Raw genomic sequence first — 57671 nt, 5'->3', positions numbered from 1 at the left:
CCCATCCAGGAAGGGTCGCCATCAACCCGCATCTGACCCATTCGCCGAAAATGGTCGATCGCTGCCGAATATGCCGGATCGCCACTACGCAGGCTGTTTAGTGTCTGCGCAGCCGCGACCGTGGTCGAGCGCAAAGGATTGCATATGGTCGACGATGGCATATCCTACGTGTCGGCCACCCAAGTTGAAGACGCTGTGGGATGAAAAGGGCGATGAGCCACTTCGGGGTATGTCCCTGGCTTAACCGCTTAACCCTGCATCGATCTTTGACAAAACGGCTGCGATCTCAGAATCAAAATCGTACGGTCGTTCCGTTGACGGGGGCAATCTGGAAATGAAGTGCGCAAGCTCCAGCGCGCCGAAGTCGTGAAAAGGATTGAGACCGATAACGTTGCTCATAGTCAGGTCCTCGGGAACAGGAGAAGGGAGCAGTCTAGAAAAGCGACGCAATGCCTCGTCTATGCTCCAATCCGATACGAACAACAGCAGTGAGCTGAAGGCTAGGAGCGCCGGGGGCGCGTTTCCGAAGATGCCAGGACCGACTTTACGTCTGAGCGCCAATTTGCCGTAGTCGGCCATTAGCGCCGCTAGGCGTGCCGCCCGTTCAAACCGATCTCGTAGAGGTGCCATCGCAATCAGAGTGCTTCCATGAAAGCCGCTCAGAATGCGTTTGGTGCGATCTCTTACATCCGCATCAATCAGCACCCTAGGCATCGTCTCCACGAAATCGCGATAGTGAAAGGCCAGGTCACGCTGCGCCGCGCGTTTCCGATCAAAGCCAGGCATACGCGCGTGCAAGGGGTCAAAAGAGATAGCTTCGTAAAATGGCAATCGCCGGATCGAATACGCCCAGTCAGCCATCAGTGGGATTCCCTTGACGACAAACGAATTTGCTTCCCGAAACATCAGGAACCAAGATCTCAGCCGGAATATGTCCTCTCTATTACACTCACCGGTCGCGATCGCCTTGCACACTAACTCCCGGATAATTTTCGTATCCTTGTCGTTCGCATCAAAACGCACTTCAACGTCGCGCACGACACCCGGGGTCTCATCAATGGGGAAGAAGTCGCACCCGATCTTGTGTGCAGAGTGGCCGTACTGATCTATGAACCGAAAGTGTGCCTGGCGTGTGTTTTGCGTCCCCTTCTTGACGTCCGAACGCACTAGGCTTGCACCGCCGCAACGACAGGATGGGCACAACAAGTCACCGCGCATCCATTCGCGTTCCGACTGGCTCAAGCCGAAATCTTCCTGATCAAGGATCATGGTTACTCCGCGGAGTTGGAGCAACTGCCTGGAGTCAAGCTCACGATCGAAGTGTTGTGAAAAAGCGGTGTGGCTCATTGGGAGCGACCCTCGGATGTGTGATGAAGCTTATGAGATAAGCCGATAAGCGCAATACGCGCCTATCGCGACTGCCGCGATGGCAATGATTATGGCGACCGCACCTTCGGCCGTCAGCCTGACCTTGAGGCTGGCACGCGAGGCAGAAATCTCAATCTTGCTCACGGCTTGTCTCCATCGCCGGCGCAGCCTTCGAGGCAGCGCACCATCCAGGCATTGAGGGACTGTTTGTTTGCCTCAGCTTTTGCCGCTAACCGCGTCCTCAAACTCTCCGGCATTCGCAAAGTGAATTTCACCTCACCCGAGCCGGCTTCAGGCATTTCACCGAACAGTTTCTCTATGAGCTCGGGGTCCCAGCTCATATTCTTTTCGAGCCACTGACGGGCCTCGTCCGGAGTCAGCGGTGTGATCGTGTCGTGATCATCTTCGTTCTGACCATCCGTGAAATTGTAGCGGAAGAATGCACCATGGCGGGTCTGGTAAAGGTAATCGCCATAGCTCCACCACTCCTCATTGGAGGTCCAACCGCCGATCTGGGTTGCCGTTTCGGTGTTGTAGGTTTTGCCATCGATAATCCGCTTACATTTTGTCGGACGCATGAAGCGCTCCATCAGTTGCCGTCAACTGACAAGGTAGGTGACTTGCCGTCACCTGTCAACACTTGCCGTCACCTGATCTAGCATGACTCAATGTGACAATGTCCTTTATCAGTGATTGTGCGCGTAAAGTTCAACGCCGCTCTATCGTCTTAATGGTCCGCGCCATCTCTCGTTCTCACAGCATTGCTGCGCTTCTAAGCCATGCTGCAAAGGCGGGCTGGGGCGGGGCCACCGACCCCAATACCGGAAACCATACCTTCGGGCGACCGTCGACCGGATGAGGCGACGCTCGATGAAGTCAAGCGCTACTCATACAGAACTCTCGATTGCGACTAAGTTGCTTGCCAGGCAACGAGAAACCCCTGATAGAATGGTCAGGGCGATCAAAGTCATGCTTGAACGAGGGTCGCAGTGGTTTCGTTGGGAGCCACATATTCATGCGCCCGGAACGATCTTCAACGATCAGTTTGGTGCAGACTCTTGGGAGGCTTATCTCTCAGCACTAGAGGCCGTAACTCCGGCTCTAAAGGCGATCGGAATTGCCGACTATTACGGGATCAGAACGTATCAGCGTGTGCTGGCCGACAAACAGCAGAACCGCTTGCCCGATTGCGACCTTATATTCCCCAACATCGAAATGCGACTTGGGATTGGCACGACTAGGGGCAACTTCGTCAACATCCACCTTCTAGTTGACCCATCGGACCCCGACCACGTCGATCAGATTACAACGATGTTGAGCCGTCTGACATTTCGTGTCGGGGACCAAGACTACGGGTGCACAGCTCCTCAGTTGACGCGTTTAGGTCGACGCCTCAATTCAGCGCTTACCGATGATCGGTGCTGCGCTTGCATATGGCGCTGCTATACGAGGCGGCCGCAGTCATCCTGAACCGGTCGACGTATACTAGCACACTGCGAACCTGGGCTTTGGAGCTGAAAGAACGGCTTGGCTTCAAGCGAGCGGCCGTGGCTCTGGCGCGCAAGCTGGCGGTGATCATGCATGCGATGCTCCAGACGGGCGAGCTGTTCGATCCGCACGGAGGAACGCCTGCCGCAGCCTGATCCTGCATACGCTTGCCGGCGACGATTTCCTCACGTCATTCAACCGATAGCGTTCTTCCAGGACGCACCGAGCTGTCCCTGCCGGGACGTGGCTGAGATCATTCCGCGAAGCGGGAAGCAACTGCCTCGGTAAGCAGATTGCGCCTCGGCCTGAGATGGCGCGACTGCCATTTGACTTGGCGGGAAGAGGCGTCGATCTGACCATGGAGTTCCGTTCAACGAGAGGAACTCGCCATGGCTACCCTGTCGACCGATGCACCAATCTCTCCGCTTCGCCAGCGCATGCAGCACGACATGCTCATGCGTGGCCTGGGCTCCCATACCCAGCAGGACTACGTTCGTCACGTCCGGCGCTCCGCTGTGTTCCTTGGCCGCTCGCCCGACACGGCGACGGCTGAGGACATCCGTCGATTCCAGCTGCATCAGCATGAGAGCGGCGTCGGCCCTGCGACGATCAATGGCGCGGTCTCGGCACTGCGGTTCCTGTTCATCGTGACGCTGAAGCGTCGGGATCTGGCGCGTGCGCTGGTGATCATGAGGTATTAGCGCAAGCTGCCCGAGGTGCTGAGCGTGGAGGAAGCGGCGCGGCTGCTCGAAGCCGCACCCGGCATCAAGTACAAGGCCGCGCTCGGCGTCGCCTATGGCGCGGGCCTGCGCGTGTTCAAGTTGCGCACCTCAAGATCGACGACATCGACTCGACACGCATGCTGATCCGCGTCGAACAGGGCAAGGGACGCAGGGACCGCAACGCTATACTCTCGCTGCAATTTCTGGAACTGCTCCGGCTGTGGTGGCGCGAAGGCAGGTGGCGCGGGGTGATGCTCCCCCATGGCTGACTGTTCCCCGGGGCGCAGCTTCACCGCGCCGATCTCATCGAGGCAATTGCACCGCGCAGTCCAGGAGGCAGCCAAAGTCGCCGGCATCCGCAGCTCACACCTATGTCGGCCTCCGTTAACTTGCCGCGAGCTGGCTTAACTAGGACGTTGCTCATACCTACTCCTCGCATGGACGAGAGCATCTCGCCCCCATCGGTAGTCTTTCGCCGAACAGAGTGAGGTCAGCCGGCGCGTGCGGCCTTTGTGCGATTACGTCCACCTGCCGCTCTTTTAACGCTACGCACGGAGACGGCTTTGGGAGCCACGACGTCGCCGAGCCGCTCTATACGGAGGGGCGCGCGCGAGGGAAGGCGAACGACGAGTTCGAGTTGCCCCCCGATCGCCTCGACGTAGCTTTTAAGAGTAGACAAGTACATGTCGGCTTGTTTCTCGATCTTCGAGACCGAAGGCTGCTTGATCTTGAGGACCGAAGCGATTTCGGCCTGGGCCTTTCCAGCGGCACGCCGCAAATCGCCGAGACTCTCGACTTCTCCCCTTAACTCTTCGAAACGCGCGTCGACCCGCTCCCGACGATCCTCGGGGAGCGCAGCGATTAGGTCATCAAGCTTGCGTCCCATCACTTCTTCTCCTTCTTCGCCGCCGCCAAACGGTCGAGATGCCCTTGATAGCGCTTGTCCGCCTTGGCGATCAGACGTTTATAGAAGCGCTTCTCACTCACGCCCGACTTATCGCCGGCGACGAGCAGGATCGCCTTCCGCTTCCGGTCGAATGCGAACGCAACCCGCCAGACACCATCATCAGCATCGAAGCGAAGTTCTTTCATGTTCGCGAACGACGAGTCATTCAAGGTATCCGCATGCGGTCGCCCCAGCTGGGGCCCAAACACACCGAGCAGCTTAGCGGAGGCCAATAGCTCATCTTGGACTGTCTGGGGCAACGCCTCGAACTCCCCATCGAACTCATCGCCAAAAACGACTTCCCAAGTCATATATAGCTCCTAGGCTATGTGGTCAACATCATCAAGCTGCCGAACGATAGTCTGCGGCCGAAACAAGGTAGGCGCCGTCGACGATAATCCGGCCGCCGTTGACACGACTGGCAATTCGCGACCTGTCTGCGCTATCGAGCGGCATCGTCACCGGCGTTCTGACGGGCATGGCCGGCGCGTAGCTGTCGCTTGCCCATAATGCCTGCTTGTCGTAAAGGATATGACCGCCAGCAAGGGTTCCATCGCGCCGGCAGCGCTCACCGACGCCAAATGGAAACCGGTGCCGGCGAGGTTCGCGTGTCTGGCGGCGAAGGTCGCGTGGCCCGGAGGTGAAGCCGGCGAGGCGCTTGCGCTGGTCCATGCGTAATCGTGCGGAGGACCGCGCCGCGCTGTGCATCGCATCTCTCGTCCCGCTGCGCTGCTGAGGCCTCTTCTGTCAGGCGGTCTAGGTTTCGCGCTTCGGGCCGAGCACGAACACTATGAGGGCAGCGACGAACGTGGCAACAGCACTGTAGGCAATGGCGCTGGTAATCCCCGCATTCTCCACCAACAGTCCGCCGAAAATCGCGCCGGCGGCGATTGCCACTTGGAATACTGTGACCAGCAGCACACCGGCGCTTTGGGCCTGCTCGGGAACGGCCCTCCGTACCATCCACGTCTGCAATCCCACTGGCACCGCGCCGAAGGCAAACCCCCACGCGGCAACAGCAATCGCCGAGGCCAAGGCCGATGCTCCCGCCGTCAGCAGCGAAACAGCGGCTATCGCTATGAGCAGCGGTGCAAGGGCCGCGACTGCCTTGAGACTGTACTCGGCCAGAAGCCCGCCGGCCAGATTGCCGAAAAATCCGCCGATGCCAAAAGCAAGCAACACAAGCGAGATCGTTTCTGCATCCAGCGCGGGAATCTTCTCGAGGAAGGCGCGGATATAGGTGATTCCGGCGAAGTGGCCGGAAGCGACCAGCAGGACGACCAAAAGCGCAACCTTGACCATCGGAATCTTAGCCACATCCAGCAGGCTGCGGAAGCTAGCCACTCCAATCGGAGGCAGTCTCGGAATGGTTATGAGTTGCACCAGCAGTGTAGCCGCGCCGCCGGCTGCGGCGAGCATGAAGGCGCTTCGCCATCCCCAGATATCGCCGACATAGGCGCCGATTGGAGCTGCGCAGACGGTAGCTACGGAAACGCCGGTGAGGATGATCGACATGGCGCGCGGCAGGAGGTGGCTTGGAACGAGCCGCATCGCCAGTGCTGCCGACATCGACCAGAAGCCTCCGAGCGCTATGCCGAGCACGACGCGTGCAGTCAGGAGAACCGCCAGCGACCACGCGCCGGCCGCCAGAACGTCCGACAGGATCAGCAGCAGCGTCATGGTCCACATGACGGTCCTGCGGTCCAGGCGCTTTGTGATGATGGCCACCGTCGGCGCCGAGATCGCCCCGACGATAGCTGTCGCCGTCATCGCCTGTCCAGCCGCTCCCTCGCTGATACCGAGATCATGCGCGAGGGGCGTGAGCAGGCTGACAGGCAGAAACTCTGCCGTGACCAGCCCGAAGGTGCCCAAGGAAAGCGAAATGACCGCACCCCATGCGGGACCAGACGGTGGGACGGGCTTTTCTGGGTGCAGAACAGCGTCCATGACACCTGCTGCGGATTGGGTCATGAACGAAGTCTCCACTTTGATGCAATGCAACGTGATGTTGGCTGCCTTGACCCAAATCTAAAAACACAAGCGCATTTCCCGGCGGCGTTGCACGGAGGAGGGTATGTTCATTGCTTCGCGATATTTTGTGACGGTGCGGCGCGCAACATCGATGCCGGTTTCCTTCAGCCGGACAGCGATGTCCTCATCGGAAAGCACGTCGCCGGGAGATTCTGCGGCAATGATCGCTTTGATCCGATGCCGGACAGCTTCGGCGGAGTGCGCATCGCCGCCTTGGCAGGACGCGATCGCGACGGTGAAAAAATACTTCAGCTCAAAGACTCCACGCGGGGTAAGCATGTATTTGTTCGAGGTCACCCGGCTTACCGTTGACTCGTGCACGCCGATCGCATCAGCGACTGTTCTAAGATTGAGAGGCCGCAGGTGGGCGACGCCATGTTCCAAAAAGGCATCCTGCTGACGCACGATTTCAGCCGCAACCTTAACAATGGTCTTGGCGCGCTGATCGAGGCTGCGGATTAGCCAGTTCGCATTTTGCAAGCATTCGTCGAGAAATGCTTGGTCTTTCGAATTTTGGGCAGTTTGACGCGTGACTTCGGCATAGTAGGTTTGGTTGATCAGCAGCTTCGGCAGCGTGGCGGGATCAAGTTCGATCTGCCACCCGCCTTGCGGCGAGGGCGTGACCCAGACGTCGGGTATGATTGATTCAGACGCACCGGATTGGAATCTGTTCCCAGGCTTGGGATCGAGCGCCCGAATCTCATGCATCATGTCGAGAAGGTCTTCTTCATCGACGCCGCAATGCTGCTTCAGCGCCTCAAAATCGCGTCGCGCGAGCTTTTCAAGATCGGCAACCAAAGCTGCCATTGCTGGGTCGAGCCGGTTTCGCTGGCGCAACTGGATCTCGAGGCATTCTCTGAGATTTCGCGCAAAAACTCCCGGTGGATCAAATTGCTGCAACGTCCCGAGAACCCGTTCCACAACAGCCTCACGGACATTCAGGCTCTCGGCCAGCTCCAGAAGGTTTGCCCGAAGATAGCCAGTGTCTTCCAGATCGGCGGCAAGCTGGCCAGCGATCAGCCGCTCCTGTGGTGTGAACGCAGTGAGGGCGATCTGACGAGCGACATGGTCGTGCAATGTTTCGGCGAGGGTGGCAAACTCGTCGAGGGAAGGGCCATTGCCCGGCGGGTTGTTGGTCGTGTTGCGAAGGGATTTCCATTGCCCGAGCCGTTCAGGCGAACCTGCCCCGGTCGGTCCTTCAACGGCGTTTGCGAAAGGGCCGACAGGCTGATCCGCTCCCGAAATCGAAACGTCGTCAAAAGGCCCGCCATCGTTTGATGCAGATTCCAAGAGCGGGTTCTTCTCGATTTCCCGCTCCACGAACTGATGCAGTTCAGGATGCGCCAGTTGCAGCAAGCGAATCGACTCAATCAGTTGAGGCGATGCGACCATGGATTGCTTCTGGCGCTGAAGCAGGCTTGCTGAGGATTGCATGGTGAGCGGGATAATCCTGTCGAGGAGCCCCTTGGGGCCGGCAATGGCACCAATGGGACGTTTGCTAGGTCATGCGGCGGCTTTCAGCGTTTCGAGAACGTTTTGCGGGGATGAGACGCCATACGGGTCGGCCTCGCAGTTGTCGGAGAAACCTTCCTCCTCGAACCACTGCTCCACCACGCCATTGTTGATCAGGGCGGCGTAGCGCCAGGAGCGCATCCCGAAGCCGAGATTGTCCTTGGCGACCAGCATGCCCATTTTGCGTGTGAACTCGCCTGAGCCATCGGGGATGAGCTCGACCTGCTTCAGGCCCAAGGACTTCCCCCACGCATTCATGACGAAGGCATCGTTGACTGAGACGCAGTAAATCGCGTCAATTCCCTGCTTCGCAAACTCATCATAGAGCTCTTCGAACTTGGGCAATTGGTAGGTCGAGCAGGTCGGGGTGAAGGCGCCAGGCAGCGAGAACAGGATGACCCGCCTGCCGGAAAAGTAGTCGTCAGATGTCTTTTCTTCCCAGCGATATGGATTTGGCCCCTGGACTGACTTATCGTGAACACGCGTGAGAAAGGTGACGAAGGGAACTTTCTTTTGAACTGTCATTAATTTGCTCCTGCAAAAGTAGAAACTGGCGCGCTGAATTCTGGCAGAGGCTGGCGCAATACCGAGCTAAGGCTCGTATGCCGGGCATGGAATGAGGGCCTCGCGGCTCGCAACCTCCTTTATCCCTCCCGACGTATGGGAACGTCTTGGCGGTGTCTTGGCCACCCGAACGCAATCGATCTGAGCGAGATGGAGACGTCGAGCCGCTTGCTTTCCACGGCTATGGCGCCGCAAGCGGGATCGGTCACCCACGATCGTGCGTTTGGAAAAGGGATAGCGGCCGGAAGTAGCCAATATCGCGAGCATGTGGGGGCCTGAAATGTCACTTCACGCAGACTCGGGTCACTAGACTGGTTCAGCGTCTTGTCGATATGTGGCAGTGACCCGCCGGCCTTGGCTTGGGTGACCCTTTGACGGGGCCCTTGGGCACTCACATGCTGAACCGAACCGGTAAACGGCATTTGCGCGAGCGGCCCGTGTTGGCGTGCCGGCATCGGACCAGCCATGCGCGAAGCAGCCACCGAGAACGGCCTTCCGGAGGAGACGATGTCCCGATGTTCAGCGGGAACGGGCACCGTCTCCTCAGACCACTGTCTAGAGCTTCGCGCGTCGGGCATGGTGCAAGTCGCTTTCATCGTGATTTGATGGTGCTCTAACCAGGAGCAGCAAGCGGCGTGCCATTTCAAATAGAGGTGCTGTTGGACCGCCCCTTCTTCTCGGAGGCCGTGTCTTAGAAGATCGGGCGCGCGCTATGCCGCCTCGTCACATAGGCAACAACGGCGGATATTCGGCGCTTCAGCCCCGGCTGGGCAAAGAAGAACCGGAAGCCGAGCCGATGCACTACCTGAGGCTGGCGGGCACTCCAGTCGTAGCGTGTGCCGCTAGCGTTCATGGGTGCGCAGGCACGGCTATCGCGAACACGCGCCTGTCGCAGCAACATGAGCGCGCGCTCTTGGGCAAGCGCCTTGGCGCCGTGAGGATCGAATTCCCCAATCCTGTCTGTTTGCCGCCCTCTTATGTTCGAAACTGGACCAAAATGTCGCAGGCCCGACCTAAAGGTCGCCCGAGGCGTTCTGTCCGACACTGTTCCGTCGCCTTTGTTGGCCCGCGACACCGGCTTATTTCGCCTAGCTCTTCTCTGGCCTCAGGGTAGGCCGCTGAGAAGCTGCCACAATCTTTTTCTGCTGCGGCCAAATTGGCACGAGATTTGAAGCACCTTCGTTGCGGGCCGGGAGCCGCCGACCGACTTTCATTTCGTGGATGACACGAATGGAACGAAGAAAGAAAAGCAAAATGTCAAATCCGCGTCGGATAGCGTCTAAGGGCAGGGGGTCCTCGGCGAAACCGCCCTTACCCAACAGCTCGCCGCCCTTGTCGACCCTTGCGCAGGAAATCTTGGCCGGCGGCGAGTCAAAGGCCCACCACACCGACTTTATCCTGACCTCGAAGGTACAGGATAACGTCTGCATCTCGCCGCGCGTTTGCCTAGACAGTTAAGCGTTAGCCGATCCTAATAATCGGTCTGCCTCCGACGACGTCGTCCACATGCCGTCGTAGGTCTTCTCTACCGCAGCGCCCGCCGGTCACCTTCCGCCCTTCCATCGCTATAGAGTGAAGTGCCGCATGTCCGAACAACCTTTGCCCACGCTGCCGATGTGGCGCGTCGATCACATCGAGCCCTCGCCTGAGATGTTGGCGCTACGGGCCAACGGTCCGATCCACCGCGTGCGCTTTCCGTCCGGGCACGAAGGCTGGTGGGTGACAGGCTATGACGAGGCCAAGGCGGTGTTGTCCGACGCGGCGTTCCGGCCCGCGGGAATGCCGCCGGCGGCATTCACCCCGGATTCGGTGATTCTCGGTTCGCCAGGATGGCTGGTCTCGCACGAGGGGGGCGAGCATACGCGGCTACGCACGATCGTGGCGCCGGCCTTCAGCAACGGCAGGGTGAAGCTGCTCGCGCAGCAGGTCGAGGCGATCGCCGCGCAGTTGTTCGAGACGCTGGCGGCCCAGCCCCAGCCCGCCGATCTGCGGCGCCACCTCTCCTTTCCGCTTCCCGCCATGGTCATTGGCGCGCTGATGGGCGTGCTCTACGAGGATCACGCCTTTTTCGCCGGGCTGTCCGACGAGGTGATGACGCACCAGCATGAAAGCGGCCCGCGAAGCGCGTCGCGCTTGGCCTGGGAAGAACTCCGCGCCTACATTCGCGGCAAGATGCGGGACAAGCGCCAGGATCCGGGCGACAACGTGCTGACGGATCTGCTCGCGGCGGTCGACCAGGGCAAGGCGACCGAGGAAGAGGCGATCGGCCTGGCGGCGGGCATGCTGGTTGCGGGGCACGAGAGCACCGTCGCGCAGATCGAATTCGGCCTGCTGGCCATGTTCCGCCATCCGCAACAGCGCGAACGCCTGGTCGGCGATCCATCCCTGGTGGACAAGGCGGTTGAGGAAATCCTGCGCATGTACCCGCCGGGCGCCGGCTGGGACGGCATCATGCGCTATCCGAGGACCGACGTGACCATCGCGGGCGTGCATGTTCCCGCGGAGAGCAAGGTGCTGGTCGGCCTGCCGGCGACGTCGTTCGATCCGCGCCATTTCGACGACCCGGAAATCTTCGACATAGGACGTGACGAAAACCCGCACCTGGCGTTCTCCTACGGGCCGCACAACTGCGTCGGCTTGTCGCTGGCCAGGCTGGAACTCAAGGCGGTGTTCGGTTCGATCTTCCAGCGCTTTCCCGCGCTGCGCCTGGCCGTGGCGCCCGAAGAACTGAAGTTGCGCAAGGAGATCATCACTGGTGGGTTCGAGGAGTTCCCGGTGCTCTGGTGATGCTCGGATGCCACCAGGAATCGCGATGTTCTCGAATTGCCGGCGCGCCTGCCGCGCGCCGATCAGATCAGCCAGCCAACAGGTGACCAAGATGGACGTGCAAGAAACCACGGCAGCATGCCGGGACGCCTTCGCCGAACTGGCGTCGCCAGCGTGCATTCAGGACCCGTACCCATTCATGCGGTGGTTGCGCGAGCACGATCCGGTACATCGCGCGGCGTCGGGCCTCTTTCTGTTGAGCCGCCACGCCGACATCTACTGGGCGCTCAAGGCCACGGGCGATGCTTTTCGGGGGCCGGCGCCAGGCGAACTGGCGCGCTATTTCCCGCGTGCGGCGACCAGCCTGTCGCTAAGTCTGCTGGCGTCCACTTTAGCGATGAAGGAACCTCCAACGCATACGCGTCTGCGCCGGCTGATCTCGCGAGATTTCACCATCGGCCAGATCGACAAGCTGAGGCCGACCATCGCTCGCATCGTCGCGGCGCGCCTGGACGGCATGGCGCCCGCGCTGGAGCGCGGGGAGGCGGTGGACCTGCATCAGGAATTCGCGCTGGCCTTGCCCATGCTGGTTTTCGGCGAACTGTTCGGCATGCCCCCGGATGACATTCTCGGGCTCATCACCGGCATCAGCGCCATTCTGGAAGGCCTGAGCCCGCACGCCAGCGATCCCCAGCTCGCCGCGGGGGACGCGGCCAGCGCCAGGGTGCAGGCCTACTTCGGCGACCTCATACAGCGCAGGCGCACCGATTCCCGCCACGACATCGTGTCAATGCTGGTCGGCGCACACGACGACGATGCCGAGACGCTGTCGGATGCGGAATTGATCAGCATGCTTTGGGGCATGCTGCTGGGCGGCTTCGCCACCACTGCCGCGGCCATCGGCCATGCGGTCCTGGCGATGCTGGCGTATCCCGAACAGCGGCACTGGCTCAAGGGAGATGCCGTGGGGGTGAAGGCTTTCGTCGAAGAAGCCCTGCGCTATGACGCGCCCGCCATGTTCAGCTCCATTCCGCGTATCGCCCAGCGCGACATCGAACTGGGCGGCGTGGTGATCCCGAAGAACGCGGACGTGCGCGTGCTGATCGCGGCCGGCAATCGCGACCCGGACGCCTTCGCCGATCCCGATCGCTTCGATGCCGTGCGGTTCTACGGCACCAGTCCTGGCATGTCGATCGACGGGAAGATCATGCTGACCTTCGGCCACGGCATCCACTTCTGCCTTGGTGCGCAACTGGCCCGGGTGCAATTGGCCGAGAGCCTGCCGCGGATCCAGGCGCGCTTCCCCACGCTGGCATTGGCCGAGCAGCCGACCCGGGAGCCCTCCGCGTTCCTTAGGACGTTCCGCGCGCTGCCGGTACGGCTGCATGGGCAGGAGGGCTGAGATGCGCGTCCTGGTCGATCAGGATCTGTGCGGAACGACCGGGCAGTGCGTGCTGACGCTGCCGGGCACCTTTCGCCAGCGCGAACCGGACGGCGTGGCCGAAGTGTGCGTTGCGACGGTCCCGCAGGCGCTGCACGCCGCCGTGCGGCTTGCGGCGAACCAGTGCCCGGTCGCCGCCATTCGGGTCATCGAAAGCGACGCTGGCCATGACGAGTGCGCCAGCGCCGACCCGGCGCCTTCTCCGACGCAGGCCCAGCGGCATGCCGCGAAAGACCAATGCAATTCAGGAGACACGATGGGACGGTTTGAAGGCAAGGTGGCCGTGGTGACCGGCGCTGGCGCCGGCATCGGCAAGACATGCGCTCTCGCCATCGCGCGCGGAGGCGGCAGAGTGGTGGTGGCCGACATTGATGGCCCTGCGGCCATCGCCTGCACCGCGCAGATCGCGGCCGAAGCAGGCCACGCGCTGGCCATAGCCATGGATATCGCCGATGAGCAGGCGGTGGCAGCGCTGTTCGAGACGGCGGAGCGGCACTTCGGGGGGGTCGACCTGCTGGTGAACAATGCGAGCGCCATGCATCTGACCCCGCGCGACCGCGCCATCCTCGACCTGGACCTGGCAGTCTGGGACCAGACAATGGCGACCAATCTGCGCGGCACGCTGCTCTGCTGCCGGCAGGCCATCCCACGGATGATCGCCCGCGGCGGTGGCGCGATCGTCAACATGTCGTCGTGCCAAGGGCTCAGCGGTGACACGGCGCAGACGTCCTACGCCGCGTCGAAGGCGGCGATGAACATGCTCTCGGCTTCGCTCGCCACCCAGTACGGTCACTCTCAGATACGCTGCAACGCGGTTGCGCCGGGTCTTATCATGACCGAGCGTCTCCTCGCTAAGCTGGACGAGTGCATGCAACGGCATCTGCGCCGGCACCAGCTCCTGCAGCGCGTCGGCCGCCCCGAGGATGTGGCCGCGCTGGTGGCGTTCCTGCTCTCCGACGATGCTGCGTTCATCACCGGCCAGCTCGTGTGCATCGATGGCGGCATGCTGGCGCATGTGCCGACATATGCCGACGGTGGCAACAGCTGCGCCGCGCGCCCTGCAGGCGCCTCCGAATCGGCGGCGGCGGCGCGCTGCTGATGGACATGCTGCTCAATCCACTCAACCGTCGGCACCGGCTGCGATGCGACATCCCGGTCATGCCTGGCGCTTTCCCCCTGGTCGGGCATCTTCCCGCCATTGTCTGCGACCTGCCGCGCCTGCTGCGGCGCGCGCAACGCACGCTGGGCAGCCACTTCTGGCTGGATTTCGGCCCTGCCGGACATCTGATGACCTGTGTGGATCCGGACGCTTTCTCACTGCTCAAGCACAAGGACGTGTCCTCGGCGCTGATCGAAGAGATCGCGCCCGAATTGCTTGGCGGAACGTTGGTTGCCCTGGACGGCGGCGCGCACCGGCAGGCGCGCGATGCCATCAAGGCAGCGTTCTTGCCCAAGGGACTGACCCAGGCCGGGATCGGCGACCTGTTCGCGCCCGTCATCCAGGCGCGGGTGCAGGCGTGGCGCGCCCGCGGCGAGGTAACCATCCTGCGCGAAACCGGGGACCTGATGCTGAAGCTCATCTTCAGCCTCATGGGAATCCCCGCGCAGGATCTGCCGGGATGGCATCGCAAGTACCGGCAATTGCTGCAATTGATCGTAGCCCCCCCGGTCGACCTGCCCGGACTGCCCTTGCGGCGCGGCCGTGCCGCCCGCGACTGGATCGACGCGCAGTTGCGCCGGTTCGTCCGCGATGCGCGCGCGCATGCCGCGCGCACCGGGCTGATCAACGACATGGTGAGCGCCTTTGACCGCAGCGACGGTCCGCTCTCCGATGACGTCCTGATCGCGAATATTCGCTTGCTGCTGCTTGCCGGTCACGACACCACTGCCTCGACGATGGCCTGGATTGTGATCGAGCTGGCGCGGCAGCCTGTGCTGTGGGACGCCCTGGTCGAGGAGGCGCAACGCGTGGGCGCGGTGCCGACCCGGCACGCGGATCTGGCGCAGTGTCCGGTCGCCGAGGCGCTGTTTCGCGAGACACTGCGCCTGCATCCGGCGACCACGCTCCTGCCGCGTCGCGCGCTGCAGGAATTGCAACTCGGCCAACGGCGCATTCCCGCGGGCACCCATCTATGCATCCCGCTGCTGCATTTCTCGACCTCGGCGCTGCTGCACGAGGCGCCTGATCAGTTCCGCCTGGCGCGGTGGCTGCTACGCACAGAGCCGATCCGGCCCGTGGACATGCTGCAGTTCGGTACCGGCCCACACGTCTGCATCGGCTACCACCTGGTATGGCTGGAAATGGTGCAGTTCTGCATCGCCTTGGCGCTGACCATGCACAAGGCCGGGGTGCGGCCGCAGTTGCTGGGCGACGTCGAAAAAGGCCGGCGCTATTACCCGACCGCACATCCGTCCATGGCAATCCGCATAGGCTTCTCATGAGCTGGGCACGCCCTGTGTGGCAAGGCAGCGGCGCCGGCGGGGCGCGGCATTGCTGCACTCAGCGCACGCATTGGTGTGACGCCGGCAACACCGTGACGGCTTGCGCTCGCCGTGGCCGTCTCAGCTACAAGGACATCAACAACATGCAGACCGGTTCCACTCCACGCGACCGAATCGGCGTTTCCGCATCCGGCGGATTGGGCGCGCAGGCGCGCGCCGCCTCTGGCGGGCTGCTCCCCGAGATCTGGATGCAGGACGGCGCAAAGCGGGTCGAACAGGCTCTGGGGCGTCTGCTCTGCGCCAAAGACGACGGTAAGACAGAGCTGATGGCGGCCATGCGCTACGCCACCTTGCATGGCGGGAAGCGCACCCGCGCCTTGCTCTGTCTGGCTGCCGGCGCACTGGCGGGCACGCCGGCGCACATGCTCGACGACGTCGGCGCCGCCATCGAGATGATGCACGCCTGTACCCTGGTCCACGACGACCTGCCCGCGATGGATGACGACGTGCTTCGCCGCGGCCTTCCGACCGTGCACGTAAAGTTCGGCGAAGCCACTGCGATCCTGGTCGGCGATGCGCTGCAGGCCCACGCCTTCCTGACCCTGGCGAGCCTGGATGCGCCGGACGACATCCGTATCGCGCTCGTGCGCGAACTGGCGCAGGCGGTGTCCGCCGAGGGTGCCGCAGGCGGGCAGGCCATGGATCTGTCGTTGGTCGGAAAGCACGCCGGGCTGGACAGGATCCTGGCGATGCACGGGATGAAAACCGGAGCGCTAGTGCGCGCGTCGGTTCGCATGGGCGCGCTATACTCCATCGCGGAGGATGCCGCGCACGCTGCGCTGTATGCAGCGCTCGATCGCTACACCGCCTGTTTCGGCCTGGCGTTGCAGGTGGCCGACGACATTCTCGACGCGACGGCGGATACCGCGACTCTTGGCAAGACCCCCGGTAAGGACGCGGCGGCGCAGAAGCCGACCTGCGCGTCGATCATGGGGCTGCAGGCTGCGCGCCAGTTCGCGCTGTACTTGTTGCACGACGCCGGGGAGGCCATCGCCCCTCTGGGGCCGCGTGCGGAAGGGTTGGCGCAGATGCTGCAGCGGGCCAAGGTCTATCTGTCCGCGCCACACGCATGAGCGCGCCCATCCGTAAGGACTCGCCCCTGTGCTGGTGCGATCGGCCGGCGGGCGCTGCATGCTGCACTGTGTCCGTGTCGGCGGCGACGTGCGCGGCGTCTGCACGTTTCTGTTCTCGTTAGCCCTCTGCAGAAGGAACATACCGCGTGAACGCGCTGTCCGAACAGATCCTTTCCGAATTGCGTCATCTGCTGAGCGAGATGAGCGACGGCGGTAGCGTCGGTCCGTCCGTATACGACACGGCGCGAGCTCTGCAGTTCCACGGCAACGTCACCGGTCGGCACGACGCATACGAGTGGCTCATCGCGCAGCAACAGGCCGATGGCGGATGGGGAAGTGCGGACTTCCCGCTGTTTCGCCATGCGCCTACCTGGGCGGCGTTGCTGGCATTGCAGCGTGCCGATCCTCTTCCCGGCGCTGCCGACGCAGCCCAGGCTGCAATCCGGTTCCTCGAGCGCCAGCCCGATCCCTACGCGAATGCGGTGCCGGAAGACGCGCCCATCGGCGCGGAGCTGATCCTGCCGCAGTTGTGCGACGAGGCCGCATCCTTGCTGGGCGGCTTGGCGTTTTCGCGCCACCCGGCGCTGTTGCCGTTGCGGCAAGCACGCCTGGTCAAGTTGGGGGCTGTGGCGACGTTGCCGAGCGGCCATCCGTTGCTGCACTCCTGGGAAGCCTGGGGGACGTCGCCGGCCACCGCATGCCCGGACGACGACGGCAGCATCGGCATCAGTCCAGCGGCCACCGCCGCGTGGCGTGCGCACGCCGTGACACAGGGAAGAACGCCGCACGTCGGGCGCACCGACGGGTATCTGCAGGCTGCATCGCGGGCAACGCGCACCGGCATTGAAGGTGTCGTTCCCAACGTCTGGCCGATCAATGTGTTCGAGCCATGCTGGTCGCTGTACACCCTGCATCTGGCCGGTCTGTTCCCGCATCCCGCGCTCGCCGAGGCGGTGCAAGTGATCATCGCGCAACTCGACGCCCGCCTCGGAGTCCGCGGTCTGGGCCCTGCCTTGCACTTCGCGGCCGATGCGGACGACACCGCCGTTGCGTTGTGCGTCCTTCGCCTTGCAGGCCGCGACCCGGCGGCCGACGCGTTGCGCCAGTTCGAAACCGGCGAGCTGTTCGTCACCTTCCCCGGCGAGCGCAATGCCTCGGTGTCGACCAACATCCATGCCCTGCATGCGTTGCGAATCTTGGGAAAACCCGCGGCCGGCACCAGCGCCTACGTCCAGGCCAATCGCAACGCCCACGGTGTATGGGACAACGAAAAATGGCACGTTTCGTGGCTTTATCCCACCGCGCATGCGGTCGCTGCGCTCGCGCAAGGCAACCCCCATTGGCGCGACGAGCGCGCGCTGACCGGGCTGCTGCGGGCGCAGCGCGACGACGGCGGCTGGGGCGCCGGTCGCGCGTCTACATTCGAGGAAACCGCCTATGCGCTGTTCGCGTTGCACGTGATGGACGGGAGCGAAGAGCCGGCAGGGCGCCGGCGCATCGCGCAGGCGGTGGGGCGTGCGCTGAAGTGGATGCTCGCCCGCCACGCAGCCCATGCATTGCCCCAGACGCCGCTGTGGATCGGCAAGGAACTGTATTGCCCCACCCGGGCGGTGCGCGTGGCCGAACTCGCCGGGTTGTGGCTGGCGCTTCGTTGGGGGCGGCGCGTCTCGGCCGAGGGAGCAGGAGGGGGGCCATGATCCCGACCGATCGCGCCCTGCAGCAGGTGCTGGAGTGGGGGCGTTCCCTGACCGGGTTCGCCGACGAGCATGGCGTGGAAGCAGTCCGGGGCGGCCAGTACATCCTGCAGCGCATCCATCCGAGCCTGCGCGACACCAGCGCCCGCACCGGCCGCGATCCGCTGGACGAAACGCTGATCGTGGCGTTCTATCGCGAACTGGCGCTGCTGTTCTGGCTCGACGATTGCAACGACCTTGACCTGATCGCGCCGGAGCAACTCGCCGCCGTGGAGCAGGCGCTGGGGCAAGGCGTGCGGTGTGTGCTCCCCGGATTCGAGGGCTGTGCTGTGCTGCGCGCTTCGCTCGCCGCGCTCGCCTACGATCGTCGCGACTATGCCCAGCTTCTCGAGGATACCCGGTGCTACTGCGCGGCGCTGCGCGCCGGACACGCGCAGGCGGCAGGGGAGGAGCGCTGGTCCTACGCCGAGTACATGCAGAACGGCGTGGATTCGATCGCCTACACGAACGTGTTCTGTTGCCTGTCGTTGCTGTGGGGGCTGGACATGGCGACCTTGCGCGCGCGTCCGGCGTTTCGCCAGGCCCTGCGGCTCATATCCGCAATAGGGCGTTTGCAGAACGATTTGCATGGACGCGAAAAGGATAGATCGGCCGGCGAGGCCAACAACGCGGCGATCCTGCTGCTGCAGCGCTATCCCGCCATGCCTGTGGTGGAGTTCCTCAAGGACGAGTTGGCCGGCCACACACGCATGCTGCACCGGGTGATGGCGGAAGAACGTTTTCCCGCGCCGTGGGGACCGTTGATCGAGGCCATGGCGGCAGTCCGCGCGCAGTACTACGAGACCTCGACCAGCCGCTACCGCAGCGACGCTGCGGGCGGAGGCCAGCGTGCGCCCGCCTGAACGCGCGAACGGCGGCGTGCGCGCGCTGCCGTCGGTCCGGCCCGACGCAACGCCGTCGCCCGATGACGCGGATGGAGCGAGCATCAGCGACACCAACTTGAGCCGGCGCAAGGACGACCACCTGGACATCGTGCTGGATCGGCGAACGGCGCGGGCCCAGGCCGCCGCCGGCTGGGAGTACATTCGTTTCGAACACTGCGCATTGCCCGAGTTGGACCTGACGCAGATCGACCTCAGCGCCTCGCTGCTGGGCAAGACCATGCGCGCGCCTCTGCTGATCAGCTCCATGACCGGCGGCATGCCACGCGCCGAGGCCATCAACCGGCATCTGAGCGAGGCAGCGCAAGCCTTGGGGATCGCCATGTGCGTCGGTTCGCAGCGCGTGAGCCTGCAATCCCGCAACTCCCAAGGGCTGACGCGCGCGCTGCGCCGCCTGACCCCAGACGTTCCCTTGCTGGCCAATATCGGCGCCGCGCAACTGCGCCAGCCCGACGGCCTGGACCTCGCGCGCCGGGCGGTGGATGCACTGGAGGCCGATGGACTCATCGTCCATCTCAATCCGCTGCAGGAAGCGGTACAGCCGGAGGGCGACCGTGACTGGCGCGGCGTCCTGGCGCAGATCGCTCGCGCCGCGCGCAGCGTCGGCGTGCCGATCGTGGCCAAGGAAGTGGGGTCGGGCCTGTCCGCCTCGGTGGCCCGTGCGCTCGTCGAGGCGGGCGTGGCGGTGATCGATGTCGCCGGCGCCGGCGGCACCAGCTGGGCCGCGGTGGAGGGCGAGCGCGCCCCCGATGCCGCCGACCGCGCAGTGGCAATGGCATTCGCGGATTGGGGGATTGCGACCCCGGCCAGCGTGCAGGCGGTACGTCGGGCGATGCCAGCGGTGAAGCTGATCGCGTCGGGCGGGATCAGCGACGGCGTCGACGTGGCCAAGGCCATCCGCCTGGGCGCGGACATCGCCGGGCAGGCAGCCGGCGTGCTGCGCGCGGCTACGCAATCCAGCGAGGCCGTTGTCGCGCATTTCGAGATCGTCATCCGCCAGTTGGCCGTCGCCTGCTTCTGCACCGGCTCGGCTGATCTGGCGGCGTTGCGTCAGGCCCGCTTGTTGCCCTCGGCGCATCTGCCCGCCGGTTGACGCCGGCGGCGCCCGTACGTGCGGCGGGCGCTAGTCTTACTGAGTGCGAAAGTCTCGGAAGCGGGGGGATTGCCTGGTCGCGGGGTTGTTCGGGTGCTGCTTCGTTATCGGGGAGGCACCTCGCCATGCCCGAACGCACAGCCGAGAGTAAAGCGGTATTCGACGGCTATGTCGATGCTTGATCAGGGTGACCGGTCACGCAGGGCGAGAAGCCCCTGAAAGGGTCGGAACACCAGGTGCGGCGGGAGACCGGCAGGAGCAGATGGTACAAAGCCATTGCCATCAAGGAGTGGCGATCACATTGACCCCCAGGCAGCGCGGCCGGCCGTATGAACGAGAAGAGACGAGCGATTTCAGCCGCCGGACCCCTTGATTTAACATTCCGAGATTTCGGAGCGCTGATCGGGCGTCAGCTTCGGACGGCGTCCACCGTCGGGGGCGCCAAAAGGCAGGATGATTGATCTTTTTACGTATCATTTGTCCGATGCATGATACGCGAACAGATCCTAACACGTTGACTCTATCGCTAGATAAGATACTCTGCCATATCATCTAGCATTGGAATGGATCGTTTACATATCATATGGATTCTCAATCGGAAGTTCTGCGCGAAATCGGTGGGCATTTCAGGCAGGCGAGGCTGGCCGCTGCGATGACGCAGGAGCAGGTCGCTGATTTGGCGGGTATATCCCGTCCCCGATATCGCGACATCGAAACGGGAGCCGCAGCCGCGCGTGCAACAACGCTCATGAATATCGCTCGCGCGCTCGGCCTGGAAATGATGCTGGTTCCGCAAGTCATGGTGCGAGCTGTCCAGGCTCTATTGCGTCCGCATGATGATGACGATCGACCCGCCTTTGTTTCTCAACCTGACGATGACGATCATGGCCCCAGTATTTCGCGCACCTAAGACGATCCCGTCGCTGGACGTGCTCTTGAACGCAGTGAAGATCGGCACGATCGTCAGGACGCCGGGCGATTTCAATGCATTCAACTTCGATGAGGCCTACCGCGCGACGGGCGGCTTTCCGGTTTTCAGCCTGTCGTTCCGGGCAGCGACGGGAGGATTGCGGAAAGATCCGAAGCCTCTGGCAAGCGCCTTGCCCGCTTTCTTCGCGAACCTCCTGCCCGAGGAGAAATTGCGCGAGGCGATGGAAAGGCACCACGAAGGCAATGTGCGGCCAGGCAATGATTTCGACCTTTTAGCGGCACTGGGCGCCGATCTGCCGGGAGCCGTACGGGCGTTGCGCAGTGACGGCGCGATAGCGGTTTCGCAGGACGCTTCAAAGGATCAGCCCAAGGCACGGTTCTCGCTTGCCGGCGTGCAGATGAAGCTGTCGGTCATGAAGAACATTGGAAAAGGCGGCGGCCTTACCTTGCCGATGGACGACGAGCAGGGCCGGTACATTGCCAAGTTCCCTTCGACGGTCTTTCCGGGCGTTTCCGAAAATGAATTCGCCAACCTCGCGCTGGCAGCAGCAATCGGCATGGACGTTCCTGAATGCGAACTGGTCGAGAAGTCCGATTTTGAGGGCGTCCCCGAAGAATTCAACACGCTGTCTGACGGCAAGGTCCTTCTCGTCAAACGCTTCGATCGCGGCGCCGGTGGCGAGAGGATACACGTCGAGGATTTCGCTCAGGTCTTCGGTGTCTACCCCTCGCGCAAATATGAGGGGGCTGCTTATCACGACATAGCCTTGGCTCTTGGCGTGGCCGTCTCGCCTACGGCGGCTCTCGAGTTCGTCCGCCGCCTGGCACTGACCGTCATCACCGGCAATGGCGACATGCACCTGAAGAACTGGTCTTTGATCTATCCCGGTAACGGCGACAAGCCGGCGCTTGCACCAATTTACGACGTCCTGTCCACCGTGCCATATATTCCCGCCGACGCCATGGCGCTGTCGCTTGGAGGAGAGCGCTCGTTTAAGGCGCTAGCAGCACCGCGATGGAAAGCATTTGCGAACCGTGCACGGCTCCCGGAGCCAGCAGTCCTGAAGGCAGTGGTCGAGACGGTCAAACTCGTCAACGAACACTGGTGGCATCTGCCTGAGCGTGATGTCGTCGCAGCGAAAGTGCTCGAGCGGATCGACGAACATGTGAAGGCGATGACGCCGATACTGAACTCCTGTGCCGACAAGTGAGCCGAGACCCCTCGAGTTGCTGATCTAACGGACTATCCGCCCTGGCACCGGATGAGTGGCCGCGGACGATGGTATGCCAGCGTCGCGCGCAGGATTCTACGCAGTCTCGACGAGGACACGCGAGACGAAGCACGTCAGCTCGCGGGCACAGAAAGTTTAGCAGCTTCCCGCAAGTAGGTTGAGATGCTGTTCGTCCACTTCAACATAACGATGCGGTTCAAAATGCGGTGACTGAGGATCGCGATCCGACGCTTTGTGTCGCCAATGTCGCGTCCGCTACACGGGCTGTTCCGACGATCCTTTCTTGGAACTCAAGCTAAACCCCTGAAAAACCACTATGAAATTATTCTTCGGTTGGATCAGCCAAATTGGCATGAGTCTTGAGATCCTTAGGTGCGAGGCGGCTAGAGCTGCCCGACCGGCATTCAAGTCGCGGCAGCCGCGATGAATGGGAACGAAGGAAGGAAAGCTACATGTCAGGTTTGCGTCAGATCGCCTTTTACGGCAAGGGCGGCATCGGCAAGTCCACCACCTCCCAAAATACGCTCGCCGCCCTGGTCGACCTCGGGCAGAGAATCCTGATAGTCGGCTGCGACCCCAAAGCCGACTCCACCCGCCTGATCCTGAACGCGAAGGCGCAGGATACGGTCCTGCATCTCGCGGCAGAGGAAGGTTCGGTGGAAGACCTGGAACTCGCGGACGTGCTCAAGGTCGGCTACAAAGGCATCAAATGCGTGGAGTCCGGCGGCCCTGAGCCAGGTGTCGGCTGCGCCGGCCGCGGCGTGATCACCTCGATCAACTTCCTCGAGGAGAACGGCGCCTACGACGATGTCGACTATGTCTCCTACGACGTGCTCGGGGATGTGGTGTGTGGCGGTTTCGCGATGCCGATCCGCGAAAACAAGGCCCAGGAAATCTATATCGTCATGTCCGGCGAGATGATGGCGCTCTATGCCGCCAACAACATCGCCAAGGGCATCCTGAAATACGCCCATTCGGGCGGCGTGCGGCTCGGCGGCCTGATCTGCAACGAGCGCCAAACCGATCGCGAGCTCGACCTCGCCGAAGCGCTGGCTTCCAGGCTCAATTCCAAGCTTATCCACTTCGTGCCGCGCGACAACATCGTCCAGCACGCCGAGCTCAGGAAGATGTCTGTCATTCAGTATGCGCCGGACTCCAAGCAGGCCGGGGAATACAGGGCGCTGGCCGAGAAGATTCACGGGAATTCGGGCCAGGGCACCATCCCGACCCCGATCACCATGGAGGAGCTCGAGGACATGCTGCTCGACTTCGGCATCATGAAGACCGACGAGCAGATGCTTGCCGAGCTTCAGGTCAAGGAAGCGGCCAAGACTGCCGCACAGTAGCGACTGCTGCCGACATGAGGCGCCGCCTGACCTGGTGCGCCTTTCAAAGAACGGCGCCTCGTCGGTGAGGCGTCACCCTGAACCTTGAAAGGGGTCCCATGAGCCTGGAATACGAGAATGACGGTGGCCTCCATGCGAGGCTTATCGAGGAAGTGCTGTCGCAATATCCTGACAAGTCGGCGAAGCGCCGCAAAAAGCACCTCAGCGTCGCAAGGAGCGGCGACGAGGCTGGCGAGGAAAGCGAGGTCCTTTCCGAATGCGAGGTCAAATCGAACATCAAGTCCATCCCCGGCGTGATGACGATTCGCGGCTGCGCCTATGCCGGCTCGAAAGGCGTGGTGTGGGGTCCAGTCAAGGATATGGTCCATATCTCCCACGGCCCGGTCGGCTGCGGACAATATTCCTGGTCGCAACGCCGAAACTACTACGTCGGCACGACCGGCATCGACACGTTCGTCACGATGCAGTTCACCTCCGATTTCCAAGAGAAGGACATTGTTTTCGGCGGCGACAAGAAGCTGGAACGGATCATCGACGAGATCGAGGAACTGTTTCCGCTGAACAAGGGCATGACTGTGCAATCCGAATGCCCGATCGGGCTGATTGGCGATGACACCGAAGCTGTGTCCCGCAACAAGGCCAAGGAGCACGAAAAGACAATCGTGCCGGTGCGCTGCGAGGGCTTCCGCGGCGTCTCGCAATCCCTCGGCCACCACATCGCCAACGACGCGATCCGCGACTGGGTGTTTGAGAAGAAGGATCTCGAGTTCGAGGCCGGCCCGTACGATGTCAATGTGGTCGGCGACTATAATATCGGCGGCGACGCCTGGGCTTCGCGCATCCTGCTTGAGGAGATGGGCCTGCGCGTGGTCGGCAACTGGTCGGGCGACGCTACGCTGGCCGAAATAGAGCGGGCGCCAAAGGCGAAGCTAAATCTCATCCATTGCTACAGGTCGATGAACTACATCTGCCGGCACATGGAGGAAAAGTATGGCATCGCCTGGATGGAGTACAACTTCTTCGGCCCCTCCCAGACCGAAGCCTCTCTGCGCAAGATAGCCAAGCACTTCGGGCCGGAAATTGAGGCCAAGGCCGAGGCGGTCATCGCCAAATACCGGCCGCTGGTCGAAGCGGTCATAGCCAAGTACCGGCCGCGCCTCGAAGGCAGGACGGTGATGCTCTATGTCGGCGGGCTGCGCCCCCGTCACGTCGTCACGGCATATGAGGACCTGGGCATGGTGATCGTCGGCACTGGCTACGAATTTGGCCATAACGACGACTATCAGCGCACCGGCCACTACGTGAAGAAGGGCACCCTGATCTATGACGACGTGACTGGTTACGAGCTGGAGAAGTTCATCGAGGGGATCCGTCCTGATCTCGTGGGCTCCGGCATCAAAGAAAAGTACCCGGTCCAGAAGATGGGCATACCGTTCCGTCAAATGCATTCCTGGGATTATTCCGGCCCGTATCATGGCTACGACGGGTTCGCCATCTTCGCCCGCGACATGGACCTGGCCATCAACAACCCGGTCTGGAACCTCTACGACGCCCCCTGGAAGAAAAAAGCCGAGCCGTCGGCGGCGATCGCAGCCGAATGAAACCCTGGCCTCCCGGAAACCGGGAGGCCGTGAACGCCTGTGGCCGCTTGTCGGCGGGCGACCTGAAACTTTCGACGTCCCTGTGCCGCCCTATGGCGGGCCAGATGCAAAGAGGTAACCGCCCATGCCGCAGTCGGCTGAAAAAGTTCTCGACCACGCGCCCCTGTTCCGCGAGCCGGAATACAGGCAGATGCTCGCCGAGAAGAGGCTGAATTTCGAATGTCCTCACCCGGACCAGATCGTTACCGACCAAGGCGAATTCACCAAGACGTGGGAATACCGCGAAAAGAACCTTGCTCGCGAAGCGCTTGTCGTGAACCCCGCCAAGGCCTGCCAGCCGCTCGGCGCGGTGTTCGCGGCCGCAGGCTTCGAGCGAACCATGTCCTTCGTCCACGGCAGCCAGGGCTGCGTGGCCTATTACCGCTCGCACCTGTCGCGCCATTTCAAGGAGCCTGCTTCGGCGGTTTCCTCCTCGATGACCGAGGACGCGGCAGTGTTCGGCGGCCTGAAGAACATGGTAGACGGGCTCGCCAACACGTACCAACTTTACGACCCAAAGATGATCGCCGTCTCGACCACTTGTATGGCGGAGGTCATTGGCGACGACCTGCACAGCTTCATCGAGAACGCCAAGGACGAAGGCTCGGTCCCGCGCGACTTCGACGTGCCCTTCGCCCACACGCCGGCCTTTGTCGGCAGCCATGTCGACGGCTATGACGTTGCGGTCAAGGGCATTTTGGAGCATTTCTGGAAGGGCGAGGAGCGAACGGAAGCCGAGGGAACCATCAACATCATTCCGGGCTTCGACGGGTTCTGTGTCGGCAACAACCGGGAACTCAAGCGCCTGCTCGATCTGATAGGCGTGTCCTATACTTTCATCCAAGACGCCTCTGACCAGTTCGACACGCCGTCCGACGGCGAATACCGCATGTATGACGGCGGCACGAAGATCGAAGACGTGAGGAAGGCACTCAACGCCGAGGCGACACTTTCGCTTCAGCATTACAACACCCGAAAAACACTGGAGTATTGCGAGGGGGTAGGGCAGGCGACTGCCTCGTTTCATTACCCGCTTGGAGTCCAGGCGACCGACGACTTGCTGATGGAGGTCTCCGCGATTTCCGGCAAGCAAATCCCCGAGGCAATCCGCCTGGAGCGCGGCCGACTTGTTGACGCCATGGCCGACAGCCAATCCTGGCTGCACGGTAAGAAATACGCCATTTACGGTGATCCGGACTTTGTCTACGCCATGGCCCGCTTCATTATGGAGACGGGCGGCGAGCCGACCCATTGCCTCGCCACCAACGGCACCTCGGCATGGGAAGCGGAGTTGAAGGCACTGCTTGCATCATCGCCCTTCGGCAACGGTGCTCAAGTTTGGGCGGGCAAGGACCTCTGGGCGATGCGCTCGCTGCTCTTCACCGAGCCGGTGGACCTGCTGATCGGCAACTCCTATGGCAAGTATCTGGAGCGCGACACGGGCACGCCGCTGATCCGGCTGACGTTTCCGATCTTCGACCGCCACCATCACCATCGGTTTGCGCTCATGGGCTATCAAGGCGGATTGCGCGTACTGACGACGATCCTCGACAAGATCTTCGACAAGCTCGATCGCGAGACAAGCGAGACGGGCGTGACGGACTACTCGTATGACCTCACCCGCTAAGCATGACGGTCGGCTTTGGCCGGTCGTCTTCCCGAGGGACTTTGGAGACCGACGCAATGTCCTTGCTCAGAGCCAAAATCCAGGATGTCTTCAACGAGCCCGCCTGCGAGCAGAACCGCGGCAAGGATGCCAAGGCCCGCAAGGAGGGCTGTTCGAAGCCACTGACCCCCGGGGCGGCGGCCGGCGGCTGTGCCTTCGATGGCGCCAAGATCGTACTGCAGCCGATCACCGACGTCGCACACCTGGTCCATGGGCCGCTCGCCTGCGAGGGCAATTCCTGGGACAACCGCGGTGCGGCTTCGTCCGGGCCAACGCTGTGGCGCACGAGCTTCACGACCGACCTCACCGAACTCGATGTTGTGATGGGGCGGGGCGAGCGGAAGCTTTTCAAAGCGATCCGCGAGATCAAGGAAGCGTATGGGCCGCCGGCGATCTTCGTCTATCCGACCTGCGTGACGGCGCTGATCGGCGACGACATTGAGGCCGTGTGCAAACGCGCGGCGGAAAAGTTCGGTCTACCGGTGGTGCCCGTCAATGCGCCGGGCTTCGTGGGCTCCAAGAATCTTGGCAACAAGCTTGCCGGCGAGGCGTTGCTCGAGCATGTCATCGGCACGGTGGAGCCCGACGAGGCCGGCCCTTACGACATCAACATCCTTGGCGAATTCAACCTCTCGGGCGAATTTTGGCTGGTGAAGCCGCTGCTGGATCGGCTCGGCATTCGGGTGCGCGCCTGCATTCCGGGCGACGCGCGTTACTTCGACATTGCCTGCGCGCACCGCGCCCGGGCGGCTATGGTGGTGTGCTCGACCGCGCTCATCAATCTCGCCCGCAAGATGGAGCAGCGCTGGGACATCCCGTTTTTCGAGGGCTCCTTCTACGGCATCAGCGCCACCTCTGAAGCGCTCCGACAAATATCTCAGCTGCTCGTGAAGAAGGGCGCCGATCCGGAGATCCTCGGCCGCACCGAGGTATTGATTGCCGAGGAAGAGGCGATCGCTTGGAAGAAGCTAGCCGCCTACCGGCCGAGGCTCGAAGGCAAGCGCGTGCTGCTCAACACCGGCGGTGTGAAGTCCTGGTCGGTCGTCCATGCGCTGATGGGGATCGGCATCGAGATCGTCGGCACCTCTGTCAAGAAGTCGACCGTGGAAGACAAGGAGCGCATCAAGCAGATCCTTAAGAACGACAACCACATGTTCGAGCAGATGGCGCCGCGCGAGCTTCACGCCATGCTCTCGGAACACAAGGCCGATATCATGCTGTCGGGCGGGCGCACGCAGTTCATCGCCCTGAAGGCCAAGACACCCTGGCTCGATATCAACCAGGAGCGCCAACATCCTTACGCCGGCTATCACGGCATGGTGGAACTCGTACGCCAGATCGACCTCGCTATTCATAACCCGATCTGGCGCCAGGTGCGGGAACCGGCACCATGGGATTGCCAGCCTGCGGTGAGGCAGGAACTGCCGCGCACGAAAAGCGAGACCGCGACCTTGCATGTTGTCCAGGAATTCGCCGGCACGACGGCCGGTGATTTCGGCGAGTGTTGAGGAGAGCCGATGGTCCGCATCCTTCCCCAGACCAAAGCGGCGGCGGTCAATCCGCTGAAGTCATCGCAGCCCTTGGGTGCCGCCTTGGCCTTTCTTGGCGTCGACGGCGCGATGCCATTGTTCCACGGCAGCCAGGGGTGCACCAGCTTCGCCCTCGTGCTCTTCGTGCGACATTTCAAGGAAGCCATCCCCTTGCAGACGACGGCGATGGACGAGGTGGCGACGATCCTCGGCGGGGCAGACCATCTGGAAGAGGCGATCCTCAATCTCAAGGCCCGCACAAAGCCAACGCTGATCGGGGTCTGCACCACGGCGCTGGTAGAAACCCGGGGTGAAGACTGCGCAGGCGATATCGCCAATATCAGGCTGAAGCGCAGGGAAGAACTCGCGGGTACGGAGGTGGTGCTAGCCAACACACCGGATTTCAATGGCGCGATCGAAGAGGGCTGGGCCAAGGCTGTCACCGCGATGATCGAAAGGATTACGCGGCCCGGCGAGCAGGCGCGGCAGTCGAAGAAGATCGTGATCCTGCCTGGCTGGAACCTCACTGTGGCTGATATCGAGCATTTGCGTGAGATGGTCGAAAGCTTTGGACTGAAGCCGGTGATTCTGCCGGACGTCTCCGGCTCGCTCGACGGTACGGTGCCCGACGGGTGGGTCACGACCACCTATGGCGGCACCAGCGTCGAGGATATCCGCGAGCTTGGCATGGCTGTGCAATGCGTCGCGATCGGGGAGCATATGCGCCGCCCGGCCGAGCTGCTGCAGAGGTTGACCGGCGTGCCTTACGTGCTGTTCCGGTCGCTGACTGGATTGAAGGACGCCGACTTGTTCGTCTCGCTGTTATCCGCGGTTACGGGCGCGGCGGCGCCGGCTGGCGTGCGCCGTCGCCGGGCGCAGTTGCAGGACGCGTTGCTCGACGGACATTTCCACTTTGGAGGCAAGAAAATTGCGATCGCTGCTGAACCAGACCAACTCTACCAACTCGCTAGCTTCTTCATCGGAATGGGCTCCGAAATCGCGGCGGCGGTCACAACGGCCGCTATGTCGAAAATTCTGGAGGAAGTACCGGCGCAGTCGGTTCAAATTGGCGATCTCGGCGATTTGGAAGCTCTTGGCGCCGGCGCTGATCTTTTCGTTACTCATTCCCACGGCCGCCAGGCGGCGCAGCGCCTCGGCATTCCGCTCATGCGGGTCGGCTTCCCGATCTTCGACCGGCTCGGCAGCCAGCACAAGCTCACAATCCTCTACCAGGGGACCCGCGACCTGATCTTCGAGGTTGCCGGCATTTTTGAAGCCAACCGGCACGCGCCAACGCCTGAAGCGCTTGATCCACTCCGTAAGCGAGAAATGCCAGATGAGCTCCGTCCGTCGCCTCTCGCTCGTCACTGACGAGGTTCACGCACCGACGCCGGAACGCCAGGCCGGCGCATTGCGCGTGGCAATGGCCACGCAGGACATGAAGAACATCAACGCCCATTTCGGCTCGGCCAGGCGCTTTGCTGTCTACGACGTGATGCGCGAGGAGTGGAATCTCGTGGAAGCCGTGGCCTTTGACGACGTTTCCGACGAGAGCGGGAAGCACCGAACTGAGGGCGATGACCGCATCACCCCGAAGGTGGAGGCGCTGAAGGGCTGTCATCTCCTGTTTTGTCTGGCGATCGGCGGACCTTCGGCAGCCAAACTTGTTTCCGCAAAGATCCATCCGATCAAAGTCCCGCAGCCCCAGACCATCCAAGAGGTGCTGTTGCGCACGCAGATGATGCTCAGGACGTGTCCTCCCCCTTGGCTGCGCAAGGTGCTGGCGCAGGCAGGTGTCGCTGAACAGAAACCCTCCTTCGAGGACGAGGGCTGAATTGAGGAGTAGCCGAAATGTTTGAAGCCGCTGTTAGCCCTGCCGCCACCGAGGACGAGGCGGCCCTTGCCACCCCGTTCGTCAAATGCCTCGTGCGGTTGATCCGTGCCAATGATTCCCACGGGTCATGGGAAGGCAAATCGGACCCCGAGCTGCTGGGCGACTTCATCATCACCAGGGAACAGCGCCGTGCAATTCCAATCATCGGCGATCCCGATCCGGACGTGCTGTGGAGGCTCGATAAGTTCTACACCGCCGTCGGGCTTGCGATTGAGGAGCGCACGGGCCTGATGGCATCGCCGATGATGGAGATGAGCCATGAGGGCTTCGGGCGCGTGCTCTTCACAGCCGGGCGGTTGGTCGTTCTGTCAAAGACCCTGCGCGACGTCCACCGGTTCGGTTTCGAGACGTTCTGGAAGCTCGCCGCGGCCGGTACCAAACTGGCCGGCGATGCCACCGCAGCCATTGAGGCTCATCCCGAGGTGGCGCGGGCGTGATGCAACCGACTTTCGATCGAGGGGATCATGTCAGGTCTTGAGGACATGCGGTGGCCAGCCCTCTCAATTGAGGCGGCCCAGGCCGATATGGTTCTTGGGGTAGCGCTGATGAAGCCAGGGGTACTGATCTGTTCGCAAGATGCGGAGTTGTATCTGTACTACAGCCACATTCTGGGGGTGGATGGCTTCAGGATTGAACTGGCCAGAAGCGTGGAGGAAGCGCTGGCATTAGCCAGTGAACGGGAGCCGCAGGCCGTGGTGCTGGACTGCCAGCCGGCAAGCTCGACAGGGTCTACCATCTGTGCCCAGCTCAAGGCGGAGTTCCGGAACAGAGGCCTGCTGGTTATTGCGCTGATCGCGCCCGGCGCCGAAAACCAGCAGCTCGATCTCTTGAAGGCAGGTATTGACGAGAGCTTTGTGCGGCCCTTCACGCCGGCGATGCTGCTCGACTATCTACGCACGAAGCTGGCGCTACCGAAGCCGGGTTCAAACGGGATCGAAAATGGCAGCTGGCTCTGCTGCGGCAGCCTTGAGATGAAGCTCGATGCCCACCGAGTTCGCGGCAATGGCCACGACATCCACCTCGGACCTCTCGAATTCAACCTGCTGCGGCAATTTCTTGAGGCTCCCGGCAAGGTCTTCAGCCGAGACGAGCTGATCGACGCGGCCTGGCCGGACAATATCCATGTCGGTGAACGCACTGTCGACGTCCATATCAGCCGGATCAGAAAGGCGCTGAAGGCGGCCTCGCCAGGTAGCGTCATTCGTACTGTCAGGTCTGCCGGCTACTCGCTCGAGAAGCTGGACGACTGAATCGCGAACGGATGGTGTGCCACTCTCCGTCTTCGTTGGAAGGCAAGTCTTGCGGTTCGAAACGCGCTACGGGCCCGACATCTCAGGGGGAAGCAGTCAGATGGCCTTCAAGAAAATACTCAGTGTGACGGGAGCTGACCCCGATCAGGACGTCGCAATAGCTGCTCGCTTGTGCGCCGAGGTCGGCGCGTATCTTTCCGTACTAATTATATCGCCTCCGCCGCTCCTGATATCGCCTCCGCTTATTGGGTCCCCTCCGCCGTTGGGCGGTGGCATCCCCGAGTGGTCTAGACATCGCGCACACCACATTGCCGCACGGGAACAATTTTCACACGAGATGGCCAACCTGGAAAAGACATGCAGGGAAATTCACAAAGTGCTGAGAGCCACGTGGCGCTGCTATGATGTCGACACCGAACACTGCGACAAGGCCGGCGTCGGTGACGCGGTGCGACAGCGGGCGCTCTGCACCGACCTGACAATCGTCGGCCCCGCACTTCTCAACGAGACTAGTCTCGGACCCCTTGTTATCAACGGCAGCTTGTTCGACACGGGAAAGCCGGTGCTTGTCGTACCGGAGGGCGCTGAGGCGACTCTGTCTCCACGGCGCGTGCTGGTCGGCTGGGATTCGCGAGTCGAGGCGTCCCGTTCGATTCGAGAAGCGCTGCATCTGCTAGCCGGTGCTGAGGAAGTTCGTGTCGCAGTCGTCGATCCGGAGGCGACCTGCACCGGAAACGGCGCCGAGCCGGGAGCCGACATCGCTGCCTATCTCACTCGGCACGGTGCTCGGGTTTGGGTCGACCGGCTGGCGAGCCGCGGCAAACCGGTGGCCAAGGTGCTAGCGCAGCACGCAATCGACACGTCTGCCGACGTGATCGTCATGGGCGCTTATGGCAGCCGCTGGTTGCGCGAGCGGCTCTCCGGTAGCGTGATAAGATGGATAGTTGGCACGCCTTTGCCGCTGTTTTTGGCCCGCTGACGGGTTCTGAAGTAGCACCGATGCTGTTCAAAGCTCTACTCCGCTGGCCACCTACCCTGATACCAAGTCGGAGGAAGGTCGCCGCAAACGAGCAGGTTTCGCGAAGCTCATGAGCAACTTGGAAGCGCCGTCGCGAAGCACATTCCCCGGACGCCTCTAACGCGCTCGGTGTCTGCTCGCCGAGACAACCCGTAACGCGCAGACAAACGGCCGGGCAGAAGCCCAGGCGTCCTCAATGCGCTCAAACACAGATACTCGAGCCGGCGTCAGGTCGAGAAAGAGAGTCGTTTCAGCGCGGCAGGCCGCGTTCGGACCATAGCCTCTTCGTACTAGCGTTATCACGATTTCCCTCACCACTGGCCGGGAACTGAACACGGAACGACCGTGCAGCGGCCAACGCACCGACCTTCGAGTCCGGCGATCGGGCTCTTGCCGGCCCTCGGCGCGAACGGTGGCATCAATCACGTAGCATCGCCTGGGATGGTAGCCGTCAGCGGCGAGGGCGGCCGCATCTTCGGCGTTTTCAGTCTGCCTTGGCCCATCGCGTGGCGACCTAGCGGCCTTCAGGCGGGCCAAATTCCGACAACGCTCACATTCGCACCAGGTGGTCCCCGTAGGGCCTGCGCACAGGGACACAGAACAACAAAAGTAGGATCCGGGAGAGTTCACCGGCCCGGCACAGGCCGGCACTCATCCTGGCCCTCTTCCCCACGATCATCATCTGGCGATAACGGTACTCGCGACCCGCAGCCGGACATAACCGGCGTCGTCGTGAAGAACTCCTGCGTCGCCAGCAGGAATTCAAGCGCAAAGCGGAAGAGGTAGGGCGGAGGCGATGCTCGGATGGAGCGGCGCCTGCAATCGCAATGGCGTTGCGCTACCACTTGAGCGACCGAAACGACAAGAAGCTCAAGCAAGGCTTGAGGCGGACGATGATGACGAGGCTGGCGGCAGCCAACGCGGTCATGCATCTGTTGGTCCCTATATGTCGAGACGTCGGTGGCCACGCTTCTGCGCCGACGGGAAGCGGGTTATGCGTGTCCAAGACCTGACATTGGCGGAAAAAATGTCGCGTCCAATACAACCGGCGATCTTGGGCGCCACAGAAGTTTTCAAAGCATAATCAATCATTTACCGCACGGCTGAGCGCGTTGGCACGGCCTTTGCGAATTGAGATTCAGCAACACTGAGTGAAGGCTGACTGCACGCAGATGCGCAAGACGAACAATGCTCTCCCTTCGTTGAACCCTCGTGCCCCGTCTCAAAGGGGAACAAGCTTGCGCATAAGGTCACGCAACCTTTGGCAATAGCTTTGGAGGGCAAGATGATGTTGCGGATGGGGTCACCGGCTCCTTCGATCAAAGTGGAGGACTGGCTGCGTGGCGAGCCCCTTGCGGACTTCCAGCCCGGCAAAGTCTATATCGTCGAATTTTGGGCAACTTGGTGCGAACTATCTGCGGCGGAGATGCTCGAGCTGATGCAGCTACAGGAGAAATACAAGGACAGCGGACTTGAGGTCGTCGGGATCGCGGCTGATGAAGACGCTCCAACGGCCGTCGAGGCCCGGACCAAGTTGGACGCGTGGTTGGCCGAAAAGTGCCCGGATCTGAATCATCGGATTGCGTTCGACGTCACAGGCGAAATGAAGAAGCTTTGGAGGGAACCCAGCTTTTGCGTCGGGGTTCCGACCTCGTTCGTAGTCGACCGAGACGGCTGCATTGCCTTTATCGGTCATCCGAGCCAACTCGGTGAGGTTTTGCCGAAAGTGCTCAACGGCAGCTGGCGTACCAGCAACAAAGCGAAAGCTGCCGATCAGGAGCGGATCGCAACAAGCGAACCCCTGGCGCGCGGACAAGCGTTGACGAAGCCGATCGATGACAGGTTCTGGGCGGCGGTGAAGCTGGAAGATTGGAAGACGGCGCTCTGGGCTATCGAAGAGGGCATTGCCTTGATGCCGGACGACCTCAATTTCCGCCTGGCCCATGCACATCTGTTGCTTCACAAAATACAAGACATGTGGATCGGCTTGCCCGTGATGCGCCAGTTGGTTCGCGACGCGATCGACAAAAATTCCGCCGATTGGATGGTTTCGGCGCTAGACCAACTTTTCCATCCGGCCAATGACCATTCGCGCCTTCCCTCTGCTGAGCGCTTCGCGATGGGCAAGGAGCTGTCCGAACACATCCTGGCGCTGAATCCGCCGCAAGGCGACAGTCGTAAGTTCCGGTCCTATCCCGCGGTCGCCCGATACTATCACGAGAAAGGCAACAATGATCGCGCCATCGAGTTGGTCGAACTGGCACTGACGTCGCTGGACGGTCCGGAGCCTATCCCGGCCGAATTGAAAGAGCAGCATCTGCCGGATTTGCTGCAGGCCCTCGCCAAGTACAGGGGTGCGAAGGCTTGTTGCGGCGCTCTCTTTGCGGCTCACAGTTTCCCGAAAGTGCCAAAGCGCGGTCGGCCGAGGAAGAAAGATAAAAAAGGGTAATTGGTCGAAATGGCTTACGGCCAATTCGTCCATTTCCCTGGCGTAACCGCAGCAAGGAGGTCCATGCAGCACTTGGTCGATCGTTTGCAGCAGGATCGAGGCTCGAATCTTCATCGCCTCCCGCATTGCGGCGGAAGCGATGTTCGACGCGAATTCGCGTGGAAGACTTCGCAGTCGAGGACGTGTTCAAGGTCGGCCCGAGGGACATCAATTGCGTGGAATCAGCGGCGCCGAGCCATACGTCGGCTGCGCAGGTGTGCCCGAAGTGGGCGTGCCAGAAAACAGACATCGTGCTTCGAGGAAGAGGACTGAAATGAGGAGAAGCCGAAATGTCTGATGCTGGTCAGCCATCCGGTCAACGAGGACGAGGCGGCCCTTGCCATGCCTTTTGTCACATGCCTCGTGCGGCTGATCCGTGCTCAAGACTCCTATGGCTGGTGGGAAAGGCAAATCGGACGCCGAACTGCTGGGCGACTTCATCATCACCAAAAAACAGCGCCGTGCGATCCCATCATCGGCGATCCCGATCCGGACGTGCTGTGGAGGCTCGATATGTTCTACACGGCCGTCGGGCTTGCGATCAAGGAGCGCTCCGGCCTGATGACATCGCCAATGATGGAGATGAAAACCGTAAGGCCTTCGGGCCCGTGCTTTTCACGGTCGGGCAGCTCGTCGTTCTGTCCAGACGTCCATCGGTTCGGCTTCGAGACGTTCCGGCAACTCGGGGAGGCCGGTACGAAACTGGTCGACGATGCGCCCGCAGCCACTGAAGCTTATCGCGACGTGGCACGGGCGTGAAGACACCGATTTCGAGGAAGGATTATGTCAAAGCTAGATGAGATGGGGACGAAAGTCCGAAAGCTTCAGCTGCGCGCGGCAATTGCCAAGATGAAATTGCGCGACCTTGCAGAGGATCTCCCGAGAAAATGGACGGAGATAGAGGAAGTTGCCGAGGAAGCGTCGGCCGTTTTTGCCGAGTTGGATGGTGCCAGGAGAGAGCTCGTTGCAATGAAGAAGTTACCATGACGAGCACATTCATCACTCGCGACGGCTCCGGATGGGTGCCGGAATATCTCACCGCTATAAACGGCACGACCTGCATCGGCTGCGGTCGCTGTTTCAAAGTTTGCTCGCGCGAGGTCATGCATCTTTACGGCGTCGATGACGCGGGTGAAATCCTCGGCGCCTGCGACGGCGAAGACGACGATTTCGATGGCGAGCTCAATCGCATGATCATGGTCGTCGATCATGATGGCCGCTGCATTGGCTGCGGGGCCTGCGCCCGCGTCTGCCCGAAGAACTGCCAGACCCATGTTGCGGCCGATCAGGTCGCAGCGTGATCTGAGGAGACAAAACCAGGAGAACGGCGTTGCCCTTTAGAATGTTTTGTCGAGTCCTGGGGGTGGTGCTGTGCAGCACCGCACTGACTGTCTACTTCGCATCTCATTCAATCGGCACGGTAGTCGTCACGACACTGGCTTGTTCCCTGCTCCTTCAGCTGGCGTATTTCGCAAGCGTGCTCTTTCTGATCTGGCGGTCTGGCCACGTTAGCCGAGCTGGCCAAAGGGCTGAGCATTTCGGCAGTTGCAAGGAAGTTGGATCCGAGCCGCCAGACCTTAATGAGGTGACGAATGAATCCGCAGATTTGCTCCAACGCGATCAAATGCGAGCCATATCGGTGCTGCTGCCTTGAGGCGCCATGACAAGGTTAGTGCTCAAGCTGGAAAACTCTAGACTAACCACAAACATGGAGCAGATATCAGAAGGAATACTGTGCTTGAGTTGGTGACCGCAATCCGCTCATTCTAGTTAGTCCAGGAGATGCAGTTCTTGAATCCCATACGCATTTGGTTCTCTCGCAGGCCGGCCCGATTGCAACTCTCAATGTCGAGCGTGCGGCTGGAAATCGTGGGACTCTTCTGGCGCCGGAATATGCGGATGACGCCAAATCATAGACGCCTCTAGATGAATCGTGAATGGCTCATTCAGCTCCATCGCGTGTTGCCGGAGAGAAAATGCTACAAAAAATTTCGAACGCTATCCCCGACGCGATCGCGTCAAATGCTGATTTGCTTGTCACCATCGGCGGCGTGCAGTCCAAACCATACGCGCATGGTCGCCGCGGTCGCCGCCAAGATCGACATGAAATGTCTCCTGGTTCAGGACAGCTGGGTACCCGATGAGGACGCCGTCTACGACCGGGTTGGCAATGTTCTGGAGCCGTATCATGGGAGGAGAGGTGCATCTGGTCGACGATAGCTTCATTTACCATGCCAAATGAGAAATCGTTTCGAGGAAAAGCGCTTGATCTGGGGACGTTGCGTATCCGACATTGTCGGATACCTGCCGCCTTACAGTCCCGACTTCAATCCGATTGACAACGCCTTCGCCAAACTCAAGGCGCTGCTGCGAGCAAGGGCCGAGAGAACCATCAAGGCTTTGTGCGTGCCGACAAGCGTCTGACCGACCGGCGCGCCGTTGCCAGACTGCGCTTTGCCGACGCATACATCGACTTCGCCACGCATTGCGGGCTCGATCGGCGCAATACGCTGTCGCTGGCCCAGGGCGCCTGGCTGAAGGCGCATGAAAACCCCATCATTTCCGGGCAGACCGGCACCGAAGACCTGGCTGGCCTGCGCCTTCGGACGTCAGGCCGCCCGGCTCGACCATCCCGTGCTCTACCTCTGCATGCCGCGTCTGTTCGAAGATCTCGCCCTGGCGCGTCTCGACGGCCGCTTTCCCCGTCTCATCGACAAGCTCGACCGGGTGCAGCCGCTCATCCTTGTCGACTGGGGCACCCACAGCCTGGCCGACCAGCAGCGTCTCGAGCTGCTGGAAATCTTCGAGGAACGCTATCGCCGCAAATCGACCCTGATCACCGCGCAACTGCCAATCGCCCATTGGCACGCCATGATCGGCGAGCCGACTATCGCGGACGCCATTCTCGACCGGATCATCCACAACGCCCAGCGCATCACCCTGGAAGGCGACAGCATGAGAAAGCAAAAACACCGCCGCTCTTGACCGGCGCCGAAAGCGGCGAAATCAATCGCAAATGAGTTCAACCAGGCAACCGAGGGCCGACCCCATCCTACTGTCCGCGACTTAGTGAACTGCTGGAGTGCACCCCTAGACTGAGACACAGAAAATCGCGGACAGTTTCCCTGCAAGGAGAGGAAACTGGGCATGGCCAGACGGCAAAGGGTCATTGATGAAGATCAAAAACTGGAGCTTCTCCAGCGCATGGAGGCGGGCGAAACTGTCAGCAAGTTGGCGGATGAGGTTGGAATCAGTCGCCAACGACTTACGAGTGGCGTGATCAACTCAGACTCCGCGGTAATCTGAAGTCACGCCGGCGCGGCCGGCCGGCCAGATCGAAAGCAGGAGCTGACGGGATCGCGCAGTTGCAGAGCGCAGTTGATGTGCCGGGGGCTCAGGAAAAGGCACTGACCAAGGCTAGGCGCCGGATCAGGGAATTGGAGCAGAAAGCCGGGCAACAGCAACTCGATCTCGATTTTTTTCGAGAAGCCTTGCGGCACTTCGAGGGAGATCATCGTCGGAGCAACGCTCCTGGCGAAACGGGATCTTCAAGGTCATCGAAAAGATGACCACCGTCCTGTCGCAAGGCGAATTCAACGTCTATAGAATGTGCTGGCTCGCGGACGTGAGGCGCGCGAGCTATTACCGTCACTGGCTGGATTCGGCCCCGCGTCGGGCCGAGACAGGTTTGCGCGATCTCATTCAGAAGCTGGCTCTCGGCAACGCGCACTACGGCTACCGCCGGATCGCAGCCCTGCTGCGGCGGGAGGGGTGGCAGGTCAATCAAAAATGCGTTCTACGGATCATGCGTGAAGACAATCTGCTGTGCCTGCGCGCAAGCCCCTTTGTTCCTGTGACGACGAACTCCAGGCATGGTTGGCAAGTCATGCCCAATCTTGCGCGGGGTATGATCCTCAATGGGGTCAACCACCTATGGGTTGCCGATATCACTTTCCTGCATCTGGCTGAGGAGTTTGCTTTCCTTGCCGTTGTGCTTGACGCCTATAGCCGCGAGGTGGTCGGCTGGACATTGGATACTCACCTCAGAGCAAGCCTTGCCATCGAGGCCCTCGGTATGGCCATAGCTGATCGCCAACCCGAACCCGGGAGCCTCGGCATCATTCCGACCGTGGCGTTCAAGGCGGGTTCAAGCGGTCGTCGCAACAGCGATTGTGTTCACTCATGGCAGCAACTCGTCAAGCGCCTCTGCCGGCGTTTTCCAACCCAGGGTCTTTCTCGGCCGGGCATTAAGGGCCGCTGCCACGGCGGCGATCTCGTCGGCGCTGTGGATGCTCAGGTCGGTGCCTTTCGGGAAGTACTGACGCAGCAGCCCATTGGTGTTCTCGTTGGTGCCGCGCTGCCATGGGCTTTGCGGATCGCAGAAGAAGACCTGGACGCCGGCATCGATCGTGAGACGATCGTGCTGGGCCATTTCGGCTCCCTGATCTCAGGTCAACGAACGGCGTAGTTCTTCGGGCAAGGTGATGATGGTGCGCGTAATTGCGTCGCGGACAACCAGCGTGCCGATCGCCGAACTGCCAAGACCGAGGATGAGGTCTCCCTCCCAGTGACCCGGCACCGCGCGATCGGCCGCTTCGGCGGGGCGTTGACTGATCATGTTCTCCGGCGAGACAAAGCTCTTACCTCGCCTGCGTACGCGCGCCTTGGGGACCCGCAGCACACGCCCCGTTCGCAAGCAGGCCGTCAGCTCGCGGCGCAGCACTCCGCGGCCCTGAACGAAGAGGGCCTGATAGATGGCTTCGTGGCTGATGCGCATCGTCTTGTCGTCCGGGAAGTCGATCGGCAAGCGGCGGGCAATCTGCTCAGGGCCTGGCCCATCGCCGATCCTTTCGCGGGCCATGCCGGCGGCCCTTCCACGGAACGGTGGGACCATGAACGGGAGCGCCGCTCGGGGCCATGACAACGCCAGCAAGTCTCTCCTCCACATAAGTGCCAAGGTTGCGTTGAACGCAAGCTTGGTCGGCTTGGGCCGACGGGCCGATCGATCCGCATGCCACTGGGCAGTCGTCGCCCGACACTCCAACCCGCCGCTGCGGGTGGCCGCGTTGCGCCGCAGTTCACGGGAGATTGTCGAGGCGGACCGAGCGAGCCGGCGCCCAATCTCCTGCATGGAATGGCCCTGTACCCTGAGAAGTGCGATGTCTTCGCGCTCCACCAAGGACAGGTACCGCCCGGAGAGCGGCTTCGCCGAGGATCTGAACATCGCTGGTGGCATACCGCCCGCCTTTCGGAACCATCTGGTTCCTACAGGCTGCGACACTCCGGCTTCGAGCGCAGCATCTTCGCTGCTCAGCCCCGCGGCGATCGCCCGCCAGAATCTAATCTGTTCATCGCGCCCCGCCAAAGGTGGCCGTCCTGGTGAAGGTAATGGCGCTCGTCCAGACCGTGCCGATCGCCGCTTTCGAATGCTCATCGCAACCTCCAACTTCCTAGTGTTGCGACGACCGCTTGAATCCGCCCAAACGCGTGCGGAGCGTACTCCGAACTTCTGAATCGTCACGATATCCAGGCGAGCATGAGCCGTGTCGGCAATATTACGATAATGCGAAGGCGGAGAGCTTCATGAAAACCCTGAAGCAGGAAGAGGTGCAAGGTGTCGCCTAAAGGGATGCAGATGATGCCCGAAGGCGCATCGGCGCTTGCATCGACACCGTCTACAACACGCAGCGTTTGCATTCCGGCGCTCGACTATCTCACTCCGGAGGAATACGGACAGAAGCATTCAAGCAGATGACTGATGGAAACGGCTGCGTAGCTAACGCGAAGGTGTCCGCGAATTTAGCGGAACGACTGTCCCGTTTTTGCGAAATACGCAGTTCCCCCATCGTGCGGGTTATGACTGATTAGGGTAGACAAGAATGGTTTTCACCAAATCCTCGGTCAACCCTTCATTTTCGAGCAGCAGTTTGACATCGAAGAGATCGCGCGGATGCTGCCGGTCGAGCGCCGCGAAGAAGTTCCGGCATAGAGATCGGGGATCGAAAGAAGCTGCATCTCGACGAAGCCGAACTGCTCTTCGACCGCAGGCGCCATCTCTCGTAGTTCCTCCGGAAATACCGAGCCGGGCAGCACGGGAGAGAGTTCGATTTTGATGCGATCGCCCGCCTTGCGTCACGAAAAGGCGCAAGGCATTGTAGCGCGACGATCTGGATCAGAACGCGCTCTCAACTTGATTCGCGCTGCACTTCTCTGCATTCCAACTCTCCAGTTTCGTCAAACATGAAACCGGCAGCAGGCCACTCGGTATCTTCGGCGGTCGACATAAACCTGAAAGCTCAACGGCGTTGAGCCGTTCGGCAGAACTTCCTCGGCGGGAAGCTGAGATGCCTTCGACCGTGTTCGGCGTTGTCCGGTGTCGGACGATGTAAGCAACGTCACGGATTCAATATCGGATGTTTTTGAATGGTTTTCTTGTTGGCACGATACATGCACATGCACGGTTGTCCGCAAATGCGTCGCAAACTGAGGAGAAGTCGTCCCATGATAATGCTCACTACCACGCCGCCGCTCCCTTCTGAAAGTCTGCTGCTCGACCTGCTCCGCAGTGGCCCAAGCCCTGTCGCTGCGTCAAAGGCCACTGCCCTCGTTTGCGGCTTGGCGATCCAGATTAGAAGAGGAAACCTGTAGATGAGAAAGGTCGTTGCGGCCAAGCTTCATGGCATCACTATTACTGGCTCGGATCTGAACTACCATGGATCAATAACTCTGGATCCTGATCACTGCGATGAGGTGGGCATTCTTCCGCTGGAATTCGTTGAAATCTGGAATAGGTCTTCAGGCGCTCGAATCAGCACATACGTCATTTACGGCGAGAGGGGTTCTCGTTGCTGCGTGCTTAACGGAGCCGCTGCTCGTACATGTCAAGTCGGAGATGAGATGATAATTTGCGCCTCTACTTATATTGAGGAACATCAGATCACAGAGATTAAGCCGCGAGTGATGACGTTCGATCGGGACAATTCTGTCCGTGACCGGATGTTCTACGATGCTAGCATAAGGGATGATGGAACGGTGAAGTTCGAGATTCGCGAGGGCTCTCCCTGGCGGTAACGCGTAGCGATCCCAGTCGGGAATTCGCTGATAGCGCATGGGCCGGATTAGGCGGCGAAGGACACCAACCGACTCATCCCGCTTAATCCAGATGCTCTTTGTATTCCAAACCCGCGATAAGCTGACCCGCAGTTCGTTCTGAAAGGTATTAAAATATGCAATTGGCGCTCTTGTATGGCGGCCGCTCGGTAGAGCACGGCGGGTCCATTGCGATGTACAACCACCTTACCGACGTCCTTAACGATGCATCCAATGCCAATATTTCACCAGTGTCCATCTACTACATCTCCCGATCCGGGGATCTGCTCAGGCTCGCACTTGACTGGGATCGCCTTCCCAAGCACGAGGAGTTTGCAACTCGCGCTGAAAAGCATCCGCTCACTTCTCTTGCTCACCTACTCAAGAGCGAAGGCCTTTTCGTCTTTTCACTTCTTCAGGGCCAGGACGGCGAAGATGGCCAAATTCAGGCTGTTGCCCAATTCCACGACATTCCGGGTAGCTTCGGCGATAAGACTGCGGCCATGCTCTCAGCAGACAAGTATCTGCAGGGCGTAGTTGCCAATCGACTTTGCCCCGAGTTAACTCCTATCCCCACGGTCCAGGTCTCGCAAGGCAATCTCGAAGCCGGCATCACAGAAGCCTTGCACCATCTTGCTGGCCCGTGTGTACTCAAACCGAACACGCTCGGAGGATCCTTCCTCACCGAGTGGACCGACGAACTCTCAGACTGCGGCCTCCGCTCCTATTCCAAACGGATCGCTCCGTATGACGCCTCGTTTTTGGTCCAGCAGCGAATTGTTGGAACGGAATACACCTGCGGCGTCTTAATCGACCACCAAGAGATCATGCCGCTTCCGATTGCGCGAATCAACAATCCCTCGGGCTTTCTCGGGTACGATCAGAAGAAGCAAGGTGTCTCTGTTGACTTCCAGAACGTGCATGACATGCTTCGCACTCGTATCGCCTCGATCTCAACGAAGATTGCTCGGGAGTTTAGGCTTCACACATTTGGGCGCCTTGATTTCATCGTTGATGAGCAGCAACGTGTTCATTTCTTCGAAGTCAACGTGGTCCCAGGGCTATCAGCAAGCAGCATGTTCATCAAGATGCTCGCAAAAGCCGGCTTTGACCTGCCCCACGTGATTAGGTTAGCTGCCTCCAACGAGGCGTATCGAAGGCACAGAGAGGAGATTCGCAAGATCGAGACCAGCCGAATCTGCTAGGAGTTGTAATAGCGGCGTGATGATATTCCGCGAATTCGCCCGCCAGCGCCGCCGCTTGGTCACTAAGTATGATGTTTCATTGTTCACGCCAGCACAATCTTCTGGATGGGCGGGTACGGCGTTGCTGGTAGGACACCGCGAGCGAACTCCATCGACATCCGCCTTCGATTTCGAAGTGTTGGCCTTTCCGCGCAGCTGCCGTCTATCCTATCGCCGCGTCGCCATTCGCGCTAGTCGCGGTGCGAACGATGCGAAGCATCCTTTTCACGCGTAAGAATAGAACGCGCACTGCGCAAGGCGCGGTGCCTTTCGCGACCCGATTGCACTGATCACTGTCGCTAACCTGACAAAACTGACAAGGCTGTGTTGTTGAACAAGCAAAGAAGTCGGCACGAAAGTCCAACTATATAATTTAAAGCTGCGTTTAGATGGCATAGCTTTTGCTGTTTGAATTGCGATGTTATTACAGAAACTGAGCCGTTCGATGTCCACACCGGTAATTTCGATCAGGAGCCCAACTCGTACATTGTTCGACCAGTTCCTAGCTTCGGAACCGGTCGACGCAGGAAAGTGAGCCGGAACCCTGTTCTAGACTAAGCGGCGGATGGCGCACGGTCACTGGGCGCGAGCGCGCCAAGCGCTATAGCGACCCACCTTTGAAACCTCTCTCAGGCTGATCGGTGGCTAGGTGCGATGAGCGAAACCCGACGGCTCCATTCAATAGTTCTAAAAATATACCGGAAATTGAGACACACTAAGGAGCTTGAAAATGAATAATGACGTCCTCTACAATGAAAATTGGGCTTCGATCTATCAACAATACACCAGAGTACAAGGTCGAATTGCTGAAGCAGATGAGACTGCCGCCTTTCTTGAGCGATACGCCGGCGGAAAAAGTGCCTTGGAACTTGGTATCGGCGACGGACGCGTAGCCGTGCCTTTGATCGAGCGAGGCGTCAGAGTCGAAGGTATCGACAATTCCGACAGCATGCTGAAACTTCTCGCCAAGCGGACTGATCGAGTCAGGACTTTCAGAGGGGACATTGCCAATTTCAAATCAGAGCAACGCTACGCTTTAGTGTATTGCCTTTATAACGTATTTACGATGCTCGTCACCCGAGAAGCACAGCTAGCTTGCCTCCGATCTGCCGCGGAAGCTCTAGAGGACGACGGCGTTTTAGTGATTGAATTCGCTGTGCCGGACCTGGATGGTTTCGTCAACGGCCAGAAAACCAGTACACTGCGAGCAGATCACGAGGTTACGATCCTGATGGCGGAGGTCCACCATCCTCTAAAACAAAACTTGGTCTCGACCCTCCTCTGGTTTTCCGGTACGTCGGTCACACGTCTGCCGCATCGAGTTCGCTATGTCTATCACCAAGAACTCGATACCATGGCGGAATGCGTAGGACTGAAATTATCGGAGCGTTGGGGAGACTGGGCGAGAGGGGCGTTCACTGAGCACTCCACACGCCATATCTCGGTTTACCGCCGATAATGTAATCCCGCCATGGATGAGATTGAGGCGGAGCGCATGGTTGGAAACGCAAGCCTATGCTCGCCAGCAATCCGAACATCGGCTTGCAGAGCGGTTCAGAGTTTGACTGAATCTGTGGGAGTGAACGAAGCCGCTGACGCGGCATTTGGTGCACCGGTTTGCGGATGACGCTTCTGTTTTGAAGGATAGCTGCTGTTGAAGCGCAACCTTGAGAACAGAAGCAATGAGATGGCCGAGTTGAGCCCGCTTCGCCGGCGCATGATCAAGGATCCGCAATCTGTCGCCGGCCACGCAACGGTCCTACGTGCACGCGGTAGCGAAGTTCTCCCGCTACTGTGGCCGATCCCCGGACCGGCTTGACCTGGAGGACGTTCGCGCCTTCCAGGTGCATTTGGTCTCTACCGGAATCTCGTGGCCAGCGCTGAACCAGACGGTGTGCGCGCTGCGGTTCTTTTACGGCGTGACGTTGGGTCATGCCGAGAACGGATCGCCTATGCCCGCGCGCCACGCACGCTGCCGGTGGTTCTCAGCGCTGCCGAGGTTGTCCGCTTTCTCTAGGCGGTGCCGAGCCTGAAGACGCGCACCGCCCTGACGACGGCCTATGCCGCGGGCCTTCGCGCTTCGGAGACTGTCGGACTGAAGGTCGGCGACATCGACAGCGGACGCGGCGTGATCCGGGTCTAGCACGGCAAGGGCAGCAAGGACCGCACGGTGATGCTGTCGGCGCAACTGCTGCGCATCCTGCGGGTCTATTGGCGGCTGGCGAAGCCGCAGGGCTGGCTGTTTCCGGGCCGGGATGCAAATCGCCCCATTGACGTGCAGGTGCTGTACTCGGCCTGCCGCTCGGCGCGTGCGGCCGCCGGCATAGATAAGCGTGTGACGGTCCACACGCTCAGGCACAGCTTCGCAACTCATTTGCTGGAGAACGGCACCGACATTCGCATTATTCAGGTGCTGCTCGGCCACAACAATTTGCCCTCGACGGCGCGCCGCACGATGAGCGCCATCGAACTGTGCCGGACCGCCGAACTGGGCGGCCATGTCGAGGGCTTCCACCGTGCCACCGATTCGCTGTCGACGCATCGTGAACGCCCTTCACCAGCCTAGCACCGACGATCCCGACCGCTTCTCCAGGCTACAATCCCCATAGCGCCAGACCGTCCCGCGGCTTCGTTCAATCCGGCTTGCAATGAGGTCCGAAGATCATCGGGTGTGCTCCGTCGAGCATGCGGACCTCACAGAAGCCTCCAGATTCCCGTCGGAGTGATTTTGTGATTCAAGATGCTGGCTGGATCGGAGGCCAGCATCTCATGACGGCTACCATTTCAAACGATCTTCGTGAGCGTGTTGGAGCGATCGAGGCCGGCGAGAGTTGCCGCTCGGTAGCGGCTCGTTTGGCATTGCGGTCTCGTCTGCGGTGAAGTGGTCGCAACGCTATCTGGCCAGTTGCCGCCATACTCGCCCGACCTCAACCCGATCGAGCAAGCCTTCGCCAAGATCAAACACTGGATGCGAGCGGCCCAGAAGCGAACCATCCAGGACACATGGCGACATCTCGGCCACCTCGTATCAACCATCGAACCCAACGAATGCAGAAACTACTTCGAAAACGCAGGATATGCTTCCGTCAAACCTGAAACGCTCTAAGACCGCACGATCTGCCTCACCGTTTTCGCCGCCCCGCGTCTTTCCGCTCAAGAGCGACGCGCGAGGTGGCGTCGTGACCACGGGTCTTGCTGGACTGTCCGGGGAAAGTTTCGGTGAATCGAAATGCCCCATGGGCATGCCCCGTAAGGCGGCGCTTTTCCGTCACCTTCTGGTTGTCGAGACTCAGAAAGGGAACGGGGCATGCGCTTCACGTCTAGCATTCTTGGAAAGCTGGTTGACATCAATCGGCGCGGCTTCCAGGTGTTGTGGATAGTCATGACGGGGATGCCTACGACAAGTCGTTTCGTCAGTTGGGATCACCTGATGGTGCTGGTTTACGCCAGCTCAGTGGTGCCGATAGCCTGCGCGGCTTGGAAGCCGGCTGGAACGCTAGAGCGTCGGATGTTCAGTTTGAATCCCGAGGGATTCCAGTGAGGCGTGGTTCATGATTGAACTAAACCGCTGCCGCGGCAGCTGATGCGCGGGTCTGGCCTGAGGAGGCCCCCGTCTGAGAAGATTTGGTGTTGAGCCAACCTTCCAGACAGGAGAACCCCAGATGGCCCAGATAAGCCCTCTGCGTCAGCGGATGATTGAAGATCTGACGATCCGCAATTTGTCACCGGAGACCCAGCGATCCTACGTGCATCACGTGGCGAAGTTCAGTCGATTTTTTGGACGATCACCCGATCAACTGGGATACGAAGAGGTGCGCGCCTATCAGGCCCACTTGGTGGGCCGAAGGTCTCGTGGGGCGCGTTGAACCAGACCGTTTGCGCCTTGCGTTTCTTCTACGGCGTGACGCTGGGTCGATCTGATCTGCCTGAGCGGATCGCTTACGCCCGGACGCCGCGCAAGTTGCCGATCGTGCTGAGCGCCGATGAGGTGGTCGGCTTTCTGCAGGCCGTGAAGGGGACGAGGAACCGGGTCGCTCTGATGACCACCTATGCGGTGGGCTTACGCGCCGCGGAGGCGGCGCGTCTACAGGTGACGGACATCGATAGCAGCCGGATGATCATTCGCATCGAGCAGGGCAAGGGCGGCAAGGACCGCTATGTGATGCTGTCGCCGCAGCTGCTGGAGATTTTGCGCGTCTATTGGCGGTTGACCAAGCCGGGGCGATGGCGATTCCCTCGACGCGATGGCCGCGGCCCGATCCACCCACAGACCTTAGGGATCGCCTGTCGAGCAGCCTGCGAGTTCCTGGGCGTTGAGAAGCGCGTGACGGTGCACACCCTTCGCCACAGCTTCGCCACTCACCTTTTGGAAGCCGGCACGGACATAAGGATCATTCAGGTGCTGCTGGGCCATCGCAGCCTGGCGACGACGACACTATACGCCCAGGTCTCAACGGCTGTGATCGGCCGGACTGCCAGTCCTTTTGACCAACTCCGCATGGAGATCACGCCGCGTGCCGGACCGCGGCCCTGGGCGGTCACGCCGAACACTGCGCCGACTGCGGTCTCGTGCGGCAAGCCTATAACTCCTGCCGCAACCGTCACTGCCCCAAGTGCCAGGGCCTAGCCCGCGCCCAGTGGCTGGCTGAGCGGCAGGCTGAGCTGCTGCCGGTCCCATACTTCCACGTGGTCTTCACCGTCCCGGCCCAGATCGCTGAGATCGCTTTCCAGAACAAGGCGGCGGTCTATGCGATCCTGTTCAAGGCCGCATCCGAAGCCTTGAGGGTGGCGGCGGCCGATCCCAGGTATCTGGGCGCCGAGATCGGCATGGTCGCCGTGCTTCATACTTGGGGTCAAAATCTCCACCATCATCCGCATGTCCACTGCGTCGTGCCGGGCGGCGGCCTGTCGCTCGAGCCTGCCACGGCGAAGGCCGGGGACCAGCGATGGATCGCCTGCCGGCCGGGATTTTTCCTGCCAGTGCGGGTTCTGTCGCGCCTGTTCAGGCGGCTATTCCTGGGGCGCCTGCAGGACGCCTTCGACGCCGGCCAGTTTCGCTTCTTCAGCGATCTCGCCAGCCTGGCCGACCCTGCCACTTTCTGCGCCCAACTGGCTGGACTGAAGCGGATCGAATGGGTCGTCTACGCCAAGCCCCGTTCGGCGGTCCCGAACAAGTCCTCGCTTATCTGGGCCGCTACACCCATCGCGTCGCCATCGCCAACAGCCGCCTCGTGAGCCTGGACCAGGGAAAGGTCAGCTTCCGCTGGAAGGACTATCGTCACCACGACAAGTCCAAGCACAAGCTCATGACCTTAAGCGCCGACGAGTTCATCCGGCGCTTCCTGCTGCACGCTCTTCCAGACGGATTCCATCGCATCCGCCATTACGGCCTCCTCGCCAACGGCCACCGCGTCGCCAAGCTCGCCAGTGCCGTCTTCTTCTGGCGGCGCCCACGCCGCTGACGCCGGACCCGACCGCCGACTCTCGCCAGCGTTACCGCTGTCTCACAGGGCGCTCCCTGGACATGTGTCCGGGCTGCGGCGGCGCCATGGCCTCGCTCGGCCCGATCCCGCGCAAGGCCCCGAGCTGGCCAGACACCTCATGACACGCTGCGTACCGACACGCTCGCACCGTCCATCCCGGCGTCTGCTACAGTCGCCGAAGGGCCTTTGCGCGCCGCTAGTCAAAGTCGCAGCCTGGCTGTCGCCAGCAACGCTGCACCTCAGCGTCAACGACCCAATGGCGCCGTCTCTCGCGTCGCAGATGGTCCTGCATCGCGACGACGGGCGACCGCCCAAAAGCGATCGGCGAGCCCGCTCCGGCGCCTCGGACACACTGTCGAGCCCTAAATCCCCATAGCCCCGCCCGCCATCCCGCGGTTCAGTTCAATCAGGCTTCAATGTAGTCGCGACCCGGTGCGAGCCCGTACTATCGCGGCCGCGACCACACAGAACCCTCCAGATTCACTTCCTGTAGGAGGTGATTTGCCATGCCCAAGCCCTATTCGCGCGATTTGCGTGAACGTGTTGTGCGGTTTCTCGAGGCTGGCCACTCGCGGCGTGCGGCGGCGGCACATTTTGGGGTGTCGGTTTCGTTTGTCGTGATCCTGATGAGGAACTATCGAAAGACCGATAGCCTAGCGCCCAAGGCCAACGGTGGCCGCCGCCATTCCAAGCTCGACCCGCATCGAGCGTTCTTGCTTGGCCGTGTAGCCGAGAAGGATGACATTACCATGCCGGAGCTTGCCGCCCAACTGGCCGCTGCTACAGACGTCCAGGTCGCTCCTGCCTCGATCTCGCGCTGGCTCATCAGGAATGGCTATCGCTTCAAAAAAAACGCTGCTGGCCAGCGAGCAAGATCGTCCCGACATCAGCAGGGCGCGGCAGGAGTGGCAGACCAGGCGCCAGCCGCGGATGCGGCTTGAGCCACATCGGCTGGTGTTCATCGACGAAACCGGAACCACTACGAAGATGACACGTCTGCGCGGCCGCTGCCTAAAGGGCCAACGGCTGCGCTCAAAGGCACCGTTTGGGCATTGGAAGACGCAGACCTTCATCGCCGGGTTGCGTTGTCATGGGCTCACGGCCCCTTTTGTTATCGACACGCCGATGAACCGGCGCATCTTCGAAACCTATGTCGAAACGCAGCTCGCTCCGACGCTGGCAAAGGGCGATGTCGTCATCCTCGACAATCTCGCTGCCCACAAGAGCCCGACCGCCGAGGCAGCGATCCGGGCCAGAGGCGCATGGCTGCTCTTCCTGCCGCCCTACAGCCCAGATCTCAATCCCATCGAAATGGCATTCGCCAAGCTCAAGGCGCACCTGCGCGCAAAGGCCATCAGAACCATCGACGCCCTGTGGCAGGCCATTGGCGATATCTGCAATCTCTTCTCTCCAACAGAATGCAGAAATTAGTTCGCAGCCGCAGGGTATGGACTCACATGAAAGTCCGCCGCTCTAACAGCCAGCACCATTACCATCTGGGCAATGATCGATTGCGACGTTCGACTCTGCCGGATGCCGGCCGCCGCCGCCCTGTAGCCGTCTTTGCCTAAACTTTCGCCCTGCTTTCGCCCCAGCTCGACCGGCACACGCGCCGTGAGGGCACAGCCATGCTGCGGCTGATCGATTCGACCCCCATTCCCCTTCGGCGTGCGGTTGGGCTAGTCCAACGGCCGCATCCGCGGCATGAAAATGCATGTTGTCTACGACCCCGACAGCGACTGCCCGCGCATCCTCGACATTACCGAACGCCAGTTCGGTCGTAAGACCAGCATCGAGAAAGGCGCTACCTAGTATTCAACAAGGGTTATTGCCATTACGGCTGGTGGACAACGATCGCAGCGGCCAAAGCCTTCTTCGTCACCCGGCCCAAATCCAACACGGGACTCAAGGTGCTACGTCAGCGCCGCCTCACCCACACACAGGGCGACGGCTTCACCATTCTCAGGATGCCAGCGTAAGCCTGCCAGCAAAACCAACTGCAGGCTGGCCCGTTGCGGCGCCTCACCGTGCAGCGTCAAGACGGAGACATGATCACCTTGCTGACCAACGATCTCAAGCGATCCGCGGTCGAGATCGGACAGCTACAAGGGCCGCTGGCAAATCGAGCTTTTGTCCGCTGGATCAAGCAGCACTAAAAATCTGCAAGTTCCTCGCCAACAATGACAATGCCATCGCCTGCAACTCTTCGCAACAATGATTGCTTATGCGCTGCTGCGCATTTCCGCCCGCTCCCACCGCATCACTATGCCGATCCTGCGCTTTTCCGATTTGGTCATTCGATGCCTTCGAGCGCCGTCACATCGCCGCCATCCAAAGGCCGCCCCGGTCAATCCGAGCCAACCCTAAGCCACGAACCTCCCCAAACCAGATGAAATTCACCTACGTCTGACTTTCCCTGATAGCCCTGCGCGTCTTGGAAAACGGAAATCTGCCCGGCCCATCCTCTTTACTTAAATTAGGCCTCGAAGTCCAGCCGACCGATGTCTCCCAGCATCTTGATGATGGGGATGTAGTAGTCCGAGTCGTAGGCTTCCCAGTTCTCGAGCACGCTGAAGAAGACGCCCACCACGTCGCTTGTCAGATCGGCGATCATGTACTGACCGCCATAGCCGCCATGACCTAGCCAACGGCCGTCGGTGTTCGTTTGATTGCAGTATCGTAATTGCTCCCGAGGTGGCGGCATAGGGATGCCAGCTTCCAGCGAGCGCTCGATGAACGAAGCGCTTCCCACCAGCTGGTCATCAATCCCTCTTCCGCGTCTCACAAAGAGCGATCCGTATCGCGCCAGGTCGCGCGCGGTGAGGCACAACCCGCCATCCATGGTCGGGAAGCCCTCTCGATCCGTAGTGATGTAGAGACAGCCCTCGATTCCCGCCGCGTCGGCGATGTCTGCAAGATGAGAGCGTATCGTCCGGCCGCTCACCGCTTCAACGATCATCGCGAGCACGTCAGTATTGGCGGACTTGTAATCGACGCAACCTGTAGGGTTAATCGTATCCGGCGAGCTTATCGTCGTCAGAAAGCTGCGCATGGTATGCTCGTGCGCGGGATCGACCGGCAGGCGCCAACCCATGGCCTCCTCGTGTGCGAACACAGTGGAGTACGGATTTCTGTAGTCCTCGCTGTAATCGTTGTTGACGTCCATGTTCATGACCTGCTGGACCGTCGCAGGGGCATAGCCGCTGCCGATCCACGGCAGATAGTGGGCTACCTTGTGGCTCAGATCAATTTTGCCCTCCTCTAGCAAGCGGCCGATAACAAGATTCATTATTGTCTTGCTGATCGATTGGATGCTGTGCGGGCGATCTGGACCGAAATCCGGCGCGTAGCGCTCGAAAAGCAATTCGTTGCCCCGGATCACCGCCATTGCGGAGAACCACGGCAGCGCTGTAAGGCGGCGGACCGCCTCCATCTCGGCGATGCGGAGATCCATGCGCTTGTGCAGCGCCATCACGCGGGCAGCGCGAAAGCTCAGGCCGTAGCGCGCGAGACGATGCAGATTGTGAAAGCCGTCTCGGCGATAATCCGGCTGGTTCCAGCGCGCCTTATTGTCTCTACCGATCGTCAGGTCCGGATTGGTCTCGCTCGCGATCTCGCTCATGGCGTCTCTCCCGGATTCGCGGGGCGGCCGGTCAAACCGAGGCCGTCGGCGAGCGGAACCCAAACGTGCTCGGTTAACGACATGGGTAGCGGCCAGAGGGCAATCTTCGTCGTTCCTCTGCTATATTGCCAAATTTTCCGCATTGTCTGATCCCCTTTAGTGGCGCGATGTGCCGTTTTGACGCGGCAGTTTCCAATAGATTATGATGCCTGGGTGAGGCGGGTTTGCGCCAAAATAAATGACTTTCGAAATGCGAGCGGCACCAAGCGATGTCATTTGAAGTATTGTCAGCTTCTGGAACGCCAGCAGACTTGTGTGGACAGCAACGAGATATCGCGCGGAAGCTGCGGCTCTCCTTTATGCCAGATGCCGAAATGGGCCGGCCTTCGCGAGCATAACCAGGTTGGGTGGCTGTCCCTCAAAATGATGGTGTTGAAACGGAGTCCGAGCGATCGGCTCCAAGCATCATGAGAGGAACAGCCATGGAACACATGTGGGAATCGATGTCTCTCTGAAAGTGAGCAGCGTGTGCATTGTAGACGCGACCGGAAGGATCATCCGCTGGGCACTGGTCCGCTTTCGAGGAACTTGAATTGTCCGTCGGCCGCATTGGGCTCGAGGCCGGGCCATTGGCCCCGACGGCAGGAACTGGCCGGTCCGGTTTGCCCACCTAAGGGGGCAGCTCGCCAATGGCAGCCGTCGTCCGTCAGGGCGCTGCTGGATCGAGCCCGGCGGCTCGGTCTCGTGCACCCGCTTCTCCTGGAGTTCGTCGAGAAAGCGAGAACAAGGTCTCGATCAAGCTCTTCGAGCGTCAACGCCGCCGGCTTCTTCCGCAACCGGACGGCGGCAAAAAGGATCAGCATGCGCTTCTGCCTCTGCTTGCCACTTATCACGCCAGCTACAGCGACACGGCCTACTACTCACTGGCTCTCGCTATGGCGGCGGCCTCATCGTCCCTTCGTCGTCGACACGCCGAATAGCCCATATCTGTTCCTGTCCTTCACGCCGCCCGTGGGACCGTTCAGGTGCGTATCGCCTGTTTCGAGGACTGCGGCGCTCCGCCACATACTCTCGCCCGACACATAAACGCGGTTATGTGGCACCATGCGCCACGAGAGCAGGTTACTGTCCGGCCGCAAGGTCTCGAAACCACCTGCTGCGTTCCTCGGCGTTGCCATCAACTCGTTCGCGCAGCCCCTTTGCCTCCGGCGCACAATTCGTTTAGAGCCAATACTGCTACGACGTGCCGATGTTTCGCGAGTACATGGAGCGCGTCCGAGACCTCGGACTGGTCGAGAAGTGCTTCGTCCTGTGCGGCGTCGGCCCGCTCGCCTCCGCCCCGCACAGCGAAGCGGATGAGCACCAACATTCCGGCGTGCATATCCCGGATGCCGTGATCGCGAATGGCGGGCGCAGCCGATCAGAAGAAGGAAGGCAAGCAGATCTGTATCGAGATCATCAACGAGGTGACGGAGATCAACGGGGTCTCAGGAAGCCACGTGATGGCTTATCGGCAGGAAGAGTTGGTATCCGAAATCGTCCAACAATCCGGCGTGCTCAAGGGGCGGTAGCCAGGGATATAATGGTAAGGCAAAGGATGTCGTGCAGCTCAGAGAAGCTCGACATGATCCCGCCCAAAGTCTGCGCATAGTTGGCCGATGACGTCGCCCAGCAGTGGTGACCTTCGCGCAACGCTCCTTCAGTCAAGCCTAAGCTGGCTAGAGCATGCAAAGAAAGATTGGCGGTGTCGGCGCCCGCGACCAGGCAAATCAGCTCCTCTGCGTTACCGACAAGGACGCCCACCCGACCAGACGTCGCCCGCCGCCGGAGGGCGGCGACCTGAACGCTTGGCGGTGGCTTCACCGTAACCGCCGCCGCGGTCCCGCAAGACGGTTTCGATCTGAGGATGGTCGGCGAGCCAGGCCTCGACGGTGGCAACCTCACGATCAGGCATCTCATACGGCAGTTGGCTCAGTTGCGGCAGCCTTGAGATGAAGCTCGATGCTCACCGGGTTCGAGGTAATGGCCACGACATCCATCTCGGACCTCTCGAATTCAACCTGCTGCGGCAATTTTCTTGAGGCTCCCGGCAAGGTCTTCAGCCGAGACGAGCTGATCGACGCGGCCTGGCCGGACAATATCCATATCGGTGAACGCACTGTCGACGTCCATATCAGCCGGATGAGAAAGGCGCTGAAGGCGGCCTCGCCAGGTAGCGTCATTCGTACTGTCAGGTCTGCCGGCTACTCGCTCGAGAAGCCAGACGACTGAATCGCGAACGGATGGTGTGCCCCTCTCCATCTTCGTTGGAAGGCAAGTCTTGCGGCTTCGAAACGCGCTACGGGCGCGACATACAGGGGGAGCAGTCAGATGGCCTTCAAAAGCATACTCAGCGTAGCGGGAGCTGATCACTCCGATCGCGATGTCAGAACAGCTGCAAGCTTGTGCGCCGGCGCACATCTGTCCGTCCTGATTATGTCGCCTCCGCCGCTCGTGCAGGCACCGGCCCGTCAGCAGCGCCCCGGCTGGGACTTGCCGCGACGGCCGCCGGCCGTCAGCTGTTGCATCTGTACAGCACCGAAGAAGCATGAGACCGGATCCGCCTGCCTGCGAATACCCGAGCCGGACGGCTGCGCTAAGGTCATCGGCCGGGGTGAACCGCCTACTTCGGAACGCGCTTTTAATGATGGCTGCGAAAACCGCCGGCAACCGCGGTTGAGTTCCCGTCCGTTGGAACCCCCCGGGCTTCTGCTTTGTGCAAATACGCTTGCGGACGAGAACCAGGTGCAGGCGTCACATACCGGTTTTGATAGGGTCGCCGTGTAAACCTTCGCAACGATTTCGGAAGCGGGCGAAAGCGACCGATAAAGGACTAAAGGGGACAGACCTAATCCCTTTGAAGCAGATTGCCCAGTCGACGCGTTGCGATATAACGTGCTATCTTGGCGACCTGTTCGACGACTTTGGGCAGCGTTCCCTGGCCAATGGTGATGTGAACGACGAGTTGAGCTCGCTGCAGCGGTGATGTGCAGCAAGCCATGACGATCCATGACGCCGGGCTCGTTCCGTCGTCGTGCCCAACTCCTGCCCTCATCTCGGATCGGGGTGGGGTGACATTGGTGTCATCCTTATTCTGCTGGAACCGCGCCGGACCATGCGCAGATGCCCATTAGGCGTTGGCGGGAGCAAGGACGTCTGCTGAACAGGCCTGGGTCTTTCGCGCTGCAGCCAATCAGCCGTTGTCCGGTGTTCGACAGCGTTGTCAGAGAACGCACCAACATCGTTGGTTCCGAGCTCCATCGCAAAGCAAATACAAGAGGTGTCCCATTCGGCACGCTGCTTGCGTATGCTCTCGTGGTGCGTAGGTGGTTGGAACCGCCTGCATTGCGCTTTTGACGCGCGCTAGCCAGCAGCGGCGCGCATCTAACTGGTAGAACATCGGATGGCATATGGCTCTCCGACCCGCAGGCGATTTGATGAGTGTCCAATGGATCAACCCTGTTATGGTCTGCCGTGCCCGAGTAGCGTGAGCCATTTGATGGTTGGGGCAGCATCGATCGTTCGACGTTGCGATACCGAAGTCAATGTCGCTCCTGGCATCGGTAAGTTTTGCTTCCAGATCAACAGGGTTGGTTGAAAAAAATGATCATCGTGATAGTGCTAGTAGAGCTTGATCGAATCTGTCTTGAGCTTGTCGAAAGATTCAAGCGCTTGATGCGAGCCGCCACAGAGGTAACCGAGTGCTACCTGACCACGGGCAGCGCCGATTTCGTCCTAGTCCTGGCCGTGGATGACCTCGAAGCTTTCAAGGCATTTGTTAAGACGAAGCTAAATACCGATTCGAACGTGAAGAAATTTAACAGCATGATCGCCCTCGACAGGGTCAAAATCGAGCCACAAGCCACGCTATAGCTTTCGCCGGACTGCGCTGACGTAATCACTCACGCAGAAGGCTCGCACCGCCAACCATGACCAATCGCCTCTGATGAGCAAAGTGATCGCTTCACCTTGCCGACGCACAGAGTGTGAGCTGACGCAATCCGGGGCAGCTTCTGGAGCCTTCCACCGGCTGTCTCCGAAGTCTGCTTTCTTCGGCGAAGGAGGCAGGCGTTCACGTTGGACAGGCATTTTCACAACAGCAGCGAGCTTCGGCAGAGGCTGAGAGCTTGGTGCACCGTTGTCGATCAGACTAAGGGCAAAGCTGGATCATTGATTGATTAAGGCGGAGCCCTTTCGGACGCCCGCCCAACGAGTTTCGCCAGATGCTGGATGCCGCGTCGCCGGCAATCAACAGCGCAACAGGCCTTACAAATAATTTCACAGAAGCTTTGCGAACAAAACTCGCTGCCAGTGCTACGTTCACCGAGCGGATCGCAGGTGCCATCGCAGGTGCCCAGGTACTCGAAAGTATCCCATCCGAAACGCGAGCCAATCAGGAAGCGACCCGAGCATGTCGACCAGAGAAATTCTCGAAGCGGCCGCCGATGAAGTTTGGAGCCCATACATGTGTCATCAGATGTTCGATGGCGCAGAGGCGGCCCAGAACTTGGCCGAGGATGGGCAGGAGCCAAAGGTTCACTCCAGCGGCGCTCTTTGTTGCGGCACATTCGGCGAGCTGCTGCAAGGCCAACTGGCGGCGGACTCTGTTCTCCAGGATTCTCACTTCTTGGTCACGATGCCGATCGCGCTCTTTGCGAGGGCTCACTTCACGCCGATTGCGGACACAAGATCCGTGACTGTCTATCCGTCCCATAAAGTCAAAGCAAAACAGCTAGCTGAGAATCTTGTGAGTGCGCTCGGCGCCCCAGGAGGAATTCTGCTTTTGCAATCGGAACTTCCCGAAGGCAAAGGACTGGCGAGTTCGTCTGCGGATCTTGTCGCGGCTGCACGGTCGATCGCGCGCTGCTTCAACCGTAGAATCCGCACGTCATTGATCGAGAAACTAATGGCGGAAATCGAGCCATCCGACGGGGTGATGTACCCAGGGGTGGTCGCATATCAGCAGCGAGCATGTCGCCTTCTCTCCTTCCTTGGGCAAATGCCGCCACTTGCAATCGTGGGTATTGATGAAGGAGGGATGGTCGAAACCGTCGACTATG

At 60.7% G+C, this 57671-nt stretch carries 46 protein-coding genes and 13 pseudogenes (1 of these 59 only partly in view); 47 read left to right on the top strand and 12 right to left on the bottom strand.

Annotation, left to right across the window (positions count from 1 at the left end):
* Positions 1-240: 240 nt before the first annotated feature.
* From NKH06_RS17505 to NKH06_RS17495, 3 genes are all read right to left on the bottom strand, one after another.
* Positions 241-1269 (bottom strand): hypothetical protein, encoded by a 1029-nt coding sequence (locus NKH06_RS17505; protein ID WP_352892219.1) that lies wholly within the window; start codon positions 1267-1269, stop codon positions 241-243.
* 108 nt (positions 1270-1377) lie between these two features.
* Positions 1378-1512, bottom strand: coding sequence for a hypothetical protein (locus tag NKH06_RS17500; protein WP_023760395.1), 135 nt, complete (start codon positions 1510-1512; stop codon positions 1378-1380).
* Entirely contained in the window at positions 1509-1946 is a 438-nt protein-coding gene (locus NKH06_RS17495) for a toxin-antitoxin system HicB family antitoxin (protein WP_352892224.1), read from the bottom strand. The genes NKH06_RS17500 and NKH06_RS17495 overlap by 4 nt, the downstream gene beginning before the upstream one ends.
* Positions 1947-2798: 852 nt before the next feature.
* Between NKH06_RS17495 and NKH06_RS17490 the strand changes: the two are divergent.
* From NKH06_RS17490 to NKH06_RS17480, 3 genes and pseudogenes are all read left to right on the top strand, one after another.
* Positions 2799-3011: pseudogene (locus NKH06_RS17490) on the top strand (IS110 family transposase); the annotation flags it as partial.
* Between the two features lie 234 nt (positions 3012-3245).
* The gene (locus NKH06_RS17485; RefSeq protein ID WP_352892227.1) at positions 3246-3557 is read left to right on the top strand and encodes a phage integrase N-terminal SAM-like domain-containing protein; all 312 of its coding nucleotides are present in this window, start codon (positions 3246-3248) and stop codon (positions 3555-3557) included.
* A 24-nt stretch (positions 3558-3581) separates the two neighbouring features.
* A complete protein-coding gene (locus NKH06_RS17480) occupies positions 3582-3722 on the top strand; it encodes a hypothetical protein (protein WP_245273310.1) in 141 nt (46 codons plus the stop codon).
* A gap of 346 nt (positions 3723-4068) precedes the next feature.
* Here NKH06_RS17480 and NKH06_RS17475 read toward each other — a convergent pair whose 3' ends face one another.
* From NKH06_RS17475 to NKH06_RS17450, 6 genes are all read right to left on the bottom strand, one after another.
* Positions 4069-4464: an XRE family transcriptional regulator gene (locus tag NKH06_RS17475; RefSeq protein WP_023801991.1), complete on the bottom strand. Its 396-nt coding sequence runs from the start codon at positions 4462-4464 to the stop codon at positions 4069-4071.
* Positions 4464-4835 carry a type II toxin-antitoxin system RelE/ParE family toxin gene (locus NKH06_RS17470; RefSeq protein WP_023813997.1) on the bottom strand — a complete coding sequence of 124 codons (372 nt, stop codon included), beginning with the start codon at positions 4833-4835 and terminating at the stop codon, positions 4464-4466. Before NKH06_RS17470 ends, NKH06_RS17475 begins: the two co-directional genes overlap by 1 nt.
* A 31-nt stretch (positions 4836-4866) precedes the next feature.
* Positions 4867-5232 (bottom strand): hypothetical protein, encoded by a 366-nt coding sequence (locus NKH06_RS32050; protein ID WP_502914495.1) that lies wholly within the window; start codon positions 5230-5232, stop codon positions 4867-4869.
* A 48-nt stretch (positions 5233-5280) separates the two neighbouring features.
* Positions 5281-6495 (bottom strand): MFS transporter, encoded by a 1215-nt coding sequence (locus NKH06_RS17460; protein WP_352486902.1) that lies wholly within the window; start codon positions 6493-6495, stop codon positions 5281-5283.
* A 57-nt stretch (positions 6496-6552) separates the two neighbouring features.
* Positions 6553-7989 (bottom strand): RNA polymerase factor sigma-54, encoded by a 1437-nt coding sequence (rpoN, locus tag NKH06_RS17455; RefSeq protein WP_352892228.1) that lies wholly within the window; start codon positions 7987-7989, stop codon positions 6553-6555.
* Between the two features lie 69 nt (positions 7990-8058).
* Entirely contained in the window at positions 8059-8592 is a 534-nt protein-coding gene (locus NKH06_RS17450) for a peroxiredoxin (RefSeq protein ID WP_352892229.1), read from the bottom strand.
* Positions 8593-10215: 1623 nt separating this feature from the next.
* Between NKH06_RS17450 and NKH06_RS17445 the strand changes: the two genes are divergently transcribed.
* From NKH06_RS17445 to NKH06_RS17300, 30 genes and pseudogenes are all read left to right on the top strand, one after another.
* The gene (locus tag NKH06_RS17445; protein WP_352892232.1) at positions 10216-11418 is read left to right on the top strand and encodes a cytochrome P450; all 1203 of its coding nucleotides are present in this window, start codon (positions 10216-10218) and stop codon (positions 11416-11418) included.
* A 91-nt stretch (positions 11419-11509) separates the two neighbouring features.
* Positions 11510-12799 carry a cytochrome P450 gene (locus NKH06_RS17440; RefSeq protein ID WP_352554149.1) on the top strand — a complete coding sequence of 430 codons (1290 nt, stop codon included), beginning with the start codon at positions 11510-11512 and terminating at the stop codon, positions 12797-12799.
* A pseudogene (locus tag NKH06_RS17435) lies at positions 12783-12926 on the top strand (ferredoxin); the annotation flags it as partial. The gene NKH06_RS17440 and the pseudogene NKH06_RS17435, both read left to right, overlap by 17 nt.
* 168 nt (positions 12927-13094) lie before the next feature.
* Positions 13095-13937 (top strand): SDR family oxidoreductase, encoded by an 843-nt coding sequence (locus NKH06_RS17430; RefSeq protein ID WP_352554150.1) that lies wholly within the window; start codon positions 13095-13097, stop codon positions 13935-13937.
* Positions 13937-15280, top strand: coding sequence for a cytochrome P450 (locus tag NKH06_RS17425; protein ID WP_352892234.1), 1344 nt, complete (start codon positions 13937-13939; stop codon positions 15278-15280). Before NKH06_RS17430 ends, NKH06_RS17425 begins: the two co-directional genes overlap by 1 nt.
* A gap of 143 nt (positions 15281-15423) precedes the next feature.
* On the top strand, positions 15424-16413 hold the full coding sequence (locus NKH06_RS17420; RefSeq protein WP_352893538.1) for a polyprenyl synthetase family protein: 990 nt from the start codon (positions 15424-15426) through the stop codon (positions 16411-16413).
* A gap of 146 nt (positions 16414-16559) precedes the next feature.
* Positions 16560-18110, top strand: a complete 1551-nt coding sequence (locus NKH06_RS17415; protein ID WP_352892236.1) for a hypothetical protein — start codon at positions 16560-16562, stop codon at positions 18108-18110.
* Positions 18107-19009, top strand: a complete 903-nt coding sequence (locus NKH06_RS17410) for a terpene synthase family protein (protein WP_352892239.1) — start codon at positions 18107-18109, stop codon at positions 19007-19009. The genes NKH06_RS17415 and NKH06_RS17410 overlap by 4 nt, the downstream gene beginning before the upstream one ends.
* Positions 19010-19034: 25 nt before the next feature.
* Positions 19035-20141, top strand: coding sequence for a type 2 isopentenyl-diphosphate Delta-isomerase (fni, locus tag NKH06_RS17405; protein ID WP_502914497.1), 1107 nt, complete (start codon positions 19035-19037; stop codon positions 20139-20141).
* A 583-nt stretch (positions 20142-20724) separates the two neighbouring features.
* Positions 20725-21051: a helix-turn-helix domain-containing protein gene (locus tag NKH06_RS17400; protein ID WP_352892242.1), complete on the top strand. Its 327-nt coding sequence runs from the start codon at positions 20725-20727 to the stop codon at positions 21049-21051.
* The gene (locus NKH06_RS17395) at positions 21026-22282 is read left to right on the top strand and encodes a type II toxin-antitoxin system HipA family toxin (protein WP_352892244.1); all 1257 of its coding nucleotides are present in this window, start codon (positions 21026-21028) and stop codon (positions 22280-22282) included. Before NKH06_RS17400 ends, NKH06_RS17395 begins: the two co-directional genes overlap by 26 nt.
* 473 nt (positions 22283-22755) lie before the next feature.
* On the top strand, positions 22756-23649 hold the full coding sequence (gene nifH, locus NKH06_RS17390; protein ID WP_023763052.1) for a nitrogenase iron protein: 894 nt from the start codon (positions 22756-22758) through the stop codon (positions 23647-23649).
* Between the two features lie 98 nt (positions 23650-23747).
* Positions 23748-25250 carry a nitrogenase molybdenum-iron protein alpha chain gene (nifD, locus tag NKH06_RS17385; protein ID WP_352892246.1) on the top strand — a complete coding sequence of 501 codons (1503 nt, stop codon included), beginning with the start codon at positions 23748-23750 and terminating at the stop codon, positions 25248-25250.
* Positions 25251-25374: 124 nt separating this feature from the next.
* Positions 25375-26916, top strand: coding sequence for a nitrogenase molybdenum-iron protein subunit beta (gene nifK / locus NKH06_RS17380; protein ID WP_352671235.1), 1542 nt, complete (start codon positions 25375-25377; stop codon positions 26914-26916).
* 56 nt (positions 26917-26972) lie between these two features.
* A complete protein-coding gene (gene nifE / locus NKH06_RS17375) occupies positions 26973-28463 on the top strand; it encodes a nitrogenase iron-molybdenum cofactor biosynthesis protein NifE (protein ID WP_352893535.1) in 1491 nt (496 codons plus the stop codon).
* Positions 28464-28472: 9 nt separating this feature from the next.
* Positions 28473-29855: a nitrogenase iron-molybdenum cofactor biosynthesis protein NifN gene (nifN, locus tag NKH06_RS17370; protein WP_352893533.1), complete on the top strand. Its 1383-nt coding sequence runs from the start codon at positions 28473-28475 to the stop codon at positions 29853-29855.
* The gene (nifX, locus tag NKH06_RS17365; RefSeq protein ID WP_352555892.1) at positions 29821-30318 is read left to right on the top strand and encodes a nitrogen fixation protein NifX; all 498 of its coding nucleotides are present in this window, start codon (positions 29821-29823) and stop codon (positions 30316-30318) included. Before nifN ends, nifX begins: the two co-directional genes overlap by 35 nt.
* Before the next feature lie 17 nt (positions 30319-30335).
* Complete coding sequence (locus NKH06_RS17360) at positions 30336-30815, top strand: NifX-associated nitrogen fixation protein (RefSeq protein WP_286461356.1); 480 nt, start codon at positions 30336-30338, stop codon at positions 30813-30815.
* A 27-nt stretch (positions 30816-30842) separates the two neighbouring features.
* Positions 30843-31628, top strand: a complete 786-nt coding sequence (locus tag NKH06_RS17355; protein WP_352555893.1) for a response regulator transcription factor — start codon at positions 30843-30845, stop codon at positions 31626-31628.
* A 376-nt stretch (positions 31629-32004) separates the two neighbouring features.
* Positions 32005-32607: a universal stress protein gene (locus tag NKH06_RS17350; RefSeq protein ID WP_352555895.1), complete on the top strand. Its 603-nt coding sequence runs from the start codon at positions 32005-32007 to the stop codon at positions 32605-32607.
* 1324 nt (positions 32608-33931) lie between these two features.
* Positions 33932-35095, top strand: a complete 1164-nt coding sequence (locus tag NKH06_RS17345; RefSeq protein WP_352893531.1) for a TlpA disulfide reductase family protein — start codon at positions 33932-33934, stop codon at positions 35093-35095.
* 336 nt (positions 35096-35431) lie between these two features.
* The gene (locus NKH06_RS17340; RefSeq protein ID WP_352893530.1) at positions 35432-35893 is read left to right on the top strand and encodes a DUF269 domain-containing protein; all 462 of its coding nucleotides are present in this window, start codon (positions 35432-35434) and stop codon (positions 35891-35893) included.
* A gap of 24 nt (positions 35894-35917) precedes the next feature.
* A complete protein-coding gene (locus tag NKH06_RS17335; RefSeq protein WP_352893528.1) occupies positions 35918-36121 on the top strand; it encodes a CCE_0567 family metalloprotein in 204 nt (67 codons plus the stop codon).
* The gene (gene fdxB, locus NKH06_RS17330) at positions 36118-36435 is read left to right on the top strand and encodes a ferredoxin III, nif-specific (RefSeq protein ID WP_352893526.1); all 318 of its coding nucleotides are present in this window, start codon (positions 36118-36120) and stop codon (positions 36433-36435) included. Before NKH06_RS17335 ends, fdxB begins: the two co-directional genes overlap by 4 nt.
* Positions 36436-36476: 41 nt before the next feature.
* Positions 36477-36788 (top strand): exopolysaccharide production repressor protein, encoded by a 312-nt coding sequence (locus tag NKH06_RS17325; protein ID WP_352893558.1) that lies wholly within the window; start codon positions 36477-36479, stop codon positions 36786-36788.
* A 340-nt stretch (positions 36789-37128) separates the two neighbouring features.
* Positions 37129-37358 (top strand): annotated as a pseudogene (locus NKH06_RS17320) (1-aminocyclopropane-1-carboxylate deaminase); the annotation flags it as partial.
* A gap of 77 nt (positions 37359-37435) precedes the next feature.
* Positions 37436-37537: pseudogene (locus tag NKH06_RS17315) on the top strand (transposase); the annotation flags it as partial.
* 141 nt (positions 37538-37678) lie between these two features.
* Entirely contained in the window at positions 37679-38119 is a 441-nt protein-coding gene (locus NKH06_RS17310) for an ATP-binding protein (protein WP_352893524.1), read from the top strand.
* A gap of 162 nt (positions 38120-38281) precedes the next feature.
* Entirely contained in the window at positions 38282-38440 is a 159-nt protein-coding gene (locus NKH06_RS17305) for a helix-turn-helix domain-containing protein (RefSeq protein ID WP_352893522.1), read from the top strand.
* Positions 38441-38699: 259 nt separating this feature from the next.
* Positions 38700-39227: pseudogene (locus tag NKH06_RS17300) on the top strand (IS3 family transposase); the annotation flags it as partial.
* 87 nt (positions 39228-39314) lie between these two features.
* Here NKH06_RS17300 and NKH06_RS17295 read toward each other — a convergent pair.
* Positions 39315-40568, bottom strand: a pseudogene (locus tag NKH06_RS17295) (IS30 family transposase).
* A gap of 467 nt (positions 40569-41035) precedes the next feature.
* On the bottom strand, positions 41036-41188 hold the full coding sequence (locus tag NKH06_RS17290) for a hypothetical protein (RefSeq protein WP_352893521.1): 153 nt from the start codon (positions 41186-41188) through the stop codon (positions 41036-41038).
* 594 nt (positions 41189-41782) lie between these two features.
* Between NKH06_RS17290 and panD the strand changes: the two genes are divergently transcribed.
* From panD to NKH06_RS17240, 10 genes and pseudogenes are all read left to right on the top strand, one after another.
* Positions 41783-42205, top strand: a complete 423-nt coding sequence (gene panD / locus NKH06_RS17285; protein ID WP_352893519.1) for an aspartate 1-decarboxylase — start codon at positions 41783-41785, stop codon at positions 42203-42205.
* A 155-nt stretch (positions 42206-42360) separates the two neighbouring features.
* Complete coding sequence (locus tag NKH06_RS17280; RefSeq protein WP_352893518.1) at positions 42361-43428, top strand: D-alanine--D-alanine ligase family protein; 1068 nt, start codon at positions 42361-42363, stop codon at positions 43426-43428.
* 769 nt (positions 43429-44197) lie between these two features.
* Entirely contained in the window at positions 44198-44926 is a 729-nt protein-coding gene (locus NKH06_RS17275) for a class I SAM-dependent DNA methyltransferase (protein WP_352893517.1), read from the top strand.
* Positions 44927-45154: 228 nt separating this feature from the next.
* Positions 45155-46033 (top strand): annotated as a pseudogene (locus NKH06_RS17270) (tyrosine-type recombinase/integrase).
* 339 nt (positions 46034-46372) lie between these two features.
* Positions 46373-46573, top strand: a pseudogene (locus NKH06_RS17265) (transposase); the annotation flags it as partial.
* A gap of 201 nt (positions 46574-46774) precedes the next feature.
* A pseudogene (locus tag NKH06_RS17260) lies at positions 46775-46971 on the top strand (DUF4372 domain-containing protein); the annotation flags it as partial.
* 158 nt (positions 46972-47129) lie between these two features.
* A pseudogene (locus NKH06_RS17255) lies at positions 47130-47980 on the top strand (site-specific integrase); the annotation flags it as partial.
* Positions 47981-47982: 2 nt separating this feature from the next.
* Positions 47983-49072, top strand: a pseudogene (locus NKH06_RS17250) (IS91 family transposase); the annotation flags it as partial.
* A 384-nt stretch (positions 49073-49456) separates the two neighbouring features.
* A protein-coding gene (locus NKH06_RS17245; protein ID WP_352893516.1) for an IS630 family transposase occupies positions 49457-50381 on the top strand; the annotation gives its coding sequence in 2 pieces (ribosomal slippage) (positions 49457-49812 and positions 49811-50381; 927 coding nt in all).
* 41 nt (positions 50382-50422) lie between these two features.
* Positions 50423-51360: pseudogene (locus tag NKH06_RS17240) on the top strand (IS4 family transposase); the annotation flags it as partial.
* A 66-nt stretch (positions 51361-51426) separates the two neighbouring features.
* Here the strand turns inward: NKH06_RS17240 and NKH06_RS17235 are convergent.
* Positions 51427-52572: a serine hydrolase domain-containing protein gene (locus NKH06_RS17235; RefSeq protein ID WP_352893515.1), complete on the bottom strand. Its 1146-nt coding sequence runs from the start codon at positions 52570-52572 to the stop codon at positions 51427-51429.
* 1104 nt (positions 52573-53676) lie between these two features.
* Between NKH06_RS17235 and NKH06_RS17230 the strand changes: the two are divergent.
* From NKH06_RS17230 to NKH06_RS17215, 4 genes and pseudogenes are all read left to right on the top strand, one after another.
* A pseudogene (locus NKH06_RS17230) lies at positions 53677-54140 on the top strand (methylenetetrahydrofolate reductase); the annotation flags it as partial.
* A gap of 433 nt (positions 54141-54573) precedes the next feature.
* Complete coding sequence (locus tag NKH06_RS17225) at positions 54574-54843, top strand: winged helix-turn-helix domain-containing protein (RefSeq protein WP_352893514.1); 270 nt, start codon at positions 54574-54576, stop codon at positions 54841-54843.
* A 1371-nt stretch (positions 54844-56214) separates the two neighbouring features.
* The gene (locus tag NKH06_RS17220; RefSeq protein ID WP_352893513.1) at positions 56215-56484 is read left to right on the top strand and encodes an Lrp/AsnC family transcriptional regulator; all 270 of its coding nucleotides are present in this window, start codon (positions 56215-56217) and stop codon (positions 56482-56484) included.
* A gap of 538 nt (positions 56485-57022) precedes the next feature.
* Positions 57023-57671, top strand: the 5' portion of a protein-coding gene (locus NKH06_RS17215) for a GHMP family kinase ATP-binding protein (protein WP_352893512.1). Its footprint extends 353 nt past the window's final position; the window shows 649 of its 1002 coding nt (coding positions 1-649); it begins with the start codon at positions 57023-57025; its stop codon lies beyond the right edge, outside the window.

The sequence above is a fragment of the Mesorhizobium sp. M1342 genome (assembly GCF_040317955.1).
Lineage (GTDB): Bacteria > Pseudomonadota > Alphaproteobacteria > Rhizobiales > Rhizobiaceae > Mesorhizobium.
Note: the sequence above shows the minus strand (reverse complement) of the source record. Positions and strands in the feature narration are given on the sequence as shown.

What these genes read in the sequence shown, in the direction of transcription:
- NKH06_RS17505 (WP_352892219.1), bottom strand. Translation starts at nt 1,269, where the DNA reads ATGATCCTTGATCAGGAAGATTTCGGCTTGAGCCAGTCGGAACGCGAA.
- NKH06_RS17495 (WP_352892224.1), bottom strand. Translation starts at nt 1,946, where the DNA reads ATGCGTCCGACAAAATGTAAGCGGATTATCGATGGCAAAACCTACAAC.
- NKH06_RS17485 (WP_352892227.1), top strand. Translation starts at nt 3,246, where the DNA reads ATGGCTACCCTGTCGACCGATGCACCAATCTCTCCGCTTCGCCAGCGC.
- NKH06_RS17475 (WP_023801991.1), bottom strand. Translation starts at nt 4,464, where the DNA reads ATGGGACGCAAGCTTGATGACCTAATCGCTGCGCTCCCCGAGGATCGT.
- NKH06_RS17470 (WP_023813997.1), bottom strand. Translation starts at nt 4,835, where the DNA reads ATGACTTGGGAAGTCGTTTTTGGCGATGAGTTCGATGGGGAGTTCGAG.
- NKH06_RS32050 (WP_502914495.1), bottom strand. Translation starts at nt 5,232, where the DNA reads ATGCACAGCGCGGCGCGGTCCTCCGCACGATTACGCATGGACCAGCGC.
- NKH06_RS17460 (WP_352486902.1), bottom strand. Translation starts at nt 6,495, where the DNA reads ATGACCCAATCCGCAGCAGGTGTCATGGACGCTGTTCTGCACCCAGAA.
- rpoN (WP_352892228.1), bottom strand. Translation starts at nt 7,989, where the DNA reads ATGCAATCCTCAGCAAGCCTGCTTCAGCGCCAGAAGCAATCCATGGTC.
- NKH06_RS17450 (WP_352892229.1), bottom strand. Translation starts at nt 8,592, where the DNA reads ATGACAGTTCAAAAGAAAGTTCCCTTCGTCACCTTTCTCACGCGTGTT.
- NKH06_RS17445 (WP_352892232.1), top strand. Translation starts at nt 10,216, where the DNA reads ATGTCCGAACAACCTTTGCCCACGCTGCCGATGTGGCGCGTCGATCAC.
- NKH06_RS17440 (WP_352554149.1), top strand. Translation starts at nt 11,510, where the DNA reads ATGGACGTGCAAGAAACCACGGCAGCATGCCGGGACGCCTTCGCCGAA.
- NKH06_RS17430 (WP_352554150.1), top strand. Translation starts at nt 13,095, where the DNA reads ATGGGACGGTTTGAAGGCAAGGTGGCCGTGGTGACCGGCGCTGGCGCC.
- NKH06_RS17425 (WP_352892234.1), top strand. Translation starts at nt 13,937, where the DNA reads ATGGACATGCTGCTCAATCCACTCAACCGTCGGCACCGGCTGCGATGC.
- NKH06_RS17420 (WP_352893538.1), top strand. Translation starts at nt 15,424, where the DNA reads ATGCAGACCGGTTCCACTCCACGCGACCGAATCGGCGTTTCCGCATCC.
- NKH06_RS17410 (WP_352892239.1), top strand. Translation starts at nt 18,107, where the DNA reads ATGATCCCGACCGATCGCGCCCTGCAGCAGGTGCTGGAGTGGGGGCGT.
- NKH06_RS17400 (WP_352892242.1), top strand. Translation starts at nt 20,725, where the DNA reads ATGGATTCTCAATCGGAAGTTCTGCGCGAAATCGGTGGGCATTTCAGG.
- NKH06_RS17395 (WP_352892244.1), top strand. Translation starts at nt 21,026, where the DNA reads ATGGCCCCAGTATTTCGCGCACCTAAGACGATCCCGTCGCTGGACGTG.
- nifH (WP_023763052.1), top strand. Translation starts at nt 22,756, where the DNA reads ATGTCAGGTTTGCGTCAGATCGCCTTTTACGGCAAGGGCGGCATCGGC.
- nifD (WP_352892246.1), top strand. Translation starts at nt 23,748, where the DNA reads ATGAGCCTGGAATACGAGAATGACGGTGGCCTCCATGCGAGGCTTATC.
- nifK (WP_352671235.1), top strand. Translation starts at nt 25,375, where the DNA reads ATGCCGCAGTCGGCTGAAAAAGTTCTCGACCACGCGCCCCTGTTCCGC.
- nifE (WP_352893535.1), top strand. Translation starts at nt 26,973, where the DNA reads ATGTCCTTGCTCAGAGCCAAAATCCAGGATGTCTTCAACGAGCCCGCC.
- nifN (WP_352893533.1), top strand. Translation starts at nt 28,473, where the DNA reads ATGGTCCGCATCCTTCCCCAGACCAAAGCGGCGGCGGTCAATCCGCTG.
- nifX (WP_352555892.1), top strand. Translation starts at nt 29,821, where the DNA reads ATGAGCTCCGTCCGTCGCCTCTCGCTCGTCACTGACGAGGTTCACGCA.
- NKH06_RS17360 (WP_286461356.1), top strand. Translation starts at nt 30,336, where the DNA reads ATGTTTGAAGCCGCTGTTAGCCCTGCCGCCACCGAGGACGAGGCGGCC.
- NKH06_RS17355 (WP_352555893.1), top strand. Translation starts at nt 30,843, where the DNA reads ATGTCAGGTCTTGAGGACATGCGGTGGCCAGCCCTCTCAATTGAGGCG.
- NKH06_RS17345 (WP_352893531.1), top strand. Translation starts at nt 33,932, where the DNA reads ATGATGTTGCGGATGGGGTCACCGGCTCCTTCGATCAAAGTGGAGGAC.
- NKH06_RS17340 (WP_352893530.1), top strand. Translation starts at nt 35,432, where the DNA reads ATGCTGGTCAGCCATCCGGTCAACGAGGACGAGGCGGCCCTTGCCATG.
- NKH06_RS17335 (WP_352893528.1), top strand. Translation starts at nt 35,918, where the DNA reads ATGTCAAAGCTAGATGAGATGGGGACGAAAGTCCGAAAGCTTCAGCTG.
- fdxB (WP_352893526.1), top strand. Translation starts at nt 36,118, where the DNA reads ATGACGAGCACATTCATCACTCGCGACGGCTCCGGATGGGTGCCGGAA.
- NKH06_RS17325 (WP_352893558.1), top strand. Translation starts at nt 36,477, where the DNA reads ATGTTTTGTCGAGTCCTGGGGGTGGTGCTGTGCAGCACCGCACTGACT.
- NKH06_RS17310 (WP_352893524.1), top strand. Translation starts at nt 37,679, where the DNA reads ATGAAAACCCCATCATTTCCGGGCAGACCGGCACCGAAGACCTGGCTG.
- NKH06_RS17305 (WP_352893522.1), top strand. Translation starts at nt 38,282, where the DNA reads ATGGCCAGACGGCAAAGGGTCATTGATGAAGATCAAAAACTGGAGCTT.
- NKH06_RS17290 (WP_352893521.1), bottom strand. Translation starts at nt 41,188, where the DNA reads ATGGCGCCTGCGGTCGAAGAGCAGTTCGGCTTCGTCGAGATGCAGCTT.
- panD (WP_352893519.1), top strand. Translation starts at nt 41,783, where the DNA reads ATGAGAAAGGTCGTTGCGGCCAAGCTTCATGGCATCACTATTACTGGC.
- NKH06_RS17280 (WP_352893518.1), top strand. Translation starts at nt 42,361, where the DNA reads ATGCAATTGGCGCTCTTGTATGGCGGCCGCTCGGTAGAGCACGGCGGG.
- NKH06_RS17275 (WP_352893517.1), top strand. Translation starts at nt 44,198, where the DNA reads ATGAATAATGACGTCCTCTACAATGAAAATTGGGCTTCGATCTATCAA.
- NKH06_RS17235 (WP_352893515.1), bottom strand. Translation starts at nt 52,572, where the DNA reads ATGAGCGAGATCGCGAGCGAGACCAATCCGGACCTGACGATCGGTAGA.
- NKH06_RS17225 (WP_352893514.1), top strand. Translation starts at nt 54,574, where the DNA reads ATGCTCACCGGGTTCGAGGTAATGGCCACGACATCCATCTCGGACCTC.
- NKH06_RS17220 (WP_352893513.1), top strand. Translation starts at nt 56,215, where the DNA reads ATGATCATCGTGATAGTGCTAGTAGAGCTTGATCGAATCTGTCTTGAG.